Below are 57,166 nucleotides of genomic sequence, written 5' to 3' on the forward strand. Positions count from 1 at the left end.
GACCGCAGCCACCAGCCCCTGTCACCGCCCGAGCCGAAAACTGAAACGAACCACGACTCACGTGGCGAGACGTGAACTCAAGACCAGATCACTAGCAGCGGCCCCGCGTTCCGGAAGCGGCGCCGAGCTCTAGGTCATCTCCCAGACGAGGAACTCGGCGGGCGTCACGGCTTCGGCCTCCAGGCCCTTGGCGCCGGTGATCCGGGCCGCGTCGCCGGTGCCCAGCTCCTCGCCGTCCAGGCGTACCTCGCCGCGCACCACGTGCACATAGGCGTACGCCGCGTCCGGCACCGCGGTCCGCTCCCCCGCTCCCAGCCGCCGTACGTGCAGCATCGCGCCGGCCTCGGGGAGGGCGTAGGGCGTGGAGTCGGCGATGCCGCGGACGACCTCGTAGCGCGGTTCGCCGCCGGGCCGCAGCGGGGCGAGCCACATCTGCAGGAAGGTCAGGGGCTCCGGCCCGTCGTTGCGCTCCACGTGCCGCACGCCGCCCGCCGAGCTGAGCCGCTGCACGTCGCCGTGGCGGACGACCGACTCGTGCCCGGTGGAGTCGCGGTGCGTCAGCTCGCCCTCCACCACCCACGTCACGATCTCGGTGTGGCTGTGGGGGTGCTCGTCGAACCCGGCACCCGGGGCCAGCCGCTCCTCGTTGCAGGCGAGCACCGCGCCGAAGCGGAGGTTGTCCGGGTCGTAGTGGGCCCCGAAGGAGAAGGCGTGCCGGGTCTCGATTCCGGCCGCCGGGTCGCCGCCACGGTAGCGCTCGTCAGCGCGCCGAATGTCCATCACGGGGACCACCGTAGACCCGGCGGCGCACCCTCCCGTCCGGATAAGGCAGTCTTGTCCCCGTGCCCGAACCCGAAACCAGCAAGAACGCAGCCGCAGCCCCCGACGTCCACGCCCACGCGGCGACGCTGAAGCGCCTGGAGAAGTCGTCCGGATCGCTCGCCGCGCAGGCCATCGCGCGGATGGACGAGACGCTGCCCTGGTACCGGGCCATGCCCCCGGAGAACCGTTCCTGGATCGGTCTGGTCGCGCAGGCGGGCATCGCCGCGTTCACCGAGTGGTTCCGGCATCCGGACGCCCCGCAGGCCATCTCCACCGACGTGTTCGGCACCGCGCCGCGCGAGCTGACCCGGGCCATCACCCTGCGGCAGACCGTGGAGATGGTCCGCACCACCATCGAGGTGATGGAGTCCGCGATCGACGAGGTCGCGGCCCCCGGCGACGAGAGCGTCCTGCGCGAGGCGCTGCTGGTGTACGCCCGCGAGATCGCCTTCGCCACCGCCCAGGTGTACGCCCAGGCCGCGGAGGCACGCGGTGCCTGGGACGCCCGGCTGGAGTCCCTGGTCGTGAACGCCGTGCTCAGCGGCGAGGCCGACGAGGGCGCGGTGTCGCGGGCCGCCGCCCTCGGCTGGAACTCGCCCGAGCACGTGTGCGTGGTGCTCGGCACGGCACCCGACGGGGACAGCGAACTGACCGTCGAGGCCATACGGCGCGCGTCCCGGCACGCCAAGCTCCAGGTGCTGACCGGGGTGCTGGGCGACCGGCTGGTCGTCATCGCGGGCGGCAGCGACAACCCGCTGGCCGTGGCCAAGTCGCTCATCGGCCCGTTCGCCGCCGGTCCGGTCGTGGCCGGCCCGGTGGTGCCCGATCTGCAGGCCGCGACCCGGTCCGCGCAGGCCGCCGCCGCGGGCCTCAAGGCGTGTTCGGCCTGGCAGGACGCCCCGCGCCCGGTCCTCGCCGACGACCTGCTCCCGGAGCGTGCCATCGCCGGTGACCCCTCGGCCCGTGAGCAGCTGGTGGAGGAGATCTACAGACCGCTGGAGGAGGCCGGGGCGGCGCTGCTGGAAACCCTCAGCGTCTATCTCGAACAGGCGAGCAGCCTCGAAGGCGCGGCCCGGATGCTGTTCGTGCATCCCAACACCGTCCGCTACCGGCTTCGACGTGTGACTGACGTCACCGGCTGGTCACCCTCCGATGTACGCTCTGCCTTCACGCTGCGGATCGCGCTGATCCTGGGGCGTCTGGTCGATGGAGATCTCCAGCCCTAAGGTTTTGTCGAAGCTCGACAAAACCCCCTCGTGTTCTTCGTCCCTGTCCCCACGGGCGGCCGTGCCCGTACCCAAGAGAGAGTGTGAGAGTGCTCGTACTCGTCGCTCCCGGCCAGGGCGCCCAGACGCCCGGCTTCCTGACTGAATGGCTCGACCTCCCCGGTGTCCGCGGTGCCCTGGAGGCATGGTCCGACGCCGCGGGGATCGACCTGATCCGTTACGGCACCGAGGCCGACGCGGAGGAGATCCGCGACACCGCGGTGGCGCAGCCGCTGCTCGTCGCGGCCGGCATGGTGTCCGCGTCCCTGCTGTTCGAGGACCCGGCCGACCTCCCGCGCAAGGTCGGCGCCCTCGCCGGTCACAGCGTCGGCGAGTTCACCGCCGCCTCGCTCGCCGGGGTGCTCCCGCACGAGGAGGCGCTGCGCCTGGTCCGCACCCGCGGTCTCGCCATGGCCCAGGCCGCCGCCGTCACCGAGACGGGCATGGCCGCGCTGCTGGGCGGCGACCCCGCCGTGACGGTCCCGCACCTGGAGAAGCTGGGCCTGACCCCGGCGAACATCAACGGCGCGGGCCAGATCGTCGCGGCCGGCACCAAGGAGCAGCTCGCCGCGCTGGAGGCGGACAAGCCCGAGGGCGTGCGCAAGGTCGTCGCGCTGAAGGTCGCGGGCGCGTTCCACACGCACCACATGGCCCCCGCGGTCGAGACGCTGGCGAAGGCCGCCGCCGACGCCCGGGGCACCGGCGACCCGAAGGTCACCTACGTCTCCAACAAGGACGGGCAGGCCGTCGCCGCCGGCGCCGAGGTGCTGGAGCGGCTGGTCGGCCAGGTCGCCAACCCGGTCCGCTGGGACCTGTGCATGGAGACCTTCAAGGAACTCGGGGTCACGGCCCTGATCGAGGTCTGCCCGGGCGGCACCCTCACCGGTCTGGCCAAGCGTGCCCTGCCGGGCGTGAAGACGCTGGCCCTGAAGTCCCCCGCCGACCTCGACGCCGCTCGCGAGCTCATCGCCGAGCAGAGTGCCTGACAAGGAGCCCGAGAGCATGGCGAAGATCAAGCCCAGCAAGGGCGCCCCGTACGCACGGATCCTCGGCGTCGGCGGCTACCGCCCGACCCGGGTCGTGCCGAACGAGGTGATCCTGGAGACGATCGAGTCGTCCGACGAGTGGATCCGCTCGCGCTCCGGCATCGAGACGCGGCACTGGGCCTCCGACGAGGAGACCGTCGCCCAGATGTCGATCGAGGCGTCCGGCAAGGCCATCGCGGACGCGGGCATCTCCGTGGAGCAGATCGGCGGCGTGATCGTCTCGACGGTCTCGCACTTCAAGCAGACGCCGGCCGTCGCCACCGAGATCGCCGACAAGCTGGGCACGGACAAGGCCGCCGCCTTCGACATCTCCGCGGGCTGCGCGGGCTTCGGCTACGGCCTGACCCTCGCCAAGGGCATGATCGTCGAGGGCTCGGCGGAGTACGTCCTGGTGATCGGCGTCGAGCGGCTGAGCGACCTGACCGACCTGGAGGACCGGGCGACGGCCTTCCTGTTCGGCGACGGTGCCGGCGCGGTCGTGGTCGGCCCGTCCCAGGAGCCCGCGATCGGCCCGACCGTGTGGGGCTCCGAGGGCGACAAGTCCGACACCATCAAGCAGACCGTGCCGTGGACGGACTACCGCGACGGGACGGTCGAGAAGTTCCCCGCGATCACCCAGGAAGGCCAGGCGGTGTTCCGCTGGGCCGTGTTCGAGATGGCGAAGGTCGCCCAGCAGGCGCTGGACGCGGCCGGGATCACCGCGGACGACCTGGACGTCTTCATCCCGCACCAGGCCAACGTGCGGATCATCGACTCGATGGTGAAGACCCTGAAACTGCCGGAGCACGTCACGGTCGCGCGTGACATCCGCACCACCGGCAACACCTCGGCCGCCTCGATCCCGCTCGCGATGGAGCGGCTCCTGGCGACCGGCGAGGCGAAGAGCGGCGACACCGCGCTCGTCATCGGCTTCGGGGCGGGTCTCGTCTACGCCGCGACTGTCGTTACCCTCCCCTAGGCACTCCGTGCCGGATCATGCGGTCCGGGACGGGAAGAACCACCTGCCACACCCTCTGGATATCTACGAAGGAGCGCCAACATGGCCGCCACTCAGGAAGAGATCGTCGCCGGTCTCGCCGAGATCGTGAACGAGATCGCCGGCATCCCGGTTGAGGACGTCCAGCTGGACAAGTCCTTCACCGACGACCTGGACGTCGACTCGCTGTCCATGGTCGAGGTCGTCGTCGCCGCCGAAGAGCGCTTCGACGTCAAGATCCCGGACGAGGACGTCAAGAACCTCAAGACCGTCGGCGACGCGACCGACTACATCCTCAAGCACCAGGGCTGATCGACCGATCAGGCCCTTGGGCTGACTGCCCCGCCACCCGGCGGTGGCGCCGCTTAATCCTCGGATCCGTTGGAGAAAGAATTCCCGTGAGCTCGACCAATCGCACCGTGGTCGTCACCGGTATCGGCGCAACCACACCGCTGGGTGGCGACGCAGCCTCTACCTGGGAGGGCCTGGTCGCCGGACGTTCCGGCGTCAAGCCCCTGGAGCAGGACTGGGCGGCCGACCAGGCCGTCAAGATCGCGGCCCCCGTCGCCGTGGAGCCGACCGAGGTCATCCCCCGGCCGCAGGCCCGCCGACTGGACCGCTCGGCGCAGTTCGCGCTGGTCGCGGCCAAGGAGGCCTGGGCCGACGCCGGTTTCGAGGCGAAGGCCGGCGAGGACCCGAACGTCGACCCCGACCGGCTGGGCGCGGTCATCGCCTCCGGCATCGGCGGCGTGACGACGCTGCTCGACCAGTACGACGTGCTGAAGGAGAAGGGCGTCCGCCGCGTCTCCCCGCACACCGTTCCCATGCTGATGCCCAACAGCCCGTCGGCCAACGTCGGTCTGGCCGTGGGCGCCCGGGCGGGCGTGCACACCCCGGTCTCCGCCTGCGCGTCGGGCGCCGAGGCCATCGGCTACGCCATCGAGATGATCCGCACCGGCCGCGCCGACGTCGTCGTCGCGGGGGGCACGGAGGCGGCGATCCACCCGCTGCCCATCGCCGCGTTCGGCAACATGATGGCGATGTCCAAGAACAACGACGACCCGCAGGGCGCGTCGCGTCCCTACGACACCGCCCGCGACGGCTTCGTCCTCGGTGAGGGCGCCGGTGTCGTCGTCCTGGAGTCCGCCGAGCACGCCGCCAAGCGCGGGGCCCGGGTGTACGCCGAGGCGGTCGGGCAGGGCATCTCGGCCGACGCGCACGACATCGTGCAGCCGGAGCCGGAGGGGCGGGGCATCTCGCACGCCCTGCAGAACCTGCTGGAGCGCACCGACCTGGACCCGGCGGAGATCGTGCACGTCAACGCGCACGCGACGTCGACGCCGGCCGGTGACATCGCCGAGCTGAAGGCGCTGCGGAAGGTGTTCGGTGACGACACCGACCACATCGCGGTGTCGGCGACGAAGTCGATGACCGGGCATCTGCTCGGTGGCGCGGGCGGTGTCGAGACGGTGGCGACGGTGCTCGCGCTGTACCACCGGGTGGCTCCGCCGACGATCAACGTGGAGAACCTGGACCCCGAGGCCGAGGCGAATGCCGACGTCGTTCGGGGGGAGGCCCGGAAGCTGCCCGTCGACGGCCGCATCGCCGCGCTGAACGACTCGTTCGGGTTCGGTGGGCACAACGTGGTGCTGGCGTTCCGGACGGTTTGATTCGCCTTTACGGCGAGTGGCCCGGACTCTATGTGAGTTCGGGCCACTCGCCGTTTTGCGTCGTGTTGTGTGCCGGGTGCGGGCCGGTGCGGGTTGTTCGCGCAGTTCCCCGCGCCCCTGAGGGGCGCGTTCCCTCAAGGCGTTCACACCACCTGGTGCAACCAGCGGACCGGGGCGCCTTCGCCTGCGTAGCGGAAGGGTTCCAGTTCGTCGTCCCAGGGCTTGCCGAGGAGTTTGCCGAGTTCGGCTTCCAGGTCGGTCTCGCCGCGCTGGGAGCGCTGGAGGGCCGCTCTGAGACGGTCCTCGGGGATGAGGATGTCGCCGTGCATGCCGGTGACGGCGTGGTAGATGCCCAGGTCGGGGGTGCAGCTGTAGCGCTCTCCCTCGGCGGTGGGGCAGGGTTCCGCGGTGACCTCGAAGCGCAGCAGGTGCCAGCCGCGCAGCGCGGAGGCCAGCTTGGACGCCGTGCCCACCTGGCCCTGCCAGGAGAACTCCGAGCGCCAGGTGCCGGGCGCGGCGGGCTGCCGGATCCAGTCCAGGCTGACGCGAGTGCCGAGCACCCCGGCGATGGCCCACTCGACGTGCGGGCACAGCGCGCGCGGCGCGGAGTGCACGTACAGAACTCCACGTGTCGTCACCGGAACCTCCGGGCAGAGCGGACCATCTTGGAACAGGCGGAACGGCGGTGACCGGGCGGGTCACGTTGATGGCGAGGCTACCGTGCGGGGGCGCGAGGAGTGTGACGTACGGTCGGTCCAGGTGCCGGGAAACCACCGCCATTCACCCAGGGGGACGCTTGTACGGGTGTGAGCCGTTGCACCTGACCGGCCGGGAACCCTCGTGCGTTGTCATGGGTTGGGGAGACAGGGACGGCACGGCGAGGGGACGGAGCGGAGATGCGGACGCGGAGCCATCGCGCACGGAGTGTGCTCGCCGTGGTCGCCGCGGCCGTGCTGGGCGTGGCCGGGTGTGACGCCGTGGGCGGCGACTCCGCCGCCCCGTCCGGGCGGGCGACACCCTCCCCGAAGCCCACGCCCCTGTGGGACCGCAGCCCGAGTTCGGTCGCGGCCGTCGGTGACTCCATCACGCGGGCGTTCGACGCGTGTGACGTGCTGTCGGACTGTCCGGAGGCGTCCTGGGCGACGGGTACCAGCCCCGAGGTGGACTCGCTGGCGGTGCGGCTGCTGGGGCGGACCGAGGCGCCCCGGCGGAGCTGGAACTACGCCGTGACGGGCGCGCGGATGGCCGATCTGCCCGGGCAGATGGCCCGGGCCGTGCGGCGGAAACCGCAGCTGGTGACGGTGATGGTGGGGGCGAACGACGCCTGCCGGGCCACGCCCTCGGCGATGACCCCGGTCTCGGCCTTCCGCGCGGACTTCGAGGACGCGCTGCGCTCCCTGCGCAAGGCCCTGCCCAAGGCCCAGGTGTTCGTGGCGAGCGTGCCCGATCTGAAGCGGCTGTGGTCCGAGGGCCGTTCCAGTGCCATGGCCAAGCAGGTCTGGCAACTGGGCATCTGCCCGTCGATGCTGGGCGACGCGGACGCCCTGGACGCGTCGGCGAGCCTGCGGCGCGACACGGTGAGCAAGCGCGTGGCGGACTACAACAAGGTCCTCCAGGAGGTCTGCGCCGAGGACGAGCGGTGCCGCCACGACGGCGGTGCGGTCCACGACTACCGCTTCGGCACGGCCCAGTTGAGCCGCTGGGACTACTTCCACCCGAGCGTGAACGGACAGGCCCGGTTGGCGGAGATCGCGTACCGCACCGTCACGGCGGCGAAGCCCCTGACCTAGAGTTCCGCACATGAACGAACTCTTCGGCACACTTCCCGACGGGACCCCGGTGCACCGCTGGACGCTGGAGCGGGCGGGCGTACGCGTGCGGGTGCTGTCGTACGGCGGGATCGTGCAGTCGGCCGAGGCGCCGGACCGGACCGGGCGGACCGCCGATGTGGTGCTGGGGTTCCCGGACCTCGACGGGTACCTGGCCCATCCGGAGCCGTATCTCGGGGCCCTGATCGGGCGGTACGCCAACCGGATCGCCGGCGGCCGTTTCCCGCTGGAAGGGCGGACGTACGCCCTGGAGACGAACAACGGGCCCAACTCGCTGCACGGCGGGGCGCGTGGCTTCGACCGGCGGGTGTGGGACGTCACCCCGGTCGAGCACGGGGTGCGGCTGTCGCGGGTCAGTCCGCACGGCGAGGAGGGGTTCCCCGGCCGGCTGGAGGTCTCGGCGACGTACACGCTCCTGGCGAGCGGGGCGCTGCGGATCGCGTACGAGGCGGTGACGGACGCGCCGACCGTGGTGAACCTGACGAACCACAGCTACTTCAACCTCGCCGGGTCCGGGGACGCGGGCGGTCAGGAACTGCGGCTGGCGGCTTCCCGCTACACGCCGGTCGACGCGGACCTGATCCCGGCCGGCGGCCCGGAGGACGTGGCGGGCACGCGCTTCGACTTCCGTGCGGCCCGCAAGGTGGGCAGCGGCTACGACCACAACTTCGTGCTGGACAAGGGCGTGACGGAGACGGCGGTGGAGGTCGGCGAGCTGCACGACCCGGCGTCGGGGCGGGTGCTGACGGTGGCGACCACCGAGCCCGGGCTCCAGCTCTACACCGGCGACCACCTGGGCGAGCCGTTCGCCCCCGGTGACGGCATCGCGCTGGAGACCCAGCACTTCCCCGACTCGCCGAACCGGCCCGGCTTCCCGACGACCGTGCTGCGGCCGGGCGAGGTGTTCCGCTCGGAGACGGTGTACGGCTTCGGCGTGCGGTAGCCCCGGGCGGAGCCTTTCCCGCGCTCACGGCCCCGGTCCGGAGGTCAGGTCCCGGACCGGGGCTGCTGAGGGGGGACCTTGTCCCGGATCAGACGTTAATCGTCGCGGTGATCCTGCGGTCGGCGATCGAGCGTCCGATCTGGATCTCGTACGAACCCTTCACAAACGACCACGAGCCGGTCGCTTCGTCCCAGATCTCGAAAGCCCGGCGCGGCAGTTCGGCCGTCGCCTCGACCGTCTCGCCGGGGCCGGCCTCCACGCCCGCGAAGCCGGCCAGCCAGCGCGCGGGGCGGGTGGGGTCCGCCTCGACGGGGGCGAGGTAGAGCTGGACGACCTCGCGGCCGGGGCGGTCGCCGGTGTTGCGCAGGCGGACCGTCACGGTGGTTGCGTGCGGTGTCGCGGCGACCTCGACGGACTCGTAGGCCCAGTCGGTGTAGCCGAGGCCGTGGCCGAACGGGTAGGCGGGGGTGCGGCCGTGTTTCTCCCAGGCGCGGTAGCCGATGAAGACGCCTTCCTCGTAGGGGAGTTCGCCGTTCTCGGGGACGACCCGGGTGACCGGGGCGTCGGCCAGGGAGCCCCAGGTGGTGGGCAGGCGGCCGCCGGGTTCGTGCGCGCCGGTGAGGACGTCCGCGAGGGCCGCGCCGCCCTCCTGGCCGGGGAACCAGGACAGCAGCACGGCGGCGACCTCGTCGCGCCAGGGCAGCTCCACCGGGGAACCGGAGTTGACGATCACGACGGTCCGGGGGTTGGCGGCGGCGACGGCGCGCACGAGGTCGTCCTGGTGGCCGGGCAGGCGCAGGTCCGTGCGGTCGAAGCCCTCGGACTCGACGCGTTCGGTGGTGGCGACCACGACGACGGCCGTGTCGGCGGCCCGGGCGGCCTCGGCCGCCTCGGCGATGAGCTCCTCGGGAGGGCGCTGCGGGTCCTGGTGGGCGAGGGTGAAGCCGATGACCCGCACGGGCCGGCCGTCCGGCGGCGGGACCGTGTAGGCGAGGGAGACCTCGACCGGTTCTCCGGCGGTGAGGCCGACGCGGGCGTGCGGCACGGGCGGGCCGAAGAAGGTGAGGAACGGGTCGTCGCCGTCGGGGCGCTGGACGTCGTCGTAGTGGACGGTGCCCGCGACGGTCAGCCGGAAGGGGCCGAGGCCCTTGATGCCGAAGGTGTGCGTGCCGCTCTCGCGCGGGGTGAAGGTGCCGGTCAGCTCGACGCTGTGCAGGTTCTCGTGGGTGACGCCGTCGGGGAGGTCGGCGCCCGTCCACTGGATGTGGCCGCTGGGGGCGGAGCGGGTGCCGAGGACGGTGCCCGCGGCGTCCCGGCACACGGCGCGCAGCTCGAAGCCGGCGTCGGCGACGGGGAGTTCGGTGTTGGGGTCGGCGCCGAGGGTGTAGCTGAGGGTGCCGTCGGGGAGGGCGGCGGTGAGCCCGTCGAGCGGGGAGACGGTGCGGGCCGGGAAGACGGTGGCGGAGCCGCCGCCGAGGACGCGGGCGTCGCGGGCGGCGGCGCCGATGAGCGCGATACGGCCCGGCCGCAGCGGCAGGGCGCCGCCTTCGTTGCGGACCAGGACGAAGGAGCGGCGGGCGATCTCGCGGGCGAGTGCCGCGCCGTCGGCGTCCGGGGGCGGTGCGGTGACGACGGGTTCGGCGCCCTCCAGGACGCCGACCCGGGCGGCGAGGCGCAGCACGCGGCGCACGGCCGCGTCGACGAGGGCCTCGTCGGCCTCGCCGTCGCGCACGGCCCGGGCGAGGTTCTCGCCGTAGACGGTGCCGGGGCCGGGCATGGCGATGTCGAGGCCGCCGGTGAGGGCGCCGGTGGTGGAACGGGCGGCGGTCCAGTCGGAGACGTTGACGCCGTCGAAGCCCCAGGCGCCGCGCAGGACCTCCTCGACCAGGTGGTGGTGCTCGGTCATGGTGGGGCCGTTGACCGAGTTGTAGGCGGTCATGATGCCCCAGGGGTGGGCGTTCGCCACGATCGCCTCGAAGGGGGCCAGGTACAGCTCGCGCAGGGCGCGTTCGCTCACGACGTTGTTCACGGTGAGGCGGTCGGTCTCGGCGTCGTTGGCCACGAAGTGCTTGACGGTGGTGCCCACCCCGCCGGACTGGACGCCCCGGACGTAGGCGGCGCCGATCCGGCCCGTGAGGTACGGGTCCTCGCTGTAGGCCTCGAAGTGGCGGCCGCCCAGCGGGGAGCGGTGCAGGTTGACCGTGGGGGCGAGCAGGACGTGGACGCCCTTGCGGCGGGCTTCCTGGGCGAGCAGGACGCCGGCCCGGTGGGCGAGGCCCGGGTCCCAGGTGGCGGCCAGGGCGGTCGGGGAGGGCAGGGCGACGGACGGGTCGTCGGCGCTCCAGTGCACCCCGCGGACGCCGATCGGGCCGTCGGACATGACCAGCGACGCGAGGCCGGCCTCGGGCAGGGCGGGCAGGCTCCACATGTCCTGGCCGGCCAGGAGCCGGGTCTTGGCGTCCAGGTCGAGCTTGCCGAGGGCCGCCTCGACGGCCGCCTCGCGCCGTTCCTCCGCTGTCTCCGTCACGTCGGCACCTCCACGTCGAAAGCCGCTGGATGTCACCATCGTGCACCCGGGACCTGTAGCACGGTAGGTTTCGTCACCTCCTCGTGATGTTCAGTGTTCCGGCATGTCGTACGGTGACGCCATGACGGCCAGGACGAGGAGCGAGGAGCGGCGCGCGGAGATCGTGCGGGCCGCGCTGGAGGTGATCGCCGAGCGGGGGTACCGGGGAGCGAGCCTGGCGGCGGTCGCCGAGCGGGTCGGGCTCACCCAGCAAGGGCTGCTGCACCACTTCCCGACCAAGGAGGCCCTGCTCGTCGCGGTCCTCCAGGAGCGGGACCGCTGGGACGCGATGCCCGCCGGCCGGCTGCGCCTGGACCTGCTGGCCTCGCTCGTCGAGTACAACGCGATGCGGCCCGCCATCATCCAGACGTTCTCGGCGCTGCTCGGCGAGAGCGTCACCGAAGGGCACCCGGCCCGCGCCTACTTCACCGAACGCTACGTCGGCGTGCGCGCCGGCATGGCGGAGGTGCTGCGCGCCGAGTACGGCGACCGCCTGCCGAGCGGCCTCACCCCCGAGCGCGCCGCCCCGCTCCTCGTGGCGATCCTCGACGGCCTGCAGTACCAGTGGCTGCTGGACCCGGAGACGGTGGACATGGCGGCGGCGTTCCGGGACTTCCTGACCCTGCTGGGCGAGGGCGACGGCTGAGCCTGCGGGCCGGTCCCCGGCGCGCCGCTGCGGGAGGCGGCGGCGAGGATCCCCGACTGAGCCCCATGGCGTGGACCACTGCCGTCACGCGATACTGCCGCCGTCCGGCACCACGCTTCCCCCACCGTGACGGAAGGGCTCAACCCCTTTGAACTCCATACGCGTTCGCCTCGGCGTCCTCGGTCTCGCCCTGCTGACCGGCCTCACCGTTCCCCCCTCCGCGAGCGCCGCCGAGGCGGCCCCCGCCCCCACCGTCGAGGAGCAGCGGCTCGACCGGGCCGCCCCGCAGGAGATCCTGCGGCGCTCCGGATTCGACGCCGTGGCCCCGCGCCTGGCCCGGGCGCTCGAAACGGCCCGCTCCTACGGGCAGGCGCGCCGGGCCGTCTCCCGCGAGGGGGCACAGCTGTGGCGGCGGGCCGTGGACCGGGCGCAGGGGCGCGGCCCCGCCGGCGGCGACCTGAGCCGGGACGACGACCGGCCGCTGTACTGGGCGCGGCTCGGCATGACCCGCGAAGTGCGCACCTGGCAGCCGGAGTTCGCCCTGACCGACGCGCAGCGCGCCGCGCTGCTTGACGAGCTGGAGCGCACCTCGCGCGGCCAGACGGCCATCGCATTCCCGCACGGCAAGGGCCTGAAGCGGATCCTGCTCACCGGCTTCGACCCGTTCACCCTGGACCGGGACATCCGTATCTCCAACCCGTCCGGTGCCACCGCGCTCGCCCTCGACGGCACGGTCGTCGAGACCGCGGACGGCCCGGCCCGGATCGAGACGGCCGTGTTCCCGGTGCGCTGGCGGGACTTCACGGACAGCACCGTGGAGCGGGCCCTGCGGCCCCACCTCGGGAAGGTCGACCTGTTCACGACCGTGAGCCAGGGCCGCGTCGGGCGGTTCGACATCGAGCGGACCAACGGGGCCTGGCGGGGCGGCTTCGGGGACAACGAGAACGTGGGCCGCACCGAGACCGTCCCGGTCACGGACCCGGCCTCACAGCCCCAGTGGACGACGACCACGCTGCCGTATTCGGCGATCGTCGCCGCCCCCACCGGCCGCTTCCCCGTGTACGACAACACGAGCGTGACCGAGATCCCGGCGGGCGGCACGCAGCCCGTGGTGCGCCCCGAGGGGCCGACCCCCGGCTCGACCGCGCGCGCGGGCGGCGGCGGGGACTACCTGTCCAACGAGATCGCCTACCGGGCGACGCTGCTGCGCGACCGGCTGGGCCTGCACGACGTCCTGCCGGGCGGGCACGTGCACACACCGGTGCTGCAGTTCGGCGCCGGGAACACCACCGAGGTCACCGACCCGGAGTTCGTGCGCAACCGGCTGGACATCATCACGCAGGTGAGGACGATCCTGAAGGTGGCCACGGAAGCGGCTAACGAAGCGTCTTGACCGCCTGGTCGCCACCCTCGTCGCCCTCACGGATCTCCTCGCCCAGCAGCTCGCGCGCCATGAGGGTGGCGCCGGCCACCGCGCCCGGCATCAGGAACACCGCGACGAACGGCACCAGGAAGGACACGGCCAGGGGCGTGCCGAAGCCCCAGACGAGGGTCTTGCGGGAGCGCAACAGCGTGAGGCGGGTGCGCAGTTCCACACCGCGGCGCTGGAGGGCGACGGAGGTCAGCTCCTCGGTGAGGAAGAAGCCGGTGACGAAGAACCCGATCACCGGCACGGCCGTCTGGCCGACGACCGGGATGAAGCCGCACGCGAACAGCAGCACGCCCCACAGCGCGGCCCGCACGACGATCCGGAGGCTGTCGCGGGCGGAGATCCACAGTTCCCGCCAGAGCGGCAGCCCGGACTCGGGGGCGTACCCGTCCGGGGACACGTCCCGGTCGACCTTCTCGGAGAGGTTCTCGTAGAAGGGCTGCCCGATCAGCAGCGTCACCGCCGTGAACGTCACGACGGCGAGGAGCAGCGCGAGGGCGAACAGCACGGCGGTCAGGAAGCCGCGGAACAGCCCGAGCCACGGGTTCGACCAGTCGTCGGCGAAGGGCGTCGACCAGGCGACGGCGTCCTCGCCCCACACGCCCAGCGCGACGAGCACCCCCGCGTACAGCACCAGGGTGATCAGGCCCGGGAGCAGCCCGAAGCCGTACTGCCTGCCGTGCCGGGCCACCCATCGCTGGCCCTTGAGCAAGTACCGGAAACCCGTCCCCAGATCGCGCATGGGACGACCCTATCCGGGCCGGTGTCGCGCTCTTGACGCGCTCCGGTCACGCCGCTGTCACAGGCCGCCCGGGCCGGGGCGGGCCCGACGGTGGAGCCGTCCGGGTCACGGGGGACACCAACGCGCCCTTGTTGCCGTTGAGTCGAACCGGTACACCTCGCCGTACCGATCTCAGGAAGCCCCACAGGAGGTACGCGTGCGCACCACGAGAACCGTTCCTGCGAGACCTGCGCTGATCGTCACCCTCGGCCTCGCCACGGCGGGTTCGCTGCTGCTCGCGCCCGGCACCGCCGGCGCCGACCCCAAGCCGGTGGTCCGCGAGGGCGCCCCCGTCGACGACCGGGCGGCCCGGGCTCCCGAGAGCGCGGCCCTGCGGGCCCTGACCGCGCCCGAGGAGACCTCCGCCACGACCGATACCCGGGGCTACCCCCGCCGCCAGGTGCTCTCCCCGGACCCGGAAAACCCCGGCGACAAGTCCCTGAAGCTGGGGCTCGTGCCCTACCACGGGATCGCTCCGAAGCTGAACGCCCTGCAGCGCCTCGGCGACCGGGTGAGCGTGGAGGTGACGGGCCGCTCGGCCGGTGGCCACCGTCTCTACCTGGTCACCGTCACCGCCCCGGAGACCACCCGCGAGGCCCGCGCCCAGGAGCGGATGCGCGACCTCATCGAGCGCGCGCCCGCCACGGCGGCCAAGTCCCCGGAGATCAAGCGCGCCTACAAGACCCCGGTCTTCGTCAACAGCAACATCCACGGCAACGAGTGGGAGGGCACGGACGCCTCCCTGAGGATCATCGAGCAGCTCGCGACCGCCGGGGACGCCGGGACACGGGACCTCCTCGCGCACAGCCGCCTGTACTTCAACATCACCGCCAACCCGGACGGCCGGATCGCCGGCACCCGCGCCAACGCGGGCGGCTTCGACCTGAACCGCGACTTCGTCACGGCCTCCCAGCCCGAGACGCGCGCCATGCGGCGCATCCAGCTCGACACCCAGCCGGCCGTCCTGCTCGACCTGCACGGCTACGTCAACGGCACGCTCATCGAGCCCACCACTCCCCCGCACGGCGAGAACTACGAGTACGACCTCTTCCTGAAGAACACCTACGCCAACGCCCTCGGCATGGAGTCCGCCGTCAACGCCCTCGGCTACACGCCCGCGAAGGACGGCGTGGAACCGGCCCAGATCCCCTTCCGCGACCAGGAGGAGGGCTGGGACGACTGGCCGCCGATCTTCACCCCGCAGTACGCGGCCTTCCACGGCACGGTCGCCGCCCACACCGTGGAGATCCCGCTGGCGGTGAACAACGAGGAGTACGACGAGCTGCCCGTGGCGGAGCTGCGCCGCCGCGCGGCGGTCAACACGGCCGTGGCGGGCGCGGCCGTCCGCGCGACCCTGGACCACGTCAGGCAGCGGCGCGCGACGCTGATCGCCGACCAGATCGAGGTGTTCCGCCGTGGCGCGGCCGGCGCCCCGCAGGTGCCGGTGTCCCCGGACACGGTCCCCGGCGTGCCCGGCATCGGCCCGGAGGACGTCTACACGACCGCCTTCCCCCGCGCCTACGTCATCCCGCCCGGCACCTCGCACGCCCAGCGCTCCGCTCCGGCCGCCGCGCGGCTGGTGGACCATCTCCTCGCCAACGACGTCCGGGTCACCCGCGCCACCCGTCCCTTCCGCCTGGCCGGGCGGACCCATCCCGCCGGCACGTACGTCGTCGACCTGCACCAGCCCAAGCGGGGCATGGCGAACGCGCTGCTGGCGGACGGCCGGGACATCAGCGACAAGGTGTCGGCGATGTACGACATCTCCGGCTGGAGCCTGGGCAGGCTGTGGGGCGCCACGGTCGAGCCGGTGACCTCGGGCAGCCTGCGCGGCGCGCCCCTGCGCCCGGTCACCGAGGCGGCCCCCGTCGCCCAGGTGCCCCCGCACGGCGGTCTGCGTCTGCGCCTGGACGACCCGCGCGAGATCGCGGCCCTCAACTCCCTGCTCCGCGACGGCGTCACCGTGCGCGAGGCCCCGGACGGCAGCGCGATCGTGCCCGCGGCGGCCCGCCGCGCGGCGCTCGCCGCCGCCCGGGCGCACGACGTCGCGTTCACGGCCACCCGGCTCACCGGCACCACCCCGCTGCACCGCCCGCGCGTCGCCGCCGCCGTCACACCGGGTGAGCTGTTCGCGCTGCGGGAGATGGGCTTCGACGTCACGCCGGTCTCCACGGCCGTGCTGAACGCGGGCTTCGACTGGTCCGGCACGGACGTGCTGTTCGTCTCCGCCGGCCTGGACCGCGCCCGGCTGACGGCGCCCGCCCGCGCCGCCCTGGACGCCTTCCTCGACCGTCACGGCCTGGTCGGCCGGGGCGCGACGGGCGCCGCCCTGAACGCGGCGGCGGGCCGGCTGGCCGTCACGCCGGTGGCGGGCGACGAGGACGCGAACGGCGTGGTGCGGGTGACCAACCCGGGCCCGCTGACCCGGGGCGCACCGGACCACACCTTCGTCTACGCCCCGCTCTGGTTCACCGGCCTGGGCGCCGGGGTGCGCGTCGAGCAGGCGTACGCGGCCGGGAACCCGGTGGTCTCCGGCCACTGGCGCCCGCTGCGCGACGGGTCCGGCGGCCCGGCCGCGGCGGCCGGACGGGCCGCGGTCGTCAGCGGTGACCGGACGGTCCTGTTCGGCACGGAACCACTCTTCCGGGGCCACCCGAAGGGGGAATTCGCCCAGGTGGCGAGGGCATTGATCACAGTGGCACAGAGCGTTTCGGTTGAGGAGAGCGGATGACGCAGGAGATCCACGGCACCGTGGCGGACGGCTTCGAGGACGTACGTGAGGAGTTCGCCGCGTTCGTGGCCGGGGAACGGCCCGACTACGAGGGCCAGCTGTGCGCCTACCTCCACGGGCGCAAGGTCGTCGACCTGTGGGCGGGGACCGAAGCGGACGCCCTCTACGGCGTGTTCTCCTCGACCAAGGGCGCCGCGTACCTGGTCGTGGCGCTCCTCGTCCAGGACGGCACGCTCGAACTGGACCGCAAGGTGACGTACTACTGGCCGGAGTTCGCGGCCGAGGGCAAGGGGGCGCTGACCCTGCGCGATCTGCTCGCGCACCGGGCGGGGGTGGTCGGCACGGACACCGGCTTCACGCTCGCGGAGCTGGCGGACGACCGCCAGCTCGCCGAACGCCTCGCCGACCAGCGGCCGTTCTGGCGTCCGGGCACGGCGTTCGGCTACCACGCGCTGGTCAGCGGCGCCCTCGTCGGCGAGGTGGTCCGCAGGGCCACGGGCCGCACGCTCCAGGAGGTCTACCAGGAGCGGATCCGGACCCCGTACGCCCTGGACTTCCACCTGGGCCTGCCCGCTCCGCAGGAACCCCGCTTCCGTACGACGCAGCCGATGGCCCCGACACCGCGGCAGCAGGCCCTGCTGGACGCCGTGCCCACAGGCCCGCACACGCTCGCCTCGATCGCCTTCAACGGCAACGCGGCCGAGCCGACCGACCTGGCCTCGCTGCCCAACATGCCGCTGGTGCGCGCCAAGGGCCCGGCGTCGGTGGGCGGAGTGGCCTCCGCGCGGGGTCTGGCCGGGATGTACGCGGCGGCGATCAGCGAGCTGGGCGACCGGGCACCGCTGCTCAAGCCGGACACGGTGGCGGAGTTCGGCCAGTTCCACTCGGTCGGCTACGACCTGGTGGCCCGGGCCCACAAGTCGTTCGGGCTGGGCTTCCAGACGACCGCTGACACGTGGCACCCGTTCCTCGGCGCCGGGACGATCGGGCACAGCGGGGCGAGCGGGTCCCAGGCCTTCGCGGACCCGTGGAGCGGCCTGGCGTACGGCTACACGCGCCGCCGGTTCGCCTTCCCGGGCGGGGCGGCACCGGAGAACGACCGGCTGGCCCGGGCGGTGCACCGGGCCGCTCTCGCCGTCTGAGCCGGGCACGGACGGAGGCCGCACCCCATGTCCGAGGGTGCGGCCTCCGCCTGGGCGACGACGGTCGTCAGACCAGAGTCACGGTGATGTTCCCGCGCGTCGCCTTCGAGTACGGGCACACCTCGTGCGCCTTCTCGATCAGCGAGCGGGCGGTGCCCCGGTCGACCCGGGGGATGTCGGCCGAGATCTCGACGATGATCCCGAACCCCTCCCCGTTCCTGCCGAGGCCGACCTTCGCGGTGACGGTCGAGCCGGTGAGGTCGGCACCCTCCTGACGGGCGACGACACCGAGCGCGCCCTGGAAGCAGGCGCTGTACCCGGCGGCGAAGAGCTGCTCCGGATTGGTGCCGGCGCCGCTCCCGCCCATCTCCTTGGGCGGGTTGACGACGACGTCGAGCTTGCCGTCGTCGGTGGCCACCCGCCCGTCGCGCCCGTTCTCGGCGGTGGCCACGGCGGTGTACAGGACGTCGGACTGCTGGATCGGCATGCGGTGGTGTTCCTTCGGTCGTCCGCCGCGGCTCGCGCCCGGGCCGGGACGGATTCGGAAAGAAGTTACCGCATGCCGGAAATTCAGCAAAGGGCGGCGGGAGCCGTCAGAGCTTGACGATCATCTTTCCGGTGTTGTCGCCGCGCAGGACGCCGAGGAACGCCTCCAGGTTGTTCTCGATGCCCTCGACGACCGTCTCGCGGTACTTCAGCTCACCCGAGGCGACCCAGGGGGCGACCTCCCGCACGAACTGCGGCTGCAGGTCGTAGTGGTCCCCGACCAGGAAGCCCTCGATGCGGCCACGGGTCTGGATGAGCCGGGCGAGGTTCCTCGGACCGGGGGCGGGCTCGGTGTTGTTGTAGACGGAGATCATGCCGCAGACCGCGATCCGGCCGCCCTCGTTGAGGGAGCCGATGGCGGCCTCCAGGTGATCGCCGCCCACGTTGTCGAAGTAGACGTCGATGCCGTCGGGTGCGGCGGCGCGCAGCTGCTCGCTCACGGGGCCGTCCTTGTAGTTGAAGGCGGCGTCGAAGCCGTACTCCTCCACGAGGAGCTTGACCTTCTCCTCCGAGCCGGCGGACCCGATGACCCGCGAGGCGCCCTTGAGCTTCGCGATCTGCCCGACCTGGCCGCCCACGGCCCCGGCGGCGCCGGAGACGAAGACGGAGTCGCCCTCCTTGAAGGAGGCGGTGCGCAGCAGGCCCGCGTACGCGGTGAGGCCGGTCATGCCGAGCACACCCAGGTACGCCGAGAGCGGCGCGGCCTGCGGGTCCACCTTCACGGCGTTCTTGGCGGCCACGACGGCGTACTCGCGCCAGCCGAAGAAGTGCAGCACGTGGTCGCCGACGGCGATCCCCTCGGCGTTCGAGGCCACGACCTCGCCGACGGCACCGCCCTGCATGACCTTGCCCAGCTCGAACGGGGCGACGTAGGACTTCGCCGCGCTCATCCGGCCGCGCATGTACGGGTCCACGGAGAGGTACTGGTTCCGGACGAGGACCTGGCCCTCACCGGGCTGCGGGATCTCCGCCTCGACCAGGGCGAAGTCCTCGGGCTTCGGCCAGCCGACGGGACGGCTGAGCAGGTGCCACTCGCGACTGACGGCGGGGAGGGTGGGCGTCTCGGTCATGGTGCGCCTTTCCTTCGGACTCGGGGCGGGTGTTCCAGGCGATGTCGCAGATGTTTCAGTACCTGAAACAACCGTGCTCTGAATATTTCAGGTTGTCAAACAACCGGGTACCCTCGATGGCATGGCCTCCACCACACCGACCTCGCACAGCGGGACGAACCGCCGCCCCGATCCGCTGACCCTCGAAGTCGTGGAGCTGATCGGAGAGGTCGTGGCGCGGTTCCACGAGGACTACGAGTCGGCGGCGGCGGAGCACGCGCTGACGGGCGCGCAGGCACGGCTGCTGAGTCTGCTGTGCCTGGAGCCGCTGCCGATGCGGAGGCTGGCGCAGCGGCTGAAGTGCGAGCCGTCGAACGTGACCGGGATCGTGGACCGGCTGGAGGCGCGGGGGCTGGTGGAGCGGCGTCCGGATCCGGCGGACCGGCGGGTGAAGGTGGCCGCGGCGACGGAGGAGGGGCGGCGGGTGGCGCGGAGTCTGCGGGAGGCTCTGCGGTTCGCGCGGGAGCCGTTGGCGGGGTTGTCGGAGGGGGAGAGGCTGGCGTTGCGGGATGCGCTGCGGGGGATGCTGGGCTGACGCCGCAGGGTGCGCGGGGTTGATGCCGGGGTCGGGGTGTTGCGGAACTCGGCGTTCGAGGTGCCCGGCGTTGCTGCTGGGGCCGGGTGGGTCCGCAACCCGGCGGAGCGGGGTGCGCTGCGCCCACCCGTGCCGCCCCAGCGGCACGACTGCCCGCAGCTGGGGCTACCAGCTCCCCAGCGGCACGACTGCCCGCAGCTGGGGCTACCAGCTCCCCAGCGGCACGACTGCCCGCAGCTGGAGCTACCCGCCTCCAGGCGCTACGTGCACCACCACAGGAACCGGTCGCAGGTCTCCGAGGGGGACGGCTCCGGGTCCGGAGGACGAGTGGTCGGGTCCGTGGTCGGGGTCGGGGCCGGGGCCGTGGCCGTCGGGGGTGAGGGCGGGCGGCTGGGGGACGTGCCCGCCGGGGCCGACGCCGGGTCCTTCGACGCCTCTTCCCCGTCCGGCGACTTCGACGGGTCGTCCTCCGGCGACGCCGAGGCCGACGGGGAGTCGGACGCGCTGGCCGACGGGCTGCCTGACGAGCCCTCAGGAGTGTCGCTCCCGCCGGGCCCCGTGCCCTGCTCGCCCGCTTCCGCCTCCACCGCCTCGCCGTCCGCCGACTCACCGCCGGCCACCGCGGGCTTCGGTGTCGGTTTCTGTGCGTCCATGCCCAGTTCCGCCAGGCTCAGCCCGCCCGCCGCCAGGACGAACCCGGCCGCGATGAACAGCGTCCGGCGCCGGCGCCGACGGTGCGCCGCGGCCTTGCGGTCACGCCGGCTCGACCCGCCCCGGCCGTCACCGGCCGGCCCCTGGCCGCGTCCCCGTCCACGCCGGCGCGCGGCACGCCCCGAGGGCTCACCGTCGGCATCGGCATCCGCATCCGTCTCGTCGACGGTGTCGTCCGCGGGGCCGTCGGCTTCGGCTTCGGCGCCGTCGTCGTACACGCCGTGCCCCGGCTCGGGCCGGCGCAGCGATTCCGCTGAAGTGCCACATCCGGGGCAGGCCAGCGCGCCGTTGAGGTGCCGTCGGCACGGGTCGCAGTAGTCCATGACGCGGGAAGATTAAGTTCCGCGCCGGTCACGTTCCTAGATCCAGCTGTGAAGGTTCTGTAGGGACACACCCCGCCGGTGGTTTCGAAACTGTCGAAACCGTTATGCGCGCGACCCATTGACACCCCCGCCGCCCCGTCCTTACTGTCACGCCAGCATTTCGAACGTGTGCCGAAATATCGAACATGACGTTACGGCGCACAGACGGAACACTGATGTGAAACCGAGCCGACGAAGCTGCGAGGGACAACCGCCGTGCGCATCACCGGAATCAGCACACACGTGGTCGGGACGCCGTGGCGCAACCTGACGTACGTCCAGGTGCACACCGACGAGGGCATCACCGGAGTCGGCGAGACCCGGATGCTGGGACACACCGACGCCCTTCTCGGCTACCTGAGAGAGGCTGAGGCCAACCACATCCTCGGCTCCGACCCGTTCGCCGTCGAGGACCTCGTCAAGCGCATGAAGTACGGCGACTACGGCCGTGCGGGCGAGATCGTGATGTCGGGCATCGCCGTGATCGAGATGGCCTGCTGGGACATCAAGGGCAAGGCCCTGGGCGTCCCCGTCTGGCAGCTGCTGGGCGGCAAGGTCACCGACAAGGTGAAGGCGTACGCCAACGGCTGGTACACCACCGAGCGGACCCCGGAGGCCTACCACAAGGCCGCCCAGGGGGTCATGGAGCGCGGTTACCGGGCGCTCAAGATCGACCCCTTCGGGACCGGCCATTTCGAGCTGGACCACAAGGACACCCTGTACGCGGTCTCCCTGATCGAGGCCGTCCGGGACGCCATCGGCCCCGAGGCCGAGCTGATGCTGGAGATGCACGGCCGCTTCTCCCCGGCCACGGCCGTGCGCCTGGCCAAGGAGCTGGCGCCGTTCAACCCGGCGTGGCTGGAGGAGCCGGTCCCGCCGGAGAACCTCAAGGCGCTGGAGAAGGTGGCCGCCAAGGTCGACATGCCGGTCGCCACCGGTGAGCGCATCCACGACCGGATCGAGTTCCGGGAGCTGTTCGAGAGCCAGGCCGTCGACATCATCCAGCCGGACGTCGGCCACATCGGTGGAATCTGGGAGACCCGGAAGCTCGCCGCGACCGCCGAGACCCACTACATGCTGGTCGCCCCGCACAACGTGGGCGGCTCGGTGCTGACCGCCGCCTCCCTCCAGGTCGGGTTCACCTCCCCGAACTTCAAGATCCTGGAGCACTTCAACGACTTCGCGGACGCGGAGATCAAGAAGGTCGTCAAGGGCGCCCCGCAGGTGAACCCGGAGGACGGCTGCTTCCACCTCTCCGACGCCCCGGGCCTCGGCGTGGAGCTGGACGTGGACGCCGCCGCCGAGTTCCCGCAGCAGCAGGCCCGCTTCGACCTCTGGGCGGAGGGCTGGGAGCAGCGCAAGCCCAAGGGCACCCAGTGACCGTACGGCCCCCGGAAACCCCGAACCGGCCACCGAAACCTTCGAAAACCTCAGGAGCCACGTGAGCACCGCGGTAGTGATCGACGCCCCGGGCGAGCACCGTCTCGTGCCACACGAGCCCCGGCGGCCCGGGGCCGGTGAGGCCCTGGTGCGGGTGCACGCCGCCGGCATCTGCGGCAGCGACCGCGAGGTGTACCAGGGCAACCGCCCCGAGGGCTATGTGCGCTACCCGCTCACCCCGGGCCACGAGTGGTCCGGGACGGTGGAGGCCGTGGGCGCGGACGTCCCCGCCTCCCTGGTCGGCCGGAAGGTCGTCGGGGAGGGCTTCCGCAACTGCCAGGTCTGCGACCGCTGCCACGCGGGCGACACGACCCTGTGCGCGGCCGGGTACGAGGAGACCGGGTTCACCCAGCCGGGCGCGATGGCGGCCACGCTGACCCTTCCGGCGCGTCTGCTGCACGTCCTGCCGGACGGCTGCGACCTCACGGCCGCGGCGCTGCTGGAGCCCGCCGCGTGCATCGCGGCCGCCGCGCTGAAGGCGGATGCACGGCCCGGCGAGAAGGTCGCCGTGGTCGGCACGGGCACGCTCGGCATGTTCGCCGTGCAGTTCCTGAAGGCGAACTCGCCCGCGGAGCTGCTGGTCGTCGGCACCCGCCGGGACCGCGAGGCGCTGGCGCGGCAGTACGGTGCGACGGACTTCCGGACCAAGGACCGGCAACTTCCGGACGACATCGACGTGGTGATCGAGACGGCCGGGTCCGCGGACGCCGCCCGGCTCTCCGCCGCGCTGCTCAGGCGCGGGGGCCGGCTGGTCCTCACGGGCATCCCGGCGCCGGGCGCCGAGGGCCTGGACCCGACCGACCTGGTCGTACGGCAGCTGGAGGTGCACACCGTCTTCGGTGCGCCGCCCGACGCCTGGGCGCACACCGTGCGGGTGTTCGCCGCCGGGCTGCTCGACCCGCTGCCGCTGGTGACGCACGAGCTGCCGCTCGCCGAGTTCTCGCAGGCCATCGAGCTGGTGGGGGCCGGCGATCCGAAGGTGGGCAAGGTGCTGCTCCGCCCGTAGCCGTACGCCGGTACGGGGGCGACCTGACGGCCCCCGTACCGGCGTACACCCAGCCGTGCCGTACCCAGAGCCGCGAACCTCGTCCGAAATATCGAACCGAAGGACATTCCTGTGACCGACGCTTCCGCCCCGGCCGCCCGCAGGCCCGGTGAGCAGGCACTCACCGCGCTGGGCCTGAACGCGCCCGCCCTCGACCCCGCCGACGCCTCGCCGCACTCCTTCCCCGGCGGCGGCCGCTGGCGCACGGAGATCCCCTCGTGCGAGGGCCCCGAGGCGCTGGCCGTGGTGCTCAAGGAGGCCTCGCGGCTGGACGTGCCGATCCACCGGATCAGCCAGGGCAGCGGGGTGTGGATGCTGTCCGACGCCGAGATCACCGAGATGGTGGAGGCGACGGCCGAACGCGACATCGAGCTCTGCCTGTTCACCGGCCCGCGCGGCACGTGGGACATCGGCGCGTCCACGCGCACCGACTCGCGGGGGGCCGGACTGCGCGCCCGCGGCCACGACGCCGTCGCCGGGTGCGTCGAAGACGCCGTCCGCGCCACGGAGTTGGGCGTCAAGTGCCTCCTCGTCGCCGACGAGGGCGTGCTGTGGACGCTGCACCGAGCCCGGGCGGCCGGTCTCCTCCCGGCCGACACCACGCTCAAGGTGAGCGCACTCATCGGCCCGGTCAACCCGGCGGCGTACGCCGTCTACGAGCGCCTCGGCGCCGACTCGGTGAACGTGCCGAGCGATCTGACGCTCGATCACCTCACCGAGATCCGCCGGGTCTCCGCCGCCCCCATGGACATGTACATCGAGGCCCCCGACGACCTCGGCGGCTATGTGCGGATGTACGAGGTCGCCGAGCTGATCCGGCGCGGCGCACCGCTCTATCTGAAGTTCGGCCTGTCGAAGGCGCCCGGGATCTACCCCTACGGGCACCACATGCGGGAGCTGACCCTGGCCACTGCCAAGGAACGCGTGCGGCGCGGCCGGCTCGCCCTGGACCTCCTGGCCCGTCACGGAGCCGACGGTGACATGGCGCCGCTGGGCTCGCGACTGCCCGGCGATCTGCAACGGTTCGAAATCTCGTCATAACGTTCCGGAAACTCTTCTTACAAAAGACGACACAGCCGACCACAATCCCACACACCTCCTCTCGGTCTTTCCGGCACGACCACCCCGGAACGACTTCGCGCCTCCCAGACCGAGCCCTGCACACAGATCAAGGATGATCATCATGCGTAACCGCAGAGCCGCACTCGCCGCCATAGCCGGAGCCGCGTCCCTCGCCCTGACCCTGTCCGCCTGCGGGCAGAACAGCGAGGGCGGCAGCGAGGAGAGCGGGGACAGCGCCAAGGGCGGCACGATCGGCATCGCGATGCCGACCAAGTCGTCCGAGCGCTGGATCGCCGACGGCAACAACGTCAAGAAGGACCTGGAGTCCAAGGGCTACAAGACCCAGCTGGTCTACGGCGAGGACGACCCGGACCAGCAGGTCTCGCAGATCGAGAACCTGATCACGCAGGGCGTCAAGGCGCTGATCGTCGCGGCCATCGACAACAAGTCGATGAACAACGTGCTGCAGCAGGCCAAGGACGCGAACATCCCGGTCATCTCCTACGACCGCCTGATCCTCGGCACGCAGAACGTCGACTACTACGCCTCCTTCGACAACGAGAAGGTCGGCGAGCTGCAGGGCACCTACATCGTCGAGAAGCTCGGCCTGAAGGACGGCTCCAAGAAGGGCCCCTTCAACATCGAGCTGTTCGCCGGCTCCAACGACGACAACAACACCCGCTACTTCTTCCAGGGCGCGATGAACGTCCTGCAGCCCTACATCGACAAGAAGCAGCTCGTCGTCCGCTCCGGCCAGACCAAGCTCAACCAGGTCACCACCCTGCGCTGGGACGGCGGCACCGCCCAGAAGCGCATGGACGACATCCTGACCTCGGCCTACAAGACCGAGCGCGTCGACGCCGTCCTCTCCCCCTACGACGGCATCTCCATCGGCATCCTGTCGGCCCTGAAGTCCGACGACTACGGCTCCAAGAGCAAGCCGCTGCCGGTCGTCACGGGCCAGGACGCCGAGGTCGCCTCGGTGAAGTCGATCATCGCCGACCAGCAGTCGATGACCGTCTACAAGGACACCCGCGAACTCGCGAAGGTGGCCTCCAACATGGTCGACGCCCTGCTGAACGACAAGAAGCCCGAGGTCAACGACACCAAGACCTACGACAACGGCGCCAAGGTCGTCCCCGCCTACCTGCTGGAGCCGGTCGCCGTCGACAAGGGCAACTACCAGAAGGAGGTCGTCGACTCCGGCTACATCAAGGAGAGCGACCTCAAGTAAGCCCCGCCACCCACCGACGATTCACCACTGAATGGAAGGCACGACCATGGCGGGACCCGTCCTGGAAATGCGCTCGATCGTCAAGACCTTTCCCGGCGTCAAGGCGCTGTCGGACGTCACGCTGACCGTCCGGCAGGGCGAGGTCCACGCCATCTGCGGGGAGAACGGCGCCGGCAAGTCGACCCTGATGAAGGTCCTCTCCGGCGTCCACCCGCACGGCACGTACGAGGGCGACATCCTCTTCGAGGGAGAGGTCTGCCAGTTCAAGGACATCCGGGCCAGCGAAGAGCGCGGCATCGTGATCATCCACCAGGAGCTGGCCCTGGTGCCCTACCTCTCGCTCGCGGAGAACATCTTCCTCGGCAACGAGCACGCCACGCGGGGGATCATCAGCTGGACCGAGACCCTGCGGCACGCCACGGAACTACTGCGCCGGGTCGGCCTGTCCGACCACCCGGACACCCGCGTCGCCGACATCGGCGTGGGCAAGCAGCAGCTCGTGGAGATCGCCAAGGCCCTGTCGAAGAAGGTGAAGCTGCTCATCCTCGACGAGCCGACCGCCGCCCTGAACGACGAGGACAGCGGCAAACTCCTGGACCTCATCCTGGAGTTGAAGAACCAGGGCATCACCTCGATCATCATCTCCCATAAGCTCAACGAGATCCGCAAGGTCGCCGACTCGGTGACCATCCTCCGCGACGGCCGGACCATCGAGACCCTCGACGTGAAGGCGCCGGAGACCACCGAGGACCGGATCATCAGCGGCATGGTCGGCCGTGACCTGGAACACCGCTTCCCGGAGCGGTCGCCGCACGAGCCCGAGGAGGGGGCGGCCCCCGCCCTGGAGATCCGCAACTGGACGGTGCACCACCCGATCGACCAGCAGCGCAAGGTCGTCGACGACGTGTCCCTGCAGGTGCGCCGCGGTGAGATCGTCGGCATCGCGGGCCTGATGGGCGCCGGCCGCACCGAGCTCGCGATGAGCGTCTTCGGGCGCACCTACGGCCGGTACGCGGGCGGCACGGTCCTCAAGGACGGCACGGAGATCCGGACGAAGTCCGTCCCGGAGGCGGTCAAGCACGGCATCGCCTACGTCACCGAGGACCGCAAGCACTACGGCCTCAACCTCATCGACACCATCAACCGGAACATCTCGCTGAGCGCCCTGGGCAAGGTGGCCAAGCGCGGTGTGGTCGACGAGCACGAGGAGCGGCAGGTCGCCGAGGGCTTCCGCAAGTCCATGAACATCAAGGCGCCGACCGTCTTCGAGCCGGTGGGCAAGCTGTCCGGCGGCAACCAGCAGAAGGTCGTCCTCAGCAAGTGGATCTTCTCGGGTCCGGACGTGCTGATCCTGGACGAGCCGACGCGCGGTATCGACGTCGGCGCCAAGTACGAGATCTACACGGTCATCGACCAGCTGGCCGCCCAGGGCAAGGCGGTCGTCTTCATCTCCTCCGAGCTGCCCGAACTGCTCGGCATGTGCGACCGCATCTACACGATGGCCGCGGGGCGGCTGACGGGTGAGTTCTCGCGGGCCGAGGCCTCCCAGGAATCGCTGATGCGTCAGATGACGAAGGACAAAGAGGTATCCCGATGAGCACGGACGTGACCGCCAAGAGCCCGGCCCCCGCGCCGCCGGGCAAGAGCGGAGGAGCCGCGGGCGACGGCCTGCTGGCCCTGGTGCTGGACGGCATGCGCCGCAACATGCGGCAGTACGGCATGCTGATCGCGCTGGGCCTGATCGTGGTGCTGTTCGCCGTGTGGACCGACGGCGACCTGCTGCTGCCGCGCAACGTCTCCAACCTGGTGCTGCAGAACAGCTACATCCTGATCCTGGCGATCGGCATGATGCTGGTCATCATCGCTGGCCACATCGACCTGTCGGTCGGCTCGCTGACGGCGTTCGTCGGCTCGATGGCCGCCGTGTTCATGGTCAAACAGGACATGCCGTGGCCGCTCGCGGTGGTGCTGTGCCTCGCCGTGGGCGCGGTCGCGGGCGCGGTCCAGGGGTTCTTCATCGCGTACGGCGGCATACCGTCGTTCATCGTGACCCTGGCGGGCATGCTGATCTTCCGCGGTCTGACGGAGATCTTCCTGGAGGGCCAGACCCTCGGCCCGTTCCCGGACGGGCTGCAGAAGGTCGCCAACGGCTTCCTGCCCGAGGTCGGCCCCGAGACCAACTACCACAACCTCACCCTGCTGCTGGGCTTCGCGATGATCGCCTTCGTGATCTTCCAGGAGGTCCGTGACCGCAAGCGCCAGCAGGAGTTCGCGCTCGACGTCCCGCCCGCCAAGCTGTTCCTGCTGAAGCTGGTCGCGATCGGCGCCGCCATCCTGACGCTGACGCTGCTGCTGGCCAGCTACAAGGGCGCCCCGATCGTGCTGCTCATCCTGGGCGTGCTGCTCGTCGGCTTCGGCTACGTGATGCGCAACGCGATCATCGGCCGGCACATCTACGCGATCGGCGGCAACCTCCCGGCGGCCAAGCTGTCGGGTGTGAAGGACAAGAAGGTCACCTTCCTGGTCTTCCTGAACATGGGCATGCTCGCGGCCCTGGCGGGTCTGGTCTTCGCCGCCCGCTTCAACGCGGCCTCTCCCAAGGCCGGCCTCAACTTCGAACTGGAGGCGATCGCGGCCTCGTTCATCGGCGGCGCGTCGATGAGCGGCGGTGTGGGCACCGTCCTCGGCGCGATCATCGGCGGTCTGGTCCTGGGCGTGCTGAACAACGGCATGAACCTCGTCGGCATCGGCACCGACTGGCAGCAGGTCATCAAGGGCCTGGTGCTCCTGGCGGCCGTCGGCTTCGACGTGTGGAACAAGCGCAAGGTCGGTTCGTAAGTCCATCGGGGCCCCGCCGGAGTGGCGGGGCCCTCTCCTTATACGGGAGCCGCACACATGGAACTGAACAGACGCACGGTCATCGCGGGAGCCGCGGCGGCGGGCATGGCCGCCACCGCGTTCGGCGGCACGGCGCACGCCACGGGAGGCAGGAAGCCGGTGAAGACGCTCTTCGGCAAGCTCGCCGACGGCACCAAGGTCCACAGCTGGTCGCTGGAGAACGGCGGCACCCGCCTGAAGGTCCTCTCCTACGGCGGCATCGTGCAGTCCCTGGAGATCCCCGACCGCCGAGGCCGCTACGCCAACGTCTCCGCCGGCTTCGACAACATCGAGGACTACGTCGCCAAGAGCCCGTACTTCGGCGCCCTGATCGGCCGGTACGGCAACCGCATAGGCCAGGGCAGGTTCACGCTCGACGGCAAGAACTACCAGCTGTCCGTCAACGACGGCGAGCAGAGCCTGCACGGCGGCGCCCAGGGCTTCGACAAGCGCGTCTGGGACGTGGAGCCGTTCGTGCAGGGCTCCGACGTCGGCCTGCACCTGTACTACACGAGCGTCGACGGGGAGATGGGCTACCCGGGCACGCTGAGGACGAAGGTGACGTACACCCTCACCCGGCACGGCGACTGGCGCATCGACTACGAGGCCACCACCGACAAGGCCACCGTCGTCAACCTCACCAGCCACGTCTACTGGAACCTGGCCGGCGAGGGCAGCGGCACGATCGAGGACCACGAGCTGCAGATCGCCGCCTCCCGCTACACGCCCACCGACGCGGGCCTGATCCCCACGGGCGAGCTGGCGAAGGTCGCGGGCACCCCGTTCGACTTCCGCAAGGCCAAGCCGATCGGCCGGGACATCCGCGTCTCCCACCCGCAGCTGGTGACCGCCAAGGGCTTCGACCACAACTGGGTCCTGGACAAGGGCATCACCGCCCGGCCCGAGCACGTGGCCACCCTGCGCGACCCGTCCTCCGGCCGCACGCTGAGGATCTCCACCAACGAGCCGGGCCTGCAGTTCTACTCCGGCAACTTCCTCGACGGCACGCTCACCGGCCCGTCCGGCCGCATCTACCGGCAGGGCGACGCGCTGTGCCTGGAGACGCAGCACTTCCCGGACTCGCCGAACAAGCCGTCGTTCCCGTCGACGGTGCTGCGGCCCGGGCAGACGTACCGGACGACGACGCTCCACACCTTCGGCCACTGACCGGCACCTCCGGCCGTCTTCACAGGTGGCACACAACTTCCTGAGGGAAGCCTCGGTGGTTGAACGTCGTCACCCGGGTCTCCGTATGTAAGGGCGGCCCGCGCTCCCCCGCGCGGGCCGCCCTTGAACGTCGGGTCCGGCCGTCCCCCAACGGGCCCGCCCCATACGGAGGTTCCATGGCCGACAACGTCACGTCGCTGTTCCGCAGTACCGCGGCCCACAGCCCGTCGATGGCGGCTCTGACACGCGAGGGCGGCGAGGGAGCCGGCCCCGTGGACTTCTGTATCCCCTGCAACCCCTACTTCCCCACCCCGGCCATGTTCGAGGACATGGCGGGCAAGCTGCGCGACATCATCACCTACTACCCGAGCAGCGCCGACACCATCACGGCCGAGCTGTGCAGCCTGCTCCAACTGCCGCCGCAGTGCGTCGCCATGGGCAACGGCTCGACCGAGCTGATCACCTGGATCGACCATCTGCTGGTCCGCGAGTCCCTCGCCATCCCCGTCCCCACGTTCGGCCGCTGGACCGACCAGCCCATGGAGACCGGCAAGCGGGTCGACATGTTCCCGCTCCAGGAGTCCAGCGGCTTCGCCCTCGACCTCGCGCAGTACGCCGAGTTCATCCGCGCCCGCGGCACCCGGGTCGCCGTGATCTGCAACCCGAACAACCCCGACGGCGGTTTCCTGCACAAGCACGCCGTCGTGCAGTTCATGGACGCCATGGCCGACCTCGACCTCGTCGTGATCGACGAGTCGTTCCTGGAGTTCGCGGACGCCGAGGCCGAACCCTCCGTCGTGCAGGAGGCGATGCTCCGCCCCAACGTCGTCGTGCTGCGCAGCCTCGGCAAGAACTTCGGCCTGCACGGCATCCGCTTCGGCTACCTCGTCGCCAACCCGGCGCTCGCGGGCCGGGTCCGCTCCATGCTCCCGAAGTGGAACCTCAACTCCTTCGCCGAGCACGTCGTCTTCATGCTCAAGGAGCACGGCGCCGAGTACGCGCAGAGCCTGCAGCAGGTGCGCCGGGACCGCCTCGACATGGCGAGCCAGCTCTCCGCGCTGCCCGGCCTGACGGTCTACCCCTCTCAGGGCAACTTCCTCTTCGTGCGCCTCCCCGTGGGCGCCGAAGGCACCGTGGTCCGGGACCGCATGCTCACCGAGCACCGGATCCTGGTCCGCGAGTGCGGCAACAAGATCGGTTCGTCCAGCCGCTTCCTGCGTCTCGTGGTGCGCCCCCAGGTGGACGTGCGTCGCCTGGTGTCCGGCCTGGAACAGGTGCTCTACGGGACGTCCAGGAGGGGAGCCGCCGTACCCGAGCTGGGCAACGGGACCAGCTACAGCTCGGGTACGGCGGCCGTGGACCGGCTGGTGAGCGAGACGAACGGCTCGGGCACGCGGGGGCTGGCGGCGCAGGCCATGGCGGCCGGCGGCCCCGCGCCCGCCGCGGCACCGGCCGCCGCGAGCACGGGTCTCGGCGGCCCGGATCCCGGTGGTCAGGGCCTCGCCCCCGCTCCGGCGGCCGCGAGCATCGGCGGCCCCGGGCTCGCCCCGGCGCCGGCACCCGCTCCGGCCACCGGCGTCGGCATGCCGCTCCCCGCCGCCGCGTCCGCCGTGCCGGCGGGTGCGGGCGGCGGGATGCCGATGCCGGCCGCGGCACAGATGCCGCAGCCGCAACCGCAACCCCAGCCGGTCCCGCAGATGCCGCAGCCGCAGGTGCCCCAGCCCCAGGTACCGCAGCCGGCGCCCCAGCCGGTGGCCGCGCCCTTCACCGGGCCCACGCCGCCCGGTGTACCGGCCCGCGGGGGCCTGACGGCCGCGCAGGTCCGGGGTACGAACGGACTGACACCGGCGCCGGCCACGGGATGGCCCGCCGCGCAGAGCTGGCCGAACGCGGCGGGAATGGGTCAGGCGGGGTAGCGCGGCGGCCGGTCGTGCGGTCCACGGGCGGCAGTGGGCGACGGGCCGACGCTGCTCCGGTTCAGCAGCCGCAGGCCTATCCCTCGACGTCGAGCGCCGTCCCGTAGAGCCGGTCCACCCGCAGCCGGATGACGACCCGCCGCTCGTCGACCAGCTGCCCCAGGAACGCGTCCTCGTCCTGCGGCACGGCATCCGCCGGGATCATCGCGAGCAGTTCCCGGCCGACCGCGTCCCCGGGGACGGACGTGACCTCGGAGACCTCCGCCTCTCCCTCGGCGACGGCGAACGACCAGACGTCCCGGCCCTGCACGTGCAGCGCCGCATGGGGTTCGCGGCGCAGGTGCGTGACCTTGACGCGGTCGGCCGTGGTCGAGAACCGCAGCGTGCGGGACTCGGCGTCCCAGCTGTACGCCATGGTGGTCAGGTGAGGACGGCCACTGCGCTTGACGGTGGCGAGCGTGCCGAAGCGCTGCGCGGCGAGCAGATCGGAGAGGGCCTCGTCGGACAGGAGGCGGGGCGTCGGTCTGTCAGTCATGCCATCACCAACACCGCTGCGCTGCACGTCATTTCGGGTCGGGTACGCCGATCCATTCCGGCAGGTCGATCTCCGCTCGCACGGTCTTGCCGGGCGGCTCGCCGTCGAGCACCTCCCAGCGGGCGGCGAGCGCGTCGACGAGGACGAACCCGCGGCCGTGCTCGTCGAGGGATGGAGGGGTCCGTACGGCACCGGGCCTGGGCGGACGCGGCGGCCCACTGCGGGAATCGGCCACCTCGACCCGGACACGGCCCGGCCCGAGCTCCAGCCGCAGCGCGAAGTCCCGCCCCGCCACACGCCCGTGCGTCACGGCGTTCGCCGCCAGCTCGGCCACGATGGCGCCGACCGCGTCGGAGACGTCCGTTCCGTAGGGGATGCCCCAGGAGTGCAGCTGGTTCAGCGTGAGCCGGCGGGCGAGCCGGGCGCCGCGCGGAGTGGAGCTGAGGCGCTGCTTGAACACACGTACGGTGACCGGAGGTGGGGCGGTCCTGGGGGTGATCGGCGCTGTCATGCGCCCAATGTGACGTGCGGGGCCGCCGATTCTCCAGGCCAGAGCCGCGTACGCTGCGGCAGCGTACGCGGTCACGGACTGGACAGTACTGATGACGGCCCGTAACCATGCTGCGGGAGGTGACCGACAGTGGTCGATGGCATGGTGGGGACGGGCACGGGTGGCGAGCCGGAGTCGTCGGACAGTCTGCGGACGTTCGGGGCGGTGGTCCAGGGCTTGCGCGAACACGCCGGGCTGAGCCGGGAGGAGTTCGGAGAACTGGTGCGGTTCTCCAAACACACGGTGGCCTCGGTGGAGTTGGGGAGGCGGATGCCGGATCCCACTTTCGTGGCACGCGCGGAGGAGGCCTTGGGTTTGGCGGGGGTCCTCCAGAAGGCAGCGGGACGTCTGGAGCGGCAGCCAGGGCTGGCGGCGTGGTTCCGACGGTGGGCTCAGCTGGAGCAGTTGGCGATCACCCTGTACACGTACGAGTGCCGCATGGTCCCGGGCCTTCTTCAAACAGAGGCCTACGCTCGTCAGCTGTTCGTCGACGAGCTGCCCCCGCTGGGCGACGAGCAGATCGAGGCTCAGTGGACTGCGCGCGCCGAACGACAACGGCTGTTGCGGGAACGACCGAACACCGCCTTCAGCTTCATTCTCGAGGAGCATCTGTTCCTACGGCTCACAGGGGGGACGCGGGTCACTCGAGATCTCATCGACCACGTGTTGGGAATTGCCCAGCTGCGCAACGTCGAGGTTCAGGTGATGCCGTTGAGGCGGGAGTCGCATGCGGGGCTACACGGTCCTATGCAACTGCTGGAGACCCCGGAGAACCACTGGTTCTCCTACCTCGAAGGACAGCAGAACGGCCAGCTGGTCAGCGACCGGAAAGTAGTCAGCGTGCTGCAAAGGCGGTATGCCAGGATGCGAGCACAGGCTCTCTCCTTCTCAGACTCCGTGAGCCTGTTGCAGCGCTTGCGAGGAGACTTATGAGCACCAGCGAACTGGCGTGGTTCAAGTCGAGCTACAGCAGCAGCGGTTCCGGCGACTGCCTGGAGGTCGCCACCCGCCCGGACACCATCCACATCCGGGACTCCAAGAACCGTCAGGGTCCCGAACTCCGGCTCTCCCCCACGGCCTGGTCCGCCTTCCTCACGCACGCCGGCAAGTAACCGGGCCCACCGGTCCCCCCAGCCAGCCGCCATGCCGCTCGGCGCGAGTGGCGCCGCCCCCCACCCACCGTTCGCCGCCAAGCCGGCCCGGCGTGCAGGGGAGGCGCGAGCGCGCCCCCGGAACGCCGACCGGGCCGCTCCTCGCTTCTCTCCCGTGCTGGAGGGGGCCGAGTCAAGGGTGGCCCGCACGGTCATCGCCGAAGGCGACGCGCAGCGCCCCTTACTCGGCGCACAGAAGCACGACACTCACAGGAAGCGAGCGGCCCCGACAGCGCCTCTCAAGGGAACAGCACCCTCACCTCCGCCCTCCGAACTCCCACTCGTGCACCTCGACCTCCGCATACGCGCCCCGGGTAAGGACCGCACCCGCCGCCTCCGCGTCCGCCGCCCGGACCAGTGCCGCCGTACCCACCCACACCTCACCGTCGTCGGACAGCAGCGGCCCGTACGCGATCAGGTCGTCCGCCAGGGACCCCGGCACGTCGAGATCCGCGCCGTCCCCCGAGCCGAACCCGAGCACGAGGTACCGCTTCCCGCCCGCCCGGCCGCCGGGGAACTCCCACATGGTCCGGCCCAGCAGATTCCGCCACCGCCGCAGCAGCACGTCCCGGTACACCCCGGCCTGCTGGTTGGGCTCGTCGAAGGCGAACGCCCGGGCCGCGGCGGGATCCGGAAGGTCCACGATGTGGACACTGCCCGTGGGGGTCTCGCCGTCCGCTGCGAAGGTGGGGCCGCGGGCGATCAGCTCCTCCGCGTACCGGTCCATGTAGGCCCAGTGCGCCTCCCCCAGCGCCAGTCGCAGCGGCAGGGACCCGGGCCGGTCGCGGTGATAGCAGAAGAACTCCATGGCTCATTCAACCCCGCCGCAGCCGGGCTCCCGCGCGTCGCGACGAGTCCCGCGGCCTGCGGCGGTCATAGGGTCGGATCCACGACCGAGGAGGTCCTCTCATGCGCAGCGTGACCTATTCGATGAACGTCTCGCTCGACGGCTACATCGTCGGGCCCGACGGCGACTTCAACTGGGGGGCACCCGGCCCGGACGTCTTCCGCTTCTGGATCGACGACATCCGCCAGGTCGGCGTCCACCTGATGGGGCGGCGGCTGTACGAGACGATGCTGTACTGGGAGACCGCCGAGCAGGAGGCCACCCCGGACGAGGCGGAGCTCGAATGGATCGGGCTCTGGAATCCGCTTCCCAAGGTGGTGTTCTCCACCACGCTGTCGTCCGTGCAGGGCGCTGCCCGCCTGGCCTCCGGCAGCCTGGCGGAGGAGATCGAGCGGCTCCGGGCCGAGCCGGGCGAGGGCGAGATCGCGATCGGCGGCGCCACCCTCGCCGCCCAGGCGGCCGACCTGGACCTGATCGACGAGTACCGGGCCATGGTCTACCCCGTCCTGGTCGGCGGCGGCATCCCCTTCTTCCCCCGCAACGAGCGCCGGGTGGATCTCGAACTCGTCGAGACGCGCACGTTCAGCTCGCAGGTCGTCTACCTCCGCCACCGCGTGGCGCGTGAGACGGTCCGCGGGACCGAGTCGTGACCGGCACCGGGGGCCGGCTCCTGCTCCGGCCCCCGGCCCGTCACTGATCCAGCCCCCCGTCGGGCCGCCGGTCAGCCGGTCAGGACTTGCCCGGGCACTCCTTCCACGCCATGTGGTACACCGTGCTGATGTCCCCGTCCGTCGAGTCCATCGTCATGAAGCTGACCTTGTCGGCCGCCTGCGTACCGGCGTTGACCCGGATCTCGGTGTTGATGTTGAAGTTGCGCTGGACACCGCAGGGCGCGTAGACGAGCTGCGCCCAGTCCGTTTCGTCGGTGGCCTGCCAGTTGTCGTTGTACGGGCCGCTGAAGGGGTGGCTGCGGTGCGCCGTGCTCGGGGAGCCCTGGAAGTAGTACGAGGCCCGCTGGGTGGCGCTCGCTCCGCGCTGGAGTGAGGCGAAGCCCCGGTAGTCGGCGCTGGCGATGGCGTACGTGAAGCCCTGCGGCACGTGGACGATCAGGCTGAGCTGGCAGTTCTTGCGGAACGCGGTGGGGTCGGAGCTCCCGCCGGCCTGGGCGAGGTAGTCGCTGTAGGTGACCGTGAAGGCCGTGTTGTCCTCGGAGACGGCGAGCGCGGTCGTGCCCTGGGGACAGCCGGAGCCGTTCACGGTGGCGACCTTGATGACGATCTTGTCCGGGGGCGGGTCGACGAACCCGGAGGACGGGGATTGTGCGGGAAGTGCGCTGGTGAGCAGTGCGGCGATCGCGCCGCTCAGGAGCAGGCCACCGGCCATGGTTCTCCCATCCGTTCGTGGGGGGTGGAAATGAAGTGGGCATGGGCATGTCAAGACGACCACCCATGCGCGCCCGACCTGTGTCCTTGAGATGGAGGAGCTGTGAAGGCCGGGAGCGGTCGCATCGTACGCAGGGCGACAGACGTCGGCCAGGTCGGTCTCCGGCCATTCACAGGGGCCGGATTTCACATCGCCGGAGGTGAGGAGGGGCACGCCCCGGCCTGCCCTGCTCCCGCCCCCGCCCCGTCGCCGCGCCCGTGCCACCGGGCGCATAAGGTGCGTTACCAGTGCGTCGACCGAGGCCCCCGAGGACGCGATGAGGATCACCCACGGACCCGCCCCCCCGCCGCCCGCTCAGCCGCGGGCGCGGCCCGTCACGGGTTCTCCCAGGCCGCCGGTTCCGCCGCCAGCCGCTCCACCGGCTCGGGCAGCGCCCCGGCCGCGAGGTCGGCGACGGTCACGCCCTCCAGGATCCGGCGCACATTGGCCCGCAGCGCGATCCACAGCGGCAGCAGCGGCTCGGCGGTGCCGGTGTAGGCGAGGCCGGTCGGGCGCTCGCCGCGCACCGAGACGATCGGCCCGTCCACGGCCCGGATCACGTCCGCGACGGTGATCAGGTCCGCCTCCCGGGCCAGGCGGTAGCCGCCGCCCCCGCCGCGGCGGCTGTCGACGACACCACCGCGCCGCAGATCACCGAGGATCCCCTCCAGGAACTTGTGGGGGATGTCCTGCGCGGTGGCGACAGCCTCCGCCTTGACCGGCCCCTGGCCCTGCCGGACGGCCAGTTCCACGACCGCTCGTACCGCGTAGTCCGCACGTGCCGAGATCCTCATAGGACCATTGTCGCGGTCACCCTGTAGACATTGAGCACACGCACCACACAGCACCGCACCGGACGACACCGCACCGCACCCCGCATGACGCACCACGCACGGCATGGCACAACAGGAGGCGCTCCCTTGGAGCTCAGCAGGCGTACCTTCCACGCTCTCGCCGGCACGGCGGCGCTCGGCTTCGCGCTGACCGGCAGCGGGTCGCCGACCTCCGCCAACCCGGCACGGACCGCCCCGACGGGCCCGCCTCCCCCCGTGCCGCGCGCGGACGGCCGGCGGCACGAGATCGGCTTCGACCGGTACTCCCTGCTGGTCGACGGCCGCCGCCTGGTCCTGTGGTCGGGCGAGCTGCACCCCTTCCGGCTGCCCAGCCCGTCGCTCTGGCGGGACATGCTGGAGAAGATGCGCGCCCACGGCTACAACGCGGTCAGCGTCTACGTCGCCTGGAACTACCACTCCCCCGCGCCCGGCCGCTACGACTTCACCGGCGTGCGCGACCTGGACCTGTTCCTGCGCACGGCCGCCGAGACGGGGCTGTACGTGATCGTGCGGCCCGGCCCGTACATCAACGCCGAGGTGGACGCCGGCGGCTTCCCCGGCTGGCTGACCGCCACCGACGGCACGGCCCGCACCTCCGACCCGACGTATCTGCGCTACGTCGACGAGTGGCTCACCGCCGTCAACGCCGTGGTCGCCAAACGCCTGTTCACCCGCGGCACGGGCACGGTCCTGCTCTACCAGATCGAGAACGAGTACGACGCCCACGTCGGCGAGCCGGCCGGGCGCGCCTACATGTCGTACCTGTACGAGAAGGTCCGCGCCGACGGCATCGACGTGCCGCTGTTCCACAACGACAAGGGCAGGAACGGCCATTGGGCGCCCGGGTCGTTCGGCACCGGCGGGGAGAAGGGGCGCTGGCTGTACGGGTTCGACGCCTACCCCGAGCCGGACGAAGTGCCGCCGGACTGGGGGCACTTCGGGCCCGGCGGGGCGAAGGGCGGGGCCACGGCCAGTCCGCGCACGCCCGGGTTCGTGCCGGAGTCCGGGGGCGGCTGGTTCGACCCGTGGGGCGGGGCCTGGTTCGACGGCAAGGGGTACGCCGAGTCGCGCCGCATCCGGGACGCGGCCCATGAGCGGCGCTTCTACCTGACCCACCTCGCCAACGGCATCACGCTGCACAACGTCTACATGACGTACGGCGGCACCTCCTGGGGCTGGCTGCCCGCGCCCGCGGTCTACACCTCGTACGACTACGGGGCCGCCTTCGACGAGGCCCGCAACGCCACCCCGAAGCTCGCCCCGATGCACCAGATCGGGCAGTTGCTGCGCCACGTGCCGGACCTCGCCAAGCTGAACCCGGCGAAGCGGGTGCGCGCCACCGACGAGCGAATCCGGGTCTACCACCTCACCAACCCCGACACCGGCGCCCACGTCTACGTCCTGCGCAACGACACCGGCGAGGCCGTCTCCACCACACTGCCGGACGCCGGGATCGACGTGCCGGTCACCGTCCAGGCCCGGGACGCCAAGCTGATCGCGGCCGGGCTGCGGCTCGGGCGGCGGACGCTGGTGCACTCCACGGTGCAGCCCATGCTGAGCCTGACCGCGGGGCGGCAGGACATCGCCGTGTTCACCGGGCGGCGGGGCGAGATGGCGCAGGTCGTGCTGGAGTGCGCGGACGAGCCGACGCCGATGCGGCTGGACGCGGAGCCCGCGTGGGCCTACAACCTCGGCAAGCTGAACATCACGGCTCCGCTGGGCGCCGGCGGACTGAGCCGGGTGCGTGTCGAGGGCGACGGCGTGGACACGCCGATGCTGGTGCTGTTCGCCGACGACGCCACCGCCCTGCGCCTGTGGCCCTACGAGACGCCGTCGAGCCCGCTCCTCGTCTACGGCCCGGCCCTGCTGCGCTCGGCCGAGCTGCGCGGCTCCACCGTCCACCTCACCGGCGACACCATCGGCGCGACCGGCCTGGAGGTGTGGGGGCCGCCCGGGATCACCCACGTGACGTGGAACGGGCGTGCGGTGCCCACACGGATCAGCGCCTCCGGCAGCCTGCTCGCGCTGCGGCCGCTGCCCGGGGTGGCCCGGCCGGCCCTGCCCGCCCTGGACGGCTGGCGGCGGCGCGCCGAGAACCCGGAGGCCGAGCCGGACTTCGACGACGCGGACTGGACGACGGCCGACAAGACGACGACCTTCAGCACCACGCCCGTGCCCGAGGGGCAGCCGGTGCTGTTCGCCGACGACTACGGCTTCCACTACGGCGACGTCTGGTACCGGGGCACGTGGACGGGCGCGGGCGGGCTCGCGTCGGTGTCCCTCGCCTACAGCACGGGCACGCAGGGCCTGCTGATGGCCTGGCTGGACGGGGAACCGCTGGGCACCCACCGCATGCCCGTGCCGGACCGGAGCCGGGCCCGGCAGGGGACGTGGACCGCGAAGGCCGCCTTCGGCCTGCCGGAGGAGCTGCGGGAGCGGCTGCGCGAGGAACGGCCCGGGACCCGCCATGTGCTGTCCGTGCTCGTACGGCCCATGCAGCACGACATGGACGGCGAGGCGCGCGACACGCACAAGGCCGCGCGCGGGCTGACCGCCGTCACCTTCGAGGGCGCCGAACCGGAGGTGACCTGGCGGATCCAGGGCGCCACCGCGCCCGACCCGGTGCGCGGGCCCCTGAACAACGGCGGGCTGTACGGGGAGCGCGAGGGCTGGCACCTGCCGGAGCACGACGACCGGGACTGGAAGCGGACCGAGCTGCCCCGGGCCGGCCGGCGGCAGGGCGTCACCTGGTACCGCACGGACTTCCGGCTGGACGTCGACCCGGGGGTCGACGCCTCCGTGGGCCTCGTCCTCGACGACGACCCGGGCCGGGCCTACCGCGTGCAGATCTTCCTCAACGGCTGGAACCTCGGCCAGTACATCAACGACGTGGGGCCGCAGCACACGTTCGTGCTGCCGAACGGGATCCTGCGCACACGTGGCGCCAACACACTGGCGCTGGCGGTGCTGTCCGACGGGACCACACCCTCCGGACCGGGGGACGTGCGGCTGACGCTGCTGGGTGCCGCGGCCGGAGGGGTGCCCGTGAAACCGGTGTGACCGGCCGCCGTCACGCCAGCCGGATCACGTTCCAGGACAGCGGCTCCAGGACGGTGGCGAGCGTGCCGTCCTGGAGGGTCGTGCCGTCGACGGGGTGCGGGGTGACCCGCTCGGGGTCGCCGAGGGTGTTGCGGGCGTCCGGGTCGGCGTCCGCGAGGGCGCTGTGCTCGACGACCGAGGTGAGGCCGAGGCCGCCGAGGGTGACCTCCAGCGGCAGCGCCTCGGTGCGGCTCCGGTTGACCGCGAAGACGGTGACCGTGCCGTCCTCGGCGCGCACGGCGGTGGCGTGCAGCAGGTCGGTCTCGCCGTACTTCCTGGTCTCGTACGTCGGGGAGTCCACGCGCACGTCGAGGACCTGTCCGCGGCCGTACCGCGCGGCCTGCGCGAACGGGTGGAACGTCGTCTGCCGCCAGGCCGGGCCGCCCGGCTCGGTCATGATCGGCGCGATCACGTTGACGAGCTGGGCGAGGCAGGCGACGGTGACGCGGTCGGCGTGCCGGAGCAGGGCGATGAGGAGCGAGCCGAAGACGACGGCGTCGGTGACGCTGTAGTTGTCCTCCAGCAGGCGCGGCGCCTCCGGCCAGTCGTGCTGCTCGAAGGTCTCGGCGCGGGCCTCCCACTCGGGCAGGTACCAGACGTTCCACTCGTCGAAGGAGAGGTTGATCCTCTTCTTCGACTTCAGCCGCGCGCCCACGTGGTCCGCGGTCGCGACGACGTTGTCGATGAAGGACTCCATGTCGACGGCGGAGGCGAGGAAGGAGTCCACGTCGCCGTCCTCGGGCCAGTAGTAGGCGTGCAGGGAGATGTAGTCGACGAGGTCGTACGTCTCCTCCAGTACCGTCGCCTCCCACGCGGCGAAGGTCGGCATGGACTGGCTGGAGGAGCCGCAGGCGACGAGTTCGACGCCGGGGTCCTGCTGGCGCATGGCGCGGGCGGTCTCGGCGGCGAGCCGGCCGTACTCCTCGGCCGTCTTGTGGCCGGTCTGCCAGGGGCCGTCCATCTCGTTGCCCAGGCACCACAGCCGGATGCCGAAGGGGTCCTTGTCGCCGTGGGTCACGCGCAGGTCGGACAGGGCGGTGCCGCCGGGGTGGTTGGCGTACTCCTGGAGTTCCAGGGCCTCGGCGACGCCGCGGGTGCCGAGGTTGACGGCCATCATCGGCTCGGCCTGGGGGCCGATCTTGCGCAGGAAGCCGATGTACTCGGACAGGCCGAAGCGGTTGGTCTCCGTGGAGTGCCAGGCCAGGTCGAGACGGCGGGGGCGGTCCTCGGCGGGTCCGACCGAGTCCTCCCACTTGTAGCCGGAGACGAAGTTGCCGCCGGGGTAGCGGACGGCTGTGACGCCGAGTTCGCGGACCAGGGCGAGGACGTCCTGGCGCAGGCCCTGGTCGTCGGCCACGGGGTGGTCCGGTTCGAAGACGCCGGTGTAGACGCAGCGGCCGAGGTGTTCCACGAAGCTGCCGAAGAGGCGAGGGCTGACCTCGCCGACGACGAAGGCTGGGTCGAGGGTGAAGCGGGCGGTGTGCATGGTCGCCTTTCGGGGTGGGTGGTTCCGTCTCGGTGGCGGCAGCGCCGCCCTTCTGCACTCGTTCGGCATTTCGGCAGTTGATCGTCACTTCGGACGGGACCGTAAGGTCGAAGCGTCGGCGCGTCAATGGTCCGGTCGCACATCGGACATGACTTTGCGGGCACGAACGGTCGTTCTCCGTTGAACATCGGACGCCGGATCGCATGACGCGCACACTTTCGGGCGCGTAGGCTCGGACGGGCTGCCGAAGCCGCCGGCCGGTGGTGAGAAGGGGGAGCGATGGACATCGCGGGCGCGCGGACGATGGCCGCCCGAGTCACCGCCGCGCTCGGGCGCTCGCGCCGTGGCGCGGCCCTGCGCAGCCTGGCCGCCGACCTCACCGCGGCGGTCCGCGCGAGACCCCAGGCGCCCGCCGACGTACGGTCGTTGTGCCGGGCGCTGTGCGAGGAGATGAGCGCGCGGCGCGGCGGACGCCCCGTGGAACTGCGCTTCGAGCGCTTCCCGGACGAGATAGAAGTGACCGGCCTCTGGGTGGAGTTCCAGGACTTCGACCTGGTCATCGTGGAGGAACGGGCCGAGGCGGTGCAGCAGTTGGTCATCCTCGGGCATGAGCTGTGGCATCTGCACGCCGGGCACGGGCATCACCACGGCGTGGGTGCGGCGGCGGCCCACGCGTTCGCCGACCGGCCGGGCTGGGACGACGTCGCGCTCGCGGTGGCCGCCCGCAACGGCTCGCGGGAGCGGGACGAGGCCGAGGCCGACGCCTTCGGGCACCGGCTCGCGGCGGGGTGCCGGGCGCTGCTGCCGGTCGGGCGCGGGCCGGACGTGCCCCTCGAACCCGTACAGCGGTCGCTGTACTACCGGGGGCCGCGAGGAGGTGCGGCACCGTGACGACGGTGGCGCTGACCCCGGTCGAGTTCGTCAACCAGTTCTATCCGAACTTCTGGTGGATCCCCGCGGGGGTCCTGGCCGCCGCCCTGGCCATCAAGCTGCCGAGCATCATCCGGCTCTGGAAGGACCCGATGCTGCGCGCGGTCGGCGGGCTGCTGCTGCTCGCCTGCGCGGTGTTCGTCTTCGTGGCGCCGTCGACGATCGCGCGGGTCAACCGGCTCACCGGGGTGGCGAACTTCTCGGGCCCATGGGTCTACTCGCTGCTCACCGCGTTCTGCGCCTTCTGCCTGCTGCTGATCATCTCCTGGCGCAACGGCCTGTCCGACCGCTCGGAGCGCACCCGGCGCGCGATGCGCGGGGTCGTGGCGGTCTACTCGGGTGTGATCGTCGCGATGTGGGTGCTGTTCGCCCTCGCGGACGTGCCGGTGGAGCGGCTGCGGGATCTCGACACGTACTACGCGAACACCCCGTACATGCGCGAGGTGATCGTGCTGTACCTGCTCGCGCACACGGCGGCGGCGCTGGTCACCAACGGGCTGATCTGGAACTGGGTGCGCACCGACGGGCTCGACTCGCTGCTGCGCTGGGGCCTGAAGTTCCTCGGGGTCGGCTACGCGGCGCAGTTGTTCTTCGACGCCGCCAAGATCAGTGCCGTGATGGCCCGTTGGTCCGGGCGGAACCTGGACTGGCTGAGCACGGCCGTCGCCCCGCCGCTCGCCTGCCTGTCCGCCGTGCTCATCGCGATCGGCTTCATCCTCCCGCACGCCGGGCAGTACCTGCACGGCCGCTGGCACGTCCGGCTCGCCCACCACGAACTGCGGCCGCTGTACCTGCTGATGAGGACGGTCAACGGCGCCGGGGTGCCGTTCCTGCTGCGTGCGACGCCGGAACTGCGGCTGGTCCGCCGGGAGACGTTCATCCGCGACGTGCTGCTGCCGCTGGCCCGGCACATCGACGAGGACCGGCGCGAACGGTTCCACGACGCCGCGCTCGCCCTCGGCCACCCGCCCGACCGGGCCGAGGTGCTCGCCGCCACCGCGGCGATCCTCGACGCGGCCGACGCCGGGAACCGGACGCCGGAGGACGACGGCGGCGGCGCCCGTGACACCACGGAGCTGCTGCGCGAGATCGGCGCCGTGTCCCGGGCCCTGCGCCGCACCGAGGACCTCCGGGCGATCCGCGCCCTGGCCCGTGACCACACGGAGGGCAGGTCGCTCACCGGCTGAACAAGCCCCCGGAGGCCACTCCTTCGGCGTCCGCGTGCGCCGGGCCCCGGTCCGAGCCACGGACGGGGGCCGCACGGGGGGCCGCGCGCACGGTGCGTGAAGGTACGGTGAGAGCCGTCCGGGACGAGGCCCGCACGGCTCGAAACCGGGGCCGGCGGGGGGTGTTGTGCGCCGCACGGCCGTGGCCGGACGCCGGGGAGTGCCCGCAGGGGGCAAGGAGCCTTCATGGCTGAGTGCGAGGAGTCGCATGTCGCGTAGAGCTGTCGTCATCGGTGCGGGGCTGGCCGGCATGCTGGCCGCGGCGGCCCTGTCCGCCGTCGCGGACGAGGTGGTCGTGCTCGACCGCGACGACCTGCCCGAGGGGCCGGAGCACCGCAAGGGCCTGCCGCAGGGGCGTCACGCGCATCTCCTCATGGCCGGCGGCCTGGCCCCCATGGAGGACCTGGTGCCGGGTGTGAGCATGCGCAAGCACCTGCTCGCCGCCGGTGCGCACGAGATACCGCTGGGCTCGGGCATGGTCGCCCTGACGCCCGAGGGCTGGTTCCGGCGCTGGCGCCATCCCGGCCCGCGGATGCTGACCTGCACCCGGGCCCTGCTCGACTGGGCGGTGCGGGGGGCCGTGCTGGACAACACCGGGGTGGTCGTCCGCAAGGCGCGGGTGCTGGAACTGACGGGGTCGCGGGAGCGGGTGACCGGGGTCCGCCTCTCGACCGCCGCCGGGGAGGAGGACCTCGCCGCCGACTTCGTGGTGGACGCGAGCGGGCGCGGCTCGCGGATCGTGCCGTGGCTGGCGGGGCTGGGCATCGACGACGTGCGCGAGAAGACGGTGGACGCCGGCCTGGTGAACGCCACCCGCCTGTACCGCACGCCCGAGGGGGCGGATCGTTTCCCCTTGACGATGGTGCAGGCCGATCCGTATCAGGGGCGCCCCGGCCGCAGCGGCATGGTGCTGCCGATCGAGGGCGGCCGGTGGATGGTCAGCCTGGCCGGCACGCGGGGCGGGGGCGAACCGCCCTCCGACCCGGACGCGTTCCTGCGGTACACCCTGGACCTGCCCGACCCCATCGTGGGCCGGCTGATCTCCGGCGCGGAACCGCTCACCGAGGTGCACGTCAGCCGCAGCACCAGCAACCACCGCCGCTACCTGGAGAAGGTGCGCGCCTGGCCCGAGCGGCTCGTCGTCCTCGGTGACGCGCTGGCCACGTTCAACCCGGCCTACGGGCAGGGCATGTCGGTGGCCGCGCTGGGCGTCCGGGAGCTGGACCGCGAGCTGCGGCGGGCCGGCCTCGACGCGCCCGGGCTCGCCCGGCGGGTGCAGCGGCGGGCGGCCCGGCCCGTGGAGTCCGCGTGGACGATGGCGGTGAGCCAGGACGTCTGGTACCCGGGGACGCGGGGCGGCTCGCCCGGGGTCGCCGACCGGCTGGTCACGGCCTACACCCGCCGCATGATCCGCACGGCGACCGGCTCGTACCCGGCGGCGTCGGCCCTCTGGGACGTGATGAGCATGACGACGGGGCCGACGCGGCTGCTGCGTCCGTCGACGGTGCTGGCGACGCTGAGCGGACCGCCGTTGCCGCCGGCGGCGGGGGCGCCGCTGACGGAGGAGGAACGGGCGGTCCTGCGACGCCTGGACCGCACGGGAGCCTGAGACGGGGGCGGTGCGGCCGCCCCGGTCGTCATGGCCGTGTTTCGGGCGGACCGCCCCGGCCGGCCCGTCGGCACACCCGCGCGCGGGCTCCCCGGACCCCGCCACCGCCCGCTCGTGAGCCTGTCGTCCCGACCGCCGGGACGCCGGCCGCGACGGCGGGCCGCGGCCTCGCCTCCGTCGTCCGCCTGGTGGTGGCGAACGACGATGACGCTGTCGTGCTCGTGTTCCGTCAGCCGGCGAACGCGGGCTGGGCCGCTCCCTTGCCCGCCCCCGGCACCACGAACAGCGACCCCGCCAGGGCGGGCGGCTCGCTCAGGCCCGTGCGCGCCGTCGTGATGTACAGGTCGGTCAGCCCGGCGCCGCCGAACGCGCAGGCCGTCACCAGCGGCACGGGCAGGTCGATCACCCGGTCCAGCCGGCCCTGCGGGGTGTACCGCCGCACCGCCGCGCCCGCCCACAGGGCGACCCACACGCAGCCGTCGGCGTCCACGGTCAGCCCGTCGGGGAAGCCGGCGCCCTCCTCGATCTCGGCGAGGGTGCGCCGGCCGGACACCCGCCCGTCCGCGTGGTCGAAGACGTCGATGCGCCGGGTGGGGGTGTCGATGTAGTACATGAGCCGCCCGTCGGGGCTCCAGCCGGTGCCGTTGCTGACGGTCACGTCGTCGAGCACGACCTCGACCGAGCCGTCCCCGCCGACCCGGGACAGCGTCCCGCCCCCGGGCGCCTCGTCGTAGCGCATCGTGCCCGCCCACAGCGCGCCGTCGGGCGCGACCGCGGCGTCGTTGGCGCGCCGGCCGGGCACGGGTTCACGGTGCAGCCAGCGGAAGTCGCCGTCGGGGTCGAGGAGCCCGACGCCGTCGCGCAGGTTGAGCACCAGGCCGCCCCCGGCGCGCGGCTTCACGGCCCCGACGTGCTGCTCGGTACGGCGGACCGTGCGCCGTCCGGTGGCCGGGTCGTAGGTGTGCAGGCGCGAGCCGAGGATGTCGATCCACAGCAGCCGGCCGGCCGCCGCGTCCCAGGTCGGGCCCTCGCCGAGCTCGGCCTCCGCGCGCACGGCGATCTCGTACGGCCTGGTCATCCCACGCTCCGGTGGCCGAGGTGCTCGGACAGCTCGGCGGCGCCCTTGGCGGCGAGCTGCTCCAGCTCGGCGCGGCGCTCCTCGCTCCAGCGGATCATCGGCACGGAGATCGACAGGGCGGCGACGACCTGCCCGGTGCGGTCGCGGACCGGCGCGGCCACGCAGCTGACGTCCGGGTTGGACTCGCGGCTCTCCACGGCGAGGCCCCGGTCACGGATCTCGGCGAGAGCCTCGCGCAGAGCGCCCGGGTCGGTGATGCTGTTGGGGGTCATCGCGACCAGCTCGGCGCCGTCGGGGATCCGGGCGGCGAGCTCGTGCTCGGGAAGGGAGGCCAGCAGCATCTTGCCGACGGAGGTGCAGTGCGCGGGCAGCCGGCGGCCGGCGGCCGACACCATCCGCACCGCGTGCGTGGAGTCGACCTTCGCGATGTAGATGACGTCGGTGTCCTCCAGGATCGCCACGTGCACGGTCTCGTCGCAGGTCTCGGCGACGGACCGGGCGACCAGCTGCCCCTCGGCGGCCAGGTCGAGCTGCTCGGCGTAGCGGGCGCCGAGCTGGTAGGGGCGCACACCGAGCCGGTAGCGCCCCGGCTGGCCGGGCACGGGGACGATGTACTTCCGGGCGGCGAGCGTGGTCACCAGCTCGTGCACGGTGGTGCGCGGCAGCTGCAGCTTGCGCACGATGTCGGGGGCGGAGAGCGTCCCGTCCCCGTCGAGGAAGAGCTCGAGAATGTCGAGAGCCCGGGTCACGGCTGGTACGAGTCGTCCCACGACCGGCCCCCTCCCTAATGTGTTCTCAGCGCCCGCGTTCGAGATTTCAACAGGCGATCGGCATGACGAACACAGGCTAGCCATAGAGGTTTGCCCGGGCAATGGGCAGAGGCGGGTCGGTCCGCTACCGCCGCCCCCGTACCGCCCCCAGTTCCCCCCGCAGGCGCTGGGCGCGGAGGACCAGTTCCAGTTCGAAGCGGCGGTCCGGGTCGTCTATTTCGTCGCCCCAGAGTTCGCGGATCTGGCGCAGGCGGTAGCGGACCGTCTGGGGGTGGACGCCCAGGCGGGCGGCGACCTCGGGGGCGCCGCCGCGGGTTTCCAGCCAGGCCAGGAGGGTTTCGGCGAGGCGGCGGCCGTGGGTGGGGCCGCAGTGGGTCAGGGGGGCCAGGCAGCGCAGGGCCAGGTCGTCGATCAGTTCCTCGGGCTGGAGGAGGACCAGGGCCTCGGTGTGTTCGGTGCAGTGCAGGACCTCGCCGGAGGGCAGCAGGTCGCGTTCCATCAAGCGGACCGCCGCCTCCGCCCAGCGCAGCGACTTCGCCGCGTCGGCCAGCGGCACGGGCGGTCCGATCGCGCCGGACCAGCCGGCCAGGGCCCGGTGCAGCAGTTCGTGGCGGCCCGCCGCGTCCGGCTCGGGGACCACCATGCGGGGCTGCTCGTACTCCATGTCGAGCAGGACGCCCTGGCCGACGGCGGGTGCCATCGCCTCGCGGGCCGGGCGCAGCAGGACGCCGACCGCGACCTTCTCCGGCAGCGGCCAGCCGATCCGGGCGGCGCGCTCGGTGAAGGCCTCGGTGGGGTCGCCGCGGTGGTGCTCGGCCAGCAGCAGCTCCATGAGGCGGCGCTGCAGCCGCAGGCGTTCGCCGGCCTGGCGGGCCGCGGCCTCGGCGTAGCCGCGTACGGACTGGTCGACCAGGCCGTCCAGGTACTCGTAGCCCGCGTCGACGAGCTCGTACATCGCCGGGGGCGGGATCTCCACGCGCTGGCCGATGTCGGCGAAGCGGCGCCAGGCCAGACGTACGCCCATGCGGTAGATGGCCTGGAGCGAGTCCAGGGAGCGGCCGTTGAGGCCCTCGCCGCGGCCGAAGTCCTGGAAGACGCCGGGCGGGACGGTCGGGCGTCCCTCCGAGTGCTCCAGGTGCTGCACGAAGACCTCGATGGCGCGGCGGATGCCGACCAGGGCCATCGGCTCGCCGGAGTCGTCGAGGACGACGGGCAGGTGCGGGTACTCGCGCTGGATCTCGCGGAGGATCTCCTCGGCGAGCTCGGGCGCCTCGGCCATGGCGATCGCGGCGAACCGGCGCACCTGGAAGCGCGGTACGTCGTGCCAGGCCGATCGGGTGGTGACGGTTCCGGTGCGGGCGGCCGTCATCCGTCAACTCCCCTGACCGGCCTGCTCGTAGGTGATCAAGGGGGTGTTCGGCTGGTCGGGTGTGGCTTCGAGCAGCGCGACCACGCCCAGCGCGGCCCCCACGGCGAGGGCGGCGGCGAGCGCTACGGTCAGCGCGGCAGCGAGCAGTCTGGACATCGCAGGGTCAGCCTCTCTGTCCGGATTCGTCCGGAGATCGTCCGGAGGTTGCCCCACCCCGGCACCCCGTCCCTGCCTGTCGGGCCCAGTGTCGACAAGCATTGACACCCCGTCAAGAGCCGCCTACGGTTCCCGGCCCAGCCGCACGCGCGCATTCCGCCGCCGTGCCGGCCCTTCCGTACGTCGAGCCGTCCCAAGCCACTGGAGTGCCCGGATGCGCCGTACAACCTCCCCCTTTTCCCTGGTCCTGCTGGGTCTCGGTACGTTCCTGCTGGTGCTGGCACCCCTGCTCGCCTGGTACGTGCAGCCGCGGGCCGCGGTGAACCCGATCGACATCGACACGACCGCCGTCTACGAAGGCCGGGGCAGCGTCTTCGACACCGACCGGATCGAGACGGTGCCCGACCGGAAGATCACCGTCACCCAGCGGGTGCGGGGCAATGTCGCCGACAGCGAGCGCAGCGGCAACGCCGTCTGGGACGTGACGACCACGGTCGACACCGACAGGTCGCTGCCGGCCGCCGATCCGCACGACGCGCTGGACTTCGTGCCGCACCGCTGGGTGATGGACCGCAGGACCACCCGGCCGGTGCACTGCTGCGGGGAGAAGCCCCACATCGAGGGCGAGGCGTACCTGAAGTTCCCGTTCGACGTGCAGAAACGGTCCTACCAGTGGTGGGACAACACCCTCGGCGACACGGTCGTGCTGCACTACCGGGGCACCGAGAAGGTCCAGGGCTACACCGGCTACAAGTTCACCGGCTCGGTGCCGCCCACCAGGACCGGCACCCGGATGGTGCCCGGCACCCTCGTCGACCAGCCGGACCGGCCGCAGGTGCTGGCCGAGGAGTGGTACGCCAACCACGGCTTCGTGCTGATCGTCGACCAGGCCACGGGCCGGGTGCTGTACGCGCAGACCGGGCCGAAGCGCACCCTGCGGGCGCCGGGCGCGAAGAAGGACGCGGCGGTGCTGCTGGACAGCGAGAAGGTCGCCTTCACGACCGCGACACAGAAGGAAGCCGTGCGGCAGGCGGAGCGGGACAGCGGTCAGCTCCGGCTGGTGGGAACGACCTTGCCGATCGGCGCGGGAATCGCCGGTCTGGTGCTCGCCGCGGTGGGCGGCGTTCTGGTGGCCCGTGGGCGGAAGGAGCCGGAGCAGCCCACTCCGTCCGATGTGCCCGGTACGCCCCAGCCGACCCTCACGATGTGATGTGACGTCAGCTCTAACAAAGCCGGAAATTGTCACGTCGGTGAGTAGCCGTGGAGTTCGTCCGGGCGAAAACTGTCCAACCCCACCCGAGCACACCCCGTCCACACTCCCCTCCCAGGAAGAGCTCAGGCCCCCCACAGGCCGTCCCCTCCCCGACGACCCCACCCCCACGTCTTCCCCACCGAGTTCCGCACCCCGAGACGAGTTGGAGCACCCATGCCCCAGCACGTACCGTCCGCGCTGCGCGCCGCGTCCCCCCACGCGCCGCAGCACCCTCCGGCGCTCCCCCCACAGCCGCGCCGGATCGTGTTCCTCGCCCATCGTGATCTCGACAATCCCTCCGCCGGCGGCTCCGAGCTGCTGGTCGACAAGCTCGCCGACGGGCTGACCCGGCTGGGTCACCAGGTGACCCTGCTGTGCGGCGGCCCCGCGGCCTTCCGTGACTACCGGGTCGTGTCGGCGGGCGGTCCCTACGGGCACTACCTGCGCGCCCGGTCGGCCTTCGCCCGCCAGGTCGGCGACTGCGATCTGCTGGTCGAGGTGTGCAACGGCATGCCGTACCTGGCGCCGCTGTGGCACCGGGGGCCGACCCTGTGCCTGGTCAACCACGTCCACACCGACCTGTGGACGATGCGCTTCGGCGGCCCGCTGGCGCCGGCGGCCCGCCTCGGCCGAAGACTCGAACACTGGGCGCTGACCGGGGCGCAGCAGCGCAACCTGCTGGTCGCCGTGTCGTCCTCGACGGCCCACGCCCTGCGGGCGATCGGCGTCGAGCGGGAGCGGATCCGGGTCGTGCACAACGGCGTCGAGGAGCCGGGGCCCCGAGCCGACCGGTCGCCCGAGCCGCTGTTCGTCGCCGTCGGACGGCTCGTCGAGTACAAGCGGATCGATCTGCTGCTGCGGTTGTGGGAGCGGGTGCGGCCGGTGACCGGCGGGCGGTTGGTGATCGTCGGCGACGGGCCGGAGCGCGAGCGGCTGGAGCGGCTGGCCGGGCCCGGTGTGGAGTTCACCGGGTACGTCTCCGAGGCCGAGAAGCACCGGCTGCTGTGCGCGGCCTGGCTGCTGCTGCACCCCTCCGCGGTGGAGGGGTGGGGGCTGGTCGTGACGGAGGCGGCGGCCCGGGAGACCCCGAGTGTGGCCTTCGACGTGCCGGGGCTGAAGGACTCCGTGGTCGACGGTGAGACCGGGGTCCTGGCGCGCGGTGAGTCCTCGTTCGCCGCGGCGTGGTGCGCGCTGGCGCTGTCCGCGCGGCGGCGGGAACTGATGGGCAAGGCGGCCCGGGAGCGGGCGGCGCAGTTCCGGTGGGACCGGACCGTGCGGCAGTTCCGGGTGGTGGCCGCGGAGGCGGTGCGGAGTTGGACTCCGTGACGTCGCCCCTTCGGCGGGTCGGTCGTGCCGTGTCGCGTGTGCGGGTTGTGCGTGGCCGGCCGCGCAGTTCCCCGCGCCCCTGGAAAACCCCGTTGAAAGACCCCTCGTTGCGACGGTCTGTCGCCCTGTTCCGGGCCTTCCTCCGCGAGCAGGAGGACCCCGAGGCCTGCTACTCCCTGCTCGCCCGGGACGCCGTGGACCAGGTGGAGGCCTGTGACGGGCCGGTCGCCGGCCGTACCGTCCTGGACGTCGGCGGGGGCGGCGGGTACTTCACCGAGGAGTTCCGGCGGCGCGGGGCCCATGCCTACCTCTTCGAACCGGACCCGGACGAGCTGGGCGAGAAGCCGCCCGACGGCGCCGTCGTCGCCGACGGCTATCTGCTCCCGCTGCGGGACGGCGTCGCCGACGTCACCTTCTCCTCCAATGTGCTGGAGCACGTCTCCGACCCCGAGACGTTCCTCAGCGAGCTGGCCCGGGTGACCCGGCCCGGCGGGCTGATCTACGTGTCGTTCACCAACTGGCTGTCGCCGTGGGGCGGGCACGAGTGGGCCCCGTGGCACTACCTGGGCGCCGAGCGGGCCCGGGCCCGCTACGCCCGGCGGACCGGCAGGCCCGCGAAGCACACGCTCGGCGAGAACCTGTTCGCGGTGCACATCGGCTCCACCCTGCGGCAGGTGCGCGCCCGGGACGACGTCACGGTCGTCTCGGCGCGTTCCCGCTACTGGCCCTTCCTCGCGGAGAGCGTCGTCAAGGCGCCCGGGATCCGCGAGTTCGCCACCTGGAACCTCCTCCTCATTCTGCGGCGGTGTCCTACATGACAACCACGGTCCAGGCTCCTCCACCGGCAGCCGTCCCGAGCACCGCGACCGCTTCGGGCCCGCCCGACGGCCCCCGGTCGCGGCGCTGGCTGCTGGGTTTCTGGGCCGTGGTGTTCGTGCTGTTCCTGGCGGTGCAGCCGGGGCGGCAGACGTTCGACACCAAACTCGGGGTGACCACCGATCCGGGCCGGTTCCTCGCCGATCTGGGGCAGTTGTGGCACGACCGGGCCGGGTTCGGCGGCATCCAGGACCAGTACGCCGGCTATCTGTGGCCGATGCTGCCGTTCTACTGGGTGTGCGACCTGGTGCGGCTGCCGGTGTGGCTGGCGGAGCGGCTGTGGCTGTCGGTGATCGTGTCCGTCGCCTTCTGGGGGGCGTTGCGGCTGGCGGAGCGGCTGCGGGTGGGCAGCGGGGCCTCGCGGCTGCTCGCGGCCGTGGCGTACGCGCTGTGGCCGCTGTTCACGACCGTCATCGGCTCCACGTCGGCCGCCGCGCTGCCCGGCGCGTTCCTGCCGTGGGTGCTGCTGCCGCTGACCGACGAGCGGTACGCCGCCCGGGTCGCCGCCCTGCGCTCGGCGCTGCTGGTGCCGTTCATGGGCGGGGTGAACGCCTCGGCGACGCTGGCGTCCCTGCTGCCGGTGGGGCTGTACCTGCTGTCCCGGCCACCGGGGCCGCGGATGCGCAAGCTGATCGCCTGGTGGGCCCCGGCGGTGATCGTCGTGACGGCCTGGTGGTGGGTGCCGCTGCTGCTGCTCGGCGTCTACGGGGAGAACTTCCTCCCCTATATAGAGACGGCGCAGACGACCACGGACACCATGTCGGCGACCGAGGCGCTGCGCGGGGCCGGGAACTGGGTCGCCTATCTGCACTTCGGTGAGGCCTGGCTGCCGGCCGGCTGGACCGTGGCCTCCTCCGTCCTGGTGATCGTGAGCTCGGCGCTGGCGGCCGGGCTGGGACTGGCCGGGCTCGCCCGGCGGGACATGCCCGAGCGGCGGTGGCTGGTGCTGACGGTGCTGGTGACCGCGCTGGTGCTGCTCGCCGGGTACGGCGGGGCGTTCGGGGCGCCGTTCCACGAGGTGATGCAGGGCTGGCTGGACGGGTGGCTGTCGCCGTTCCGCAACATCTACAAGTTCCAGACGGGACTGGCGCTGGCCCTCGTGCTGGGCCTGGCCCATCTGGTGGGGGTGGCCGCCGAGCGGCGCGGGGCCCGGCCGGTGCGCGGCCGGCGTTTCGCGCCGCTCGTGGCGGCCGTGCTGATCCTGCCCGGGCTGCTGTGGCCGTACCTCAACGGCTCGATCCTGAACCCCGGTTCCTTCCGGCAGCTGCCCGCCTACTGGCAGGCCACGGCCGACTGGCTGGAGAAGTACTCGCCGGACTCGCGCGCCCTGGTCGTCCCGGCCACCGCGCACGGCGTCTACACCTGGGGCTCCCCCATCGACCAGCCGCTCGACGTGCTCGCCGAGTCGCGCTGGGCGCAGCGCGACTACGTCCCGTTCGGCACGCCCGGCAACCGGCGCGCCATGGACGCCGTCGAGCAGGCCCTGCTGTCCGGTGCCCACGTGCCGGGGCTCGCCGACTACTTGAGCCGGGCCGGGCTGTACTACGTCGTCGTGCGCAACGACCTCGACCCCGACCAGATCGGCTCCGTGCCGACCACGACCGTCAAGCGCACGCTGGAGCAGTCGGGGTACGAGCGGGTCACGGGGCTCGGCCCGGTGATGACCGGCGGCCGGATCGCGCAGGACGCCCCGCTCCAGGTCGAGGGGCTCTACCCGCGGCAGCGGGCCGTGGAGATCTACCGTCCGGCGGGCCCGGACGTCGTCCGGCCCGGGCAGGCCGGCCTCGCCCCGGTCGCCGACACGGCCGTGGTGTCCGGCGGGCCCGAGGCGCTGCTGCCGCTGGCGTCCGGACTGCGCGGGCGGGCCGCCGTCCTGACCGGGGACCACCACCCGGGGCTCGGCACCCCGGCCGTGCAGGTGGTGGGCGACGGGCTGCGCCGGGCCGACACCCGGTTCGGGCTGGTCAACGCCAACACCTCGTACACGTACACGCGCGACGAGCGCAACGCGTCCGGGGCGCAGCAGGACCCGGGTGAGAAGCCGCGCCAGATCCTGCCGGCCGAGGGCACCGAGCACCAGACGGTCGCCGAACTGCGCGGCGCGTCCTCGGTGTCGGCGTCCTCCTACGGCAACTGGCTGTTCCACCTGCCGCAGTACGACCCGGTGAACGCCTTCGACGGCAACCCGGACACCGCCTGGACCGAGGGCGCGCCGGACACGCCGGACGGGCAGTGGCTGCGCATCGGCTTCACCGGCCCCTACGCCATGCCGTCCTCCTTCAAGGTCACGCCGCTGCCCCAGGGAAGCGTGCGCGCGGCGGCGACGAAGGTGCGGGTGGAGACCGAGAAGGGCGAGCGGACCAGCTTCCTGCAGCCGAACGGCAGGACCCAGCGGATCAAGGCGCCCGAGGGCGCCACCCGCTGGATGAAGCTGACCATCGTCGACTCGGTGGAGCGCAGGACCGGCCTCACCGGCGCGGGCTTCTCCGAGATCGACCTGCCCGACGTCCAGGTGACGCGGCTGCTGCGGCTGCCGTCCGACGCGGACGAGGCGAGTGCCGCCGCGACCGTCGTCTCCCTGCACCGCGCGTCCGACCCGACCGGTCTGTCCCCGGCCGGCACCGAGGCGGGCCTGCACCGCCGCTTCACCACGCCGGCCGCCGGCACGTACGAGGTGAGGGCGAGCGCGGTGCCGGTGCCGGGCGCGGCACTCGACGAGCTGCTCTACGAGGTGGCACCCGAGCAGCAGGCCCGGATCGTCGCCACCGCCGACTCCACCGCACGCCTCGGCGCGGGCATCGGGGCGCGCAACCTCACCGACGGCGACCTGACGACGGCGTGGATCGCGGGCGACCGGCCGACGATCCACCTGCGCTGGGAGGGCAAGCAGCCGGTCGGCGAACTGGTCCTGGCCCCCGCGGGCGGACTGTCCGCCCGCGCCTCCGAGGTGCACATCAGCTCCCCGGACGGCGCGGCCATCGCCGGAGTCGACGAGAACGGCTGGGTCCGCTTCCCGCCGATCACCACCGACCGGCTGGACGTCACGGTCACCGGGACGGCCCCGCTGACCCTGCACAACCCTGTCGCCGACGAGGACCTGCGCCTGCCCGTGGGCCTGACCGAGGCCTACATCCCCTCCCTCGACCAGTACCGCACCCCGCAGCCGGACGGCACCCGCGCGTTCTCCCTGCCGTGCGGCAAGGGCCCGGACGTGGCGCTGGACGGCGAGCTGTACCAGTCGAGCGTGAAGGGGACCGTGCGGGACCTGGTGGAGCGGCGGGGCGTGCAGGTGACGCTCTGCCAGGAGGGCCGCGGTGACACCGAGGTGCGGCTGGCGGCGGGCGAGCACCGGCTGGAGGGCGGTGACGCGGGCCCGCTGGCGCTCACGGACGTGACCCTGACGCGCGGGACGGTGCCCGAGGCCGCCGCGGCCGGGCGTGAGCTGCGGGTCCGGGACTGGCTGGGCGACCGGCGCGAGGTGACGGTCGGCTCGGGGGCGGCCGCGTACCTGACCACGTACGAGAACTTCAACGACGGCTGGCGGGCCACGCTGGACGGCAAGGAGCTGACTCCGGTCCGGCTGGACGGCTGGCAGCAGGGCTGGCGGATCCCGGCCGGGGCGGGCGGCGCGGTGAAGCTGTCGTACGAGCCGGCCACCACCTACGACATCGGGCTGATCGGCAGCGGTGTGGGCATCGCGGCGCTGCTGGGCCTGGCGGTGTGGCGCCGCCGCGAGCCCAGCGCGGACGCGCCGCAGCCCGCCCCGCCGCTGCCCGGACTGTGGCTCGGCGCGGTGGCGCTGACGCTGGCCGGGGTGGTGATCGCGGGGTGGCTGGCGCTGCTGGTCCCGGCGCTGGCGCTGCTCGCCGCGCGGCGGCACGCGCTGCTGGTGCCGATCGCGTTCGCCGCCCTGGCCGCGGCGGGGATCGCCGCGGCCTTCGGGGCCGGGGAGCCGGTGGGCGCGGGCACGGGCGCGTTCGGGCACCTGGCCCAACTGCTGGCGCTGATAGGTCTGTTCGCGGGACTGGTGAGCCTGCGCGAGCAGCCGCGGCCGGAGGCGCCGACGCGGCCGTTGCCGAGGACGGACCCCGGGGAGGGCCAGGCCGTATGACGACGCCGGTCCGCATCCCGTTCCCGGTGGTGGACGAGGTCTCCCGGCACTGCCTCCAGGAGGAGGAGCCGGAGACCGTCCACATCGAGGTCCACCTGCCGGGGCCGCTCGACCGGTCACGCCTGCGCAAGGCGTTCCTGGAGGCGCTGCACCGGCATCCGCGGATCCTCATGCGGGAGGCGCCGGGGCCGTGGTACCGGCGGCGCTACGAGTGGGAGCTGACGCGCGAGCCCGACGTGGAGGTGGTGACCTTCGCCCCGCCGGGCCCGCGCGCCGTGCGGGAGGCCAGGGCCCGGGCCCTGGCGCAGGCCCCGCCGCTGTCGCAGTCCCCGCCGGTCCGTCTGGAAGTCGTGGACTCGGTCCTCTTCCTCACCATCAACCACACCGCCCTCGACGGCCCGGCCTGCCTGCGGGTCCTGGCCACGGCCGCCGAACTGTACGGCGGCAGGGACAACTCCCCCGCCGCGCCCCCGGTCCGCCCCGCCGAACCGCACCGGGAACCGCCGGACACCCCGACCAACTGGACACCTCCGGCGCGCGTCGCACGGGGCACGCCCGAGCCGTCCCCCGGCAACGGCATGCTGGTCACCGAACTGCCCCTGCCGCACCGCCCCAAGGGCTCCCCCTACACCGTCAACGACCAGCTCATGGTCACCACGGCGCTCACCCTCGCCCACTGGAACCGGGAGC

49 protein-coding genes (1 of these 49 cut by a window edge) are annotated in these 57,166 nt (G+C 72.2%); 32 read left to right on the forward strand and 17 right to left on the reverse strand.

Annotated elements, in window-relative coordinates:
* Positions 1-129: 129 nt before the first annotated feature.
* Positions 130-780 (reverse strand): pirin family protein, encoded by a 651-nt coding sequence (locus CHR28_RS32530; RefSeq protein WP_094057320.1) that lies wholly within the window; start codon positions 778-780, stop codon positions 130-132.
* Between the two features lie 62 nt (positions 781-842).
* Here CHR28_RS32530 and fasR point away from each other — a divergent pair, with 62 nt between their 5' ends.
* The 5 genes from fasR to fabF all read left to right on the forward strand — a co-directional run bounded on the left by fasR (position 843) and on the right by fabF (position 5,779).
* Positions 843-2,048 carry a fatty acid biosynthesis transcriptional regulator FasR gene (gene fasR / locus CHR28_RS32535; protein WP_094057321.1) on the forward strand — a complete coding sequence of 402 codons (1,206 nt, stop codon included), beginning with the start codon at positions 843-845 and terminating at the stop codon, positions 2,046-2,048.
* Positions 2,049-2,137: 89 nt separating this feature from the next.
* The gene (locus tag CHR28_RS32540) at positions 2,138-3,073 is read left to right on the forward strand and encodes an ACP S-malonyltransferase (RefSeq protein WP_094057322.1); all 936 of its coding nucleotides are present in this window, start codon (positions 2,138-2,140) and stop codon (positions 3,071-3,073) included.
* 16 nt (positions 3,074-3,089) lie between these two features.
* Complete coding sequence (locus CHR28_RS32545; protein ID WP_094057323.1) at positions 3,090-4,091, forward strand: ketoacyl-ACP synthase III; 1,002 nt, start codon at positions 3,090-3,092, stop codon at positions 4,089-4,091.
* Between the two features lie 81 nt (positions 4,092-4,172).
* On the forward strand, positions 4,173-4,421 hold the full coding sequence (locus tag CHR28_RS32550) for an acyl carrier protein (protein WP_003989952.1): 249 nt from the start codon (positions 4,173-4,175) through the stop codon (positions 4,419-4,421).
* Between the two features lie 86 nt (positions 4,422-4,507).
* Positions 4,508-5,779, forward strand: a complete 1,272-nt coding sequence (gene fabF / locus CHR28_RS32555) for a beta-ketoacyl-ACP synthase II (RefSeq protein ID WP_094057324.1) — start codon at positions 4,508-4,510, stop codon at positions 5,777-5,779.
* Positions 5,780-5,922: 143 nt separating this feature from the next.
* On the opposite strand, the gene CHR28_RS32560 is transcribed toward fabF, so the two are convergent.
* Positions 5,923-6,417, reverse strand: coding sequence for a DUF3145 domain-containing protein (locus CHR28_RS32560; RefSeq protein WP_094057325.1), 495 nt, complete (start codon positions 6,415-6,417; stop codon positions 5,923-5,925).
* A gap of 258 nt (positions 6,418-6,675) precedes the next feature.
* Between CHR28_RS32560 and CHR28_RS32565 the strand changes: the two genes are divergently transcribed.
* Together CHR28_RS32565 and CHR28_RS32570 are read left to right on the forward strand one after the other, a co-directional pair.
* On the forward strand, positions 6,676-7,569 hold the full coding sequence (locus CHR28_RS32565) for an SGNH/GDSL hydrolase family protein (protein ID WP_094057326.1): 894 nt from the start codon (positions 6,676-6,678) through the stop codon (positions 7,567-7,569).
* 10 nt (positions 7,570-7,579) lie between these two features.
* Positions 7,580-8,551 (forward strand): aldose epimerase family protein, encoded by a 972-nt coding sequence (locus tag CHR28_RS32570; RefSeq protein ID WP_094057327.1) that lies wholly within the window; start codon positions 7,580-7,582, stop codon positions 8,549-8,551.
* Positions 8,552-8,639: 88 nt separating this feature from the next.
* Here CHR28_RS32570 and CHR28_RS32575 read toward each other — a convergent pair whose 3' ends face one another.
* Complete coding sequence (locus tag CHR28_RS32575; protein ID WP_094057328.1) at positions 8,640-11,117, reverse strand: glycoside hydrolase family 3 protein; 2,478 nt, start codon at positions 11,115-11,117, stop codon at positions 8,640-8,642.
* 64 nt (positions 11,118-11,181) lie between these two features.
* Here CHR28_RS32575 and CHR28_RS32580 point away from each other — a divergent pair, with 64 nt between their 5' ends.
* Together CHR28_RS32580 and CHR28_RS32585 are read left to right on the forward strand one after the other, a co-directional pair.
* Entirely contained in the window at positions 11,182-11,763 is a 582-nt protein-coding gene (locus CHR28_RS32580) for a TetR/AcrR family transcriptional regulator (RefSeq protein WP_094057329.1), read from the forward strand.
* Between the two features lie 148 nt (positions 11,764-11,911).
* Complete coding sequence (locus CHR28_RS32585; protein ID WP_094057330.1) at positions 11,912-13,156, forward strand: pyroglutamyl peptidase; 1,245 nt, start codon at positions 11,912-11,914, stop codon at positions 13,154-13,156.
* On the opposite strand, the gene CHR28_RS32590 is transcribed toward CHR28_RS32585, so the two are convergent.
* Positions 13,140-13,934, reverse strand: a complete 795-nt coding sequence (locus CHR28_RS32590) for an EI24 domain-containing protein (RefSeq protein WP_094057331.1) — start codon at positions 13,932-13,934, stop codon at positions 13,140-13,142. The two genes, CHR28_RS32585 and CHR28_RS32590, sit on opposite strands and share 17 nt — an antisense overlap.
* Positions 13,935-14,130: 196 nt before the next feature.
* Between CHR28_RS32590 and CHR28_RS32595 the strand changes: the two genes are divergently transcribed.
* Positions 14,131-16,704, forward strand: a complete 2,574-nt coding sequence (locus CHR28_RS32595; protein ID WP_094057332.1) for a M14 family zinc carboxypeptidase — start codon at positions 14,131-14,133, stop codon at positions 16,702-16,704.
* The gene (locus CHR28_RS32600; protein ID WP_094057333.1) at positions 16,701-17,846 is read left to right on the forward strand and encodes a serine hydrolase domain-containing protein; all 1,146 of its coding nucleotides are present in this window, start codon (positions 16,701-16,703) and stop codon (positions 17,844-17,846) included. Before CHR28_RS32595 ends, CHR28_RS32600 begins: the two co-directional genes overlap by 4 nt.
* Positions 17,847-17,913: 67 nt before the next feature.
* Here the strand turns inward: CHR28_RS32600 and CHR28_RS32605 are convergent, their stop codons facing one another.
* Entirely contained in the window at positions 17,914-18,333 is a 420-nt protein-coding gene (locus CHR28_RS32605; RefSeq protein ID WP_094057334.1) for an organic hydroperoxide resistance protein, read from the reverse strand.
* A 106-nt stretch (positions 18,334-18,439) separates the two neighbouring features.
* Positions 18,440-19,462 (reverse strand): NADP-dependent oxidoreductase, encoded by a 1,023-nt coding sequence (locus CHR28_RS32610; protein ID WP_094057335.1) that lies wholly within the window; start codon positions 19,460-19,462, stop codon positions 18,440-18,442.
* A gap of 121 nt (positions 19,463-19,583) precedes the next feature.
* Between CHR28_RS32610 and CHR28_RS32615 the strand changes: the two genes are divergently transcribed.
* Positions 19,584-20,036, forward strand: coding sequence for a MarR family winged helix-turn-helix transcriptional regulator (locus tag CHR28_RS32615; protein ID WP_094057336.1), 453 nt, complete (start codon positions 19,584-19,586; stop codon positions 20,034-20,036).
* Positions 20,037-20,296: 260 nt separating this feature from the next.
* Here the strand turns inward: CHR28_RS32615 and CHR28_RS32620 are convergent, their stop codons facing one another.
* A complete protein-coding gene (locus tag CHR28_RS32620) occupies positions 20,297-21,070 on the reverse strand; it encodes an SCO2400 family protein (RefSeq protein WP_094057337.1) in 774 nt (257 codons plus the stop codon).
* A gap of 255 nt (positions 21,071-21,325) precedes the next feature.
* On the opposite strand from CHR28_RS32620, the gene CHR28_RS32625 reads away from it, so the two are divergent.
* The 8 genes from CHR28_RS32625 to CHR28_RS32660 all read left to right on the forward strand — a co-directional run bounded on the left by CHR28_RS32625 (position 21,326) and on the right by CHR28_RS32660 (position 31,850).
* Positions 21,326-22,489, forward strand: coding sequence for a mandelate racemase/muconate lactonizing enzyme family protein (locus tag CHR28_RS32625; RefSeq protein ID WP_094057338.1), 1,164 nt, complete (start codon positions 21,326-21,328; stop codon positions 22,487-22,489).
* 61 nt (positions 22,490-22,550) lie between these two features.
* Positions 22,551-23,555, forward strand: a complete 1,005-nt coding sequence (locus CHR28_RS32630) for a zinc-dependent alcohol dehydrogenase (protein WP_094057339.1) — start codon at positions 22,551-22,553, stop codon at positions 23,553-23,555.
* Positions 23,556-23,666: 111 nt separating this feature from the next.
* Complete coding sequence (locus CHR28_RS32635; protein WP_094057340.1) at positions 23,667-24,635, forward strand: hypothetical protein; 969 nt, start codon at positions 23,667-23,669, stop codon at positions 24,633-24,635.
* A gap of 142 nt (positions 24,636-24,777) precedes the next feature.
* Positions 24,778-25,890 carry a multiple monosaccharide ABC transporter substrate-binding protein gene (chvE, locus tag CHR28_RS32640; protein ID WP_373453412.1) on the forward strand — a complete coding sequence of 371 codons (1,113 nt, stop codon included), beginning with the start codon at positions 24,778-24,780 and terminating at the stop codon, positions 25,888-25,890.
* Positions 25,891-25,936: 46 nt separating this feature from the next.
* Positions 25,937-27,487 (forward strand): multiple monosaccharide ABC transporter ATP-binding protein, encoded by a 1,551-nt coding sequence (mmsA, locus tag CHR28_RS32645; protein WP_094057342.1) that lies wholly within the window; start codon positions 25,937-25,939, stop codon positions 27,485-27,487.
* A complete protein-coding gene (gene mmsB / locus CHR28_RS32650; protein ID WP_094057343.1) occupies positions 27,484-28,728 on the forward strand; it encodes a multiple monosaccharide ABC transporter permease in 1,245 nt (414 codons plus the stop codon). The genes mmsA and mmsB overlap by 4 nt, the downstream gene beginning before the upstream one ends.
* Before the next feature lie 57 nt (positions 28,729-28,785).
* A complete protein-coding gene (locus CHR28_RS32655) occupies positions 28,786-29,934 on the forward strand; it encodes an aldose epimerase family protein (RefSeq protein ID WP_179272632.1) in 1,149 nt (382 codons plus the stop codon).
* A gap of 176 nt (positions 29,935-30,110) precedes the next feature.
* Positions 30,111-31,850: a pyridoxal phosphate-dependent aminotransferase gene (locus CHR28_RS32660; RefSeq protein ID WP_094057344.1), complete on the forward strand. Its 1,740-nt coding sequence runs from the start codon at positions 30,111-30,113 to the stop codon at positions 31,848-31,850.
* Positions 31,851-31,926: 76 nt separating this feature from the next.
* Here the strand turns inward: CHR28_RS32660 and CHR28_RS32665 are convergent, their stop codons facing one another.
* Both CHR28_RS32665 and CHR28_RS32670 read right to left on the reverse strand, forming a co-directional pair.
* On the reverse strand, positions 31,927-32,385 hold the full coding sequence (locus CHR28_RS32665; protein ID WP_094057345.1) for a pyridoxamine 5'-phosphate oxidase family protein: 459 nt from the start codon (positions 32,383-32,385) through the stop codon (positions 31,927-31,929).
* 28 nt (positions 32,386-32,413) lie between these two features.
* Complete coding sequence (locus tag CHR28_RS32670; RefSeq protein WP_094057346.1) at positions 32,414-32,896, reverse strand: ATP-binding protein; 483 nt, start codon at positions 32,894-32,896, stop codon at positions 32,414-32,416.
* 129 nt (positions 32,897-33,025) lie between these two features.
* Here CHR28_RS32670 and CHR28_RS32675 point away from each other — a divergent pair, with 129 nt between their 5' ends.
* Complete coding sequence (locus CHR28_RS32675; protein WP_256984547.1) at positions 33,026-33,868, forward strand: helix-turn-helix domain-containing protein; 843 nt, start codon at positions 33,026-33,028, stop codon at positions 33,866-33,868.
* The gene (locus CHR28_RS32680) at positions 33,865-34,047 is read left to right on the forward strand and encodes a DUF397 domain-containing protein (protein ID WP_094057347.1); all 183 of its coding nucleotides are present in this window, start codon (positions 33,865-33,867) and stop codon (positions 34,045-34,047) included. Before CHR28_RS32675 ends, CHR28_RS32680 begins: the two co-directional genes overlap by 4 nt.
* A gap of 295 nt (positions 34,048-34,342) precedes the next feature.
* Here the strand turns inward: CHR28_RS32680 and CHR28_RS32685 are convergent, their stop codons facing one another.
* Positions 34,343-34,894 carry a YciI family protein gene (locus tag CHR28_RS32685; protein WP_094057348.1) on the reverse strand — a complete coding sequence of 184 codons (552 nt, stop codon included), beginning with the start codon at positions 34,892-34,894 and terminating at the stop codon, positions 34,343-34,345.
* A 101-nt stretch (positions 34,895-34,995) separates the two neighbouring features.
* On the opposite strand from CHR28_RS32685, the gene CHR28_RS32690 reads away from it, so the two are divergent.
* Entirely contained in the window at positions 34,996-35,583 is a 588-nt protein-coding gene (locus tag CHR28_RS32690; protein WP_094057349.1) for a dihydrofolate reductase family protein, read from the forward strand.
* A 79-nt stretch (positions 35,584-35,662) separates the two neighbouring features.
* Here CHR28_RS32690 and CHR28_RS32695 read toward each other — a convergent pair whose 3' ends face one another.
* Together CHR28_RS32695 and CHR28_RS32700 are read right to left on the reverse strand one after the other, a co-directional pair.
* A complete protein-coding gene (locus CHR28_RS32695; RefSeq protein ID WP_094057350.1) occupies positions 35,663-36,316 on the reverse strand; it encodes a DUF4360 domain-containing protein in 654 nt (217 codons plus the stop codon).
* 374 nt (positions 36,317-36,690) lie between these two features.
* Positions 36,691-37,149 carry an RrF2 family transcriptional regulator gene (locus CHR28_RS32700; protein WP_094057351.1) on the reverse strand — a complete coding sequence of 153 codons (459 nt, stop codon included), beginning with the start codon at positions 37,147-37,149 and terminating at the stop codon, positions 36,691-36,693.
* A gap of 126 nt (positions 37,150-37,275) precedes the next feature.
* Here CHR28_RS32700 and CHR28_RS32705 point away from each other — a divergent pair, with 126 nt between their 5' ends.
* Positions 37,276-40,248, forward strand: coding sequence for a glycoside hydrolase family 35 protein (locus CHR28_RS32705; protein WP_094057352.1), 2,973 nt, complete (start codon positions 37,276-37,278; stop codon positions 40,246-40,248).
* A gap of 10 nt (positions 40,249-40,258) precedes the next feature.
* On the opposite strand, the gene arfA is transcribed toward CHR28_RS32705, so the two are convergent.
* A complete protein-coding gene (arfA, locus tag CHR28_RS32710; RefSeq protein WP_094057353.1) occupies positions 40,259-41,773 on the reverse strand; it encodes an arabinosylfuranosidase ArfA in 1,515 nt (504 codons plus the stop codon).
* A 279-nt stretch (positions 41,774-42,052) separates the two neighbouring features.
* Here arfA and CHR28_RS32715 point away from each other — a divergent pair, with 279 nt between their 5' ends.
* The 3 genes from CHR28_RS32715 to CHR28_RS32725 all read left to right on the forward strand — a co-directional run bounded on the left by CHR28_RS32715 (position 42,053) and on the right by CHR28_RS32725 (position 45,538).
* Positions 42,053-42,664, forward strand: a complete 612-nt coding sequence (locus CHR28_RS32715) for a toxin-antitoxin system, toxin component family protein (protein ID WP_179272633.1) — start codon at positions 42,053-42,055, stop codon at positions 42,662-42,664.
* Positions 42,661-43,890 carry a hypothetical protein gene (locus CHR28_RS32720; RefSeq protein WP_094057354.1) on the forward strand — a complete coding sequence of 410 codons (1,230 nt, stop codon included), beginning with the start codon at positions 42,661-42,663 and terminating at the stop codon, positions 43,888-43,890. The genes CHR28_RS32715 and CHR28_RS32720 overlap by 4 nt, the downstream gene beginning before the upstream one ends.
* 247 nt (positions 43,891-44,137) lie before the next feature.
* The gene (locus CHR28_RS32725; RefSeq protein ID WP_094057355.1) at positions 44,138-45,538 is read left to right on the forward strand and encodes an FAD-dependent monooxygenase; all 1,401 of its coding nucleotides are present in this window, start codon (positions 44,138-44,140) and stop codon (positions 45,536-45,538) included.
* A gap of 229 nt (positions 45,539-45,767) precedes the next feature.
* Here the strand turns inward: CHR28_RS32725 and CHR28_RS32730 are convergent, their stop codons facing one another.
* The 4 genes from CHR28_RS32730 to CHR28_RS37885 form a co-directional block, all read right to left on the reverse strand.
* Positions 45,768-46,616 (reverse strand): SMP-30/gluconolactonase/LRE family protein, encoded by an 849-nt coding sequence (locus tag CHR28_RS32730; protein WP_094057356.1) that lies wholly within the window; start codon positions 46,614-46,616, stop codon positions 45,768-45,770.
* Positions 46,613-47,386, reverse strand: coding sequence for an IclR family transcriptional regulator (locus tag CHR28_RS32735; protein WP_094057357.1), 774 nt, complete (start codon positions 47,384-47,386; stop codon positions 46,613-46,615). The genes CHR28_RS32730 and CHR28_RS32735 overlap by 4 nt, the downstream gene beginning before the upstream one ends.
* A 124-nt stretch (positions 47,387-47,510) precedes the next feature.
* Entirely contained in the window at positions 47,511-48,755 is a 1,245-nt protein-coding gene (locus CHR28_RS32740) for a PucR family transcriptional regulator (protein WP_094057358.1), read from the reverse strand.
* A 3-nt stretch (positions 48,756-48,758) separates the two neighbouring features.
* Complete coding sequence (locus tag CHR28_RS37885) at positions 48,759-48,911, reverse strand: hypothetical protein (RefSeq protein WP_010042314.1); 153 nt, start codon at positions 48,909-48,911, stop codon at positions 48,759-48,761.
* 214 nt (positions 48,912-49,125) lie between these two features.
* Between CHR28_RS37885 and CHR28_RS32745 the strand changes: the two genes are divergently transcribed.
* The 5 genes from CHR28_RS32745 to CHR28_RS32765 form a co-directional block, all read left to right on the forward strand.
* Positions 49,126-50,121 (forward strand): DUF3068 domain-containing protein, encoded by a 996-nt coding sequence (locus CHR28_RS32745; protein ID WP_094057359.1) that lies wholly within the window; start codon positions 49,126-49,128, stop codon positions 50,119-50,121.
* Positions 50,122-50,337: 216 nt separating this feature from the next.
* On the forward strand, positions 50,338-51,489 hold the full coding sequence (locus CHR28_RS32750) for a glycosyltransferase family 4 protein (RefSeq protein ID WP_094057360.1): 1,152 nt from the start codon (positions 50,338-50,340) through the stop codon (positions 51,487-51,489).
* A 92-nt stretch (positions 51,490-51,581) separates the two neighbouring features.
* The gene (locus tag CHR28_RS32755) at positions 51,582-52,307 is read left to right on the forward strand and encodes a class I SAM-dependent methyltransferase (protein ID WP_094057361.1); all 726 of its coding nucleotides are present in this window, start codon (positions 51,582-51,584) and stop codon (positions 52,305-52,307) included.
* Positions 52,304-56,476 (forward strand): alpha-(1->3)-arabinofuranosyltransferase, encoded by a 4,173-nt coding sequence (locus tag CHR28_RS32760; RefSeq protein ID WP_094057362.1) that lies wholly within the window; start codon positions 52,304-52,306, stop codon positions 56,474-56,476. The genes CHR28_RS32755 and CHR28_RS32760 overlap by 4 nt, the downstream gene beginning before the upstream one ends.
* A protein-coding gene (locus CHR28_RS32765) for a condensation protein (protein ID WP_094057363.1) crosses the window boundary here: on the forward strand, positions 56,473-57,166 show its 5' portion. 554 nt of this gene lie beyond the right edge of the window; only the first 694 of its 1,248 coding nucleotides appear in the window; it begins with the start codon at positions 56,473-56,475; its stop codon lies beyond the right edge, outside the window. The genes CHR28_RS32760 and CHR28_RS32765 overlap by 4 nt, the downstream gene beginning before the upstream one ends.

Origin of the sequence: Streptomyces sp. XY006 (assembly GCF_002237655.1) — a bacterium.
GTDB lineage: Bacteria > Actinomycetota > Actinomycetes > Streptomycetales > Streptomycetaceae > Streptomyces > Streptomyces levis.

What these genes read in the sequence shown, in the direction of transcription:
- CHR28_RS32530 (WP_094057320.1), bottom strand. Translation starts at nt 780, where the DNA reads ATGGACATTCGGCGCGCTGACGAGCGCTACCGTGGCGGCGACCCGGCG.
- CHR28_RS32545 (WP_094057323.1), top strand. Translation starts at nt 3,090, where the DNA reads ATGGCGAAGATCAAGCCCAGCAAGGGCGCCCCGTACGCACGGATCCTC.
- CHR28_RS32550 (WP_003989952.1), top strand. Translation starts at nt 4,173, where the DNA reads ATGGCCGCCACTCAGGAAGAGATCGTCGCCGGTCTCGCCGAGATCGTG.
- CHR28_RS32565 (WP_094057326.1), top strand. Translation starts at nt 6,676, where the DNA reads ATGCGGACGCGGAGCCATCGCGCACGGAGTGTGCTCGCCGTGGTCGCC.
- CHR28_RS32570 (WP_094057327.1), top strand. Translation starts at nt 7,580, where the DNA reads ATGAACGAACTCTTCGGCACACTTCCCGACGGGACCCCGGTGCACCGC.
- CHR28_RS32575 (WP_094057328.1), bottom strand. Translation starts at nt 11,117, where the DNA reads ATGGTGACATCCAGCGGCTTTCGACGTGGAGGTGCCGACGTGACGGAG.
- CHR28_RS32580 (WP_094057329.1), top strand. Translation starts at nt 11,182, where the DNA reads ATGTCGTACGGTGACGCCATGACGGCCAGGACGAGGAGCGAGGAGCGG.
- CHR28_RS32590 (WP_094057331.1), bottom strand. Translation starts at nt 13,934, where the DNA reads ATGCGCGATCTGGGGACGGGTTTCCGGTACTTGCTCAAGGGCCAGCGA.
- CHR28_RS32600 (WP_094057333.1), top strand. Translation starts at nt 16,701, where the DNA reads ATGACGCAGGAGATCCACGGCACCGTGGCGGACGGCTTCGAGGACGTA.
- CHR28_RS32605 (WP_094057334.1), bottom strand. Translation starts at nt 18,333, where the DNA reads ATGCCGATCCAGCAGTCCGACGTCCTGTACACCGCCGTGGCCACCGCC.
- CHR28_RS32610 (WP_094057335.1), bottom strand. Translation starts at nt 19,462, where the DNA reads ATGACCGAGACGCCCACCCTCCCCGCCGTCAGTCGCGAGTGGCACCTG.
- CHR28_RS32615 (WP_094057336.1), top strand. Translation starts at nt 19,584, where the DNA reads ATGGCCTCCACCACACCGACCTCGCACAGCGGGACGAACCGCCGCCCC.
- CHR28_RS32620 (WP_094057337.1), bottom strand. Translation starts at nt 21,070, where the DNA reads ATGGACTACTGCGACCCGTGCCGACGGCACCTCAACGGCGCGCTGGCC.
- chvE (WP_373453412.1), top strand. Translation starts at nt 24,778, where the DNA reads ATGCGTAACCGCAGAGCCGCACTCGCCGCCATAGCCGGAGCCGCGTCC.
- mmsA (WP_094057342.1), top strand. Translation starts at nt 25,937, where the DNA reads ATGGCGGGACCCGTCCTGGAAATGCGCTCGATCGTCAAGACCTTTCCC.
- mmsB (WP_094057343.1), top strand. Translation starts at nt 27,484, where the DNA reads ATGAGCACGGACGTGACCGCCAAGAGCCCGGCCCCCGCGCCGCCGGGC.
- CHR28_RS32655 (WP_179272632.1), top strand. Translation starts at nt 28,786, where the DNA reads ATGGAACTGAACAGACGCACGGTCATCGCGGGAGCCGCGGCGGCGGGC.
- CHR28_RS32660 (WP_094057344.1), top strand. Translation starts at nt 30,111, where the DNA reads ATGGCCGACAACGTCACGTCGCTGTTCCGCAGTACCGCGGCCCACAGC.
- CHR28_RS32665 (WP_094057345.1), bottom strand. Translation starts at nt 32,385, where the DNA reads ATGACTGACAGACCGACGCCCCGCCTCCTGTCCGACGAGGCCCTCTCC.
- CHR28_RS32670 (WP_094057346.1), bottom strand. Translation starts at nt 32,896, where the DNA reads ATGACAGCGCCGATCACCCCCAGGACCGCCCCACCTCCGGTCACCGTA.
- CHR28_RS32680 (WP_094057347.1), top strand. Translation starts at nt 33,865, where the DNA reads ATGAGCACCAGCGAACTGGCGTGGTTCAAGTCGAGCTACAGCAGCAGC.
- CHR28_RS32685 (WP_094057348.1), bottom strand. Translation starts at nt 34,894, where the DNA reads ATGGAGTTCTTCTGCTATCACCGCGACCGGCCCGGGTCCCTGCCGCTG.
- CHR28_RS32690 (WP_094057349.1), top strand. Translation starts at nt 34,996, where the DNA reads ATGCGCAGCGTGACCTATTCGATGAACGTCTCGCTCGACGGCTACATC.
- CHR28_RS32695 (WP_094057350.1), bottom strand. Translation starts at nt 36,316, where the DNA reads ATGGCCGGTGGCCTGCTCCTGAGCGGCGCGATCGCCGCACTGCTCACC.
- CHR28_RS32700 (WP_094057351.1), bottom strand. Translation starts at nt 37,149, where the DNA reads ATGAGGATCTCGGCACGTGCGGACTACGCGGTACGAGCGGTCGTGGAA.
- arfA (WP_094057353.1), bottom strand. Translation starts at nt 41,773, where the DNA reads ATGCACACCGCCCGCTTCACCCTCGACCCAGCCTTCGTCGTCGGCGAG.
- CHR28_RS32715 (WP_179272633.1), top strand. Translation starts at nt 42,053, where the DNA reads ATGGACATCGCGGGCGCGCGGACGATGGCCGCCCGAGTCACCGCCGCG.
- CHR28_RS32725 (WP_094057355.1), top strand. Translation starts at nt 44,138, where the DNA reads ATGTCGCGTAGAGCTGTCGTCATCGGTGCGGGGCTGGCCGGCATGCTG.
- CHR28_RS32730 (WP_094057356.1), bottom strand. Translation starts at nt 46,616, where the DNA reads ATGACCAGGCCGTACGAGATCGCCGTGCGCGCGGAGGCCGAGCTCGGC.
- CHR28_RS32740 (WP_094057358.1), bottom strand. Translation starts at nt 48,755, where the DNA reads ATGACGGCCGCCCGCACCGGAACCGTCACCACCCGATCGGCCTGGCAC.
- CHR28_RS37885 (WP_010042314.1), bottom strand. Translation starts at nt 48,911, where the DNA reads ATGTCCAGACTGCTCGCTGCCGCGCTGACCGTAGCGCTCGCCGCCGCC.
- CHR28_RS32745 (WP_094057359.1), top strand. Translation starts at nt 49,126, where the DNA reads ATGCGCCGTACAACCTCCCCCTTTTCCCTGGTCCTGCTGGGTCTCGGT.
- CHR28_RS32750 (WP_094057360.1), top strand. Translation starts at nt 50,338, where the DNA reads ATGCCCCAGCACGTACCGTCCGCGCTGCGCGCCGCGTCCCCCCACGCG.
- CHR28_RS32760 (WP_094057362.1), top strand. Translation starts at nt 52,304, where the DNA reads ATGACAACCACGGTCCAGGCTCCTCCACCGGCAGCCGTCCCGAGCACC.